We start from the raw sequence: 54,368 nt of genomic DNA, 5'->3' as shown, positions 1-54,368 counted from the left end.
ACCGGTCAAGTAATCGTGGCCCGCTGCACCCCGTAGCGTGTTTGCCCCGCTGTTGCCGACGATCGTGTTGTTCAGGCTGTTGCCTGTTCCGACAAGATTGGCGCTGCCTTGAAGCTCCAGGCGTTCGATATTCGCTGCCAATGTCCAATGCGTGAAGGCTCGGACGATGTCCGTGCCCTGGCCGGCATATTCAATCGTCCGGTCTCCGGTCGATGAGACGATGTAAATGTCGTTGCCGGTTCCGCCGGTCATGGTGTCGTTGCCGGTGCCGCCATCCAGTGTGTCGTTGCCGGCATCTCCATTCAGAACGTCCGTGCCCGCACCACCGTAAAGACGATCGTTGCCGCTGCCGCCTGAAAGGTTGTCATTGCTGGCATCTGTGTCTTGAATCTCACCGGCAATGGTCCACGCTTCACTGATCGCCGCCCCAGTCACACCGTTTCGCGTCAACGATATCGCTGACCCGAACCAGTTTCCCTGCAGGCTGGAGCTTGTTCCACCCCAAAGGATATCATCTCCATCCCCGCCACTAAGGATGTCGGAGCCGAAGCCGCCATAAATCAAATCGGCGCCACTGCCGCCATTCAGATTATCGTTGTCCCATTCGCCGTGGATGTAGTCGTTACCCCCACCTCCATAAATCCGATCATTGCCATAATTGCCTAGCAATTGATCATTTCCACCGGTTGGCGAACTTGCGTCGTCATCGCCGTAGATTACATCAGCACCAGAATTACCGACGACAATATCTCTGCCAGCATTGCCGTAGAGCGTGTCGCCGCCGATCCCGCTCCATAAAAAATCGTCGCCTCCACCGCCGCGGATCGTCAGCGCGCTTGTAAGGCCATGCAGGTCGAACTTCTCGTTTGACCCAGTCCCGTAATATGCCGACGTGACATAGCCGTAGAGGGTGCGAACGCCATCAATATCGCCCTGGGCCAGATCATCGACACCTGTGAAGGCGTTCATGATCACGGGAGCGCCGTCATAATGGTCGAGACCCAGGGCATGACCAATTTCATGAAGTGCAACTGCGTAGAGGTAGGTGCCTGATCCAGTTGCGGAATTGGTCCAACTTTCCGCCGTGTCAAAGCGAATATCGGCATCCACAATTGAGTTGTCGAGAGTTTGATAATAACATTGACCGACCGTATTGCTCGGCCCGTCGATAGCGTCCCAGCCGAGCCGAACGTCCACATCGGACGAATCCGACACTTCCACAAAGTCGATGTTGCAGACGGACTCCCATTTCGCGAACGCCAGGCGGATCGCTGCCTTGTCGGCTTCTGTGGAAATCTGAGAATCCCATTGATAGGGCTGGCCGGAGTAATTGGCTGTGGCGAAGCTCCAGGTCACCTGACCGCCCGAAGTGCCATAGTTGCTTGAAGACCCCCACTTCGGGCCAGACAATGTATAGTCAGCCAAGATTACCCCCGGTTCGGCATGTTATTTTGCAATCAATAACCATGAACCGATCGGTTCACCACTCCCAGATGGGGAGTGAGCGCCTAGAGGATTTCATGATGCCAAATGCCGGTGAACATTCCCGGCATTCTGCACTACGACCTTTGCCGATTTCGATGTCCCGAGGTTTGGGGCTAACAACCTCCAATTTGCTGTCTCTGTCCCAATTAGGCAGCTCGGCCGGAGGCAACCGCTCGGTGGAAACGGCCTTAGAGGCCTTTGTCGGCTTTTTCGTTTTCTACTTCAGACGATGAGAAACTCTCCGGCCGTCATGGCCAGTCCCGGCGAGAGCGTGGCGAATTTCGTTGCCGCCGCTCCACCGAGCCCGTCCTTGTCGAAATACAGGTCGCCGGTTGTTTTGTTGTAGATAATCCGGTCGGTTGAATCGTGGGCGGCGCTGCCGGTGTGAAAGGCGCCCGCCGAAAGCCAGCCATTCGCTAGGCCGGTGAAAACCGAATTCTCAAGCTGGATCGTGTCCTGCGCGACATTGTAGTCGGTGATCTTGTCTATGTTGGTCGAACCGAGCGGTGTATCGAAAACGAAGGTGTCGCTGCCGACGCCACCGGTCAGCATATCCGTGCCGACACCGCCGAACAGTTTATCGTTGCCGGTGCCACCGTTCAGAGTATCGTTGCCGGCGCCACCGCGCAGAGCATTGTTTCCCGAATTGCCTACGAGGGTGTTGTTGAGCGTGTTGCCATTGCCAGTGAGATTGCCCGTTCCCATGAGCTCGAGGCGTTCGAGGTTGGCACCCAAGGTCCAGTCGATATAGGAGCGCACCGTATCGGTGCCTTGATTGGCACCTTCGATGGCGCGATCGCCGGTGGAGGAAACGATATAGATGTCATTGCCTAGACCGCCGCTCATCGTGTCGTTGCCGAGTCCCCCGTTGAGGGTATTACTTCTGGCATTGCCAGTCAGAGTGTTGGCAAGCGAATTGCCGATACCGTTAATATTGCCGGTCCCGAGCAGTTCAAGCCGCTCGATATTCTCGCCTAGCGTCCATGTAATGTAGGAGCGAACGGTGTCAGCGCCTTCGCCCGCCGCTTCAACGATCGTGTCTCCTGCCGAGGAGACGACATAAATGTCGTCACCGAGACCGCCGATCAAGGTGTCCTTGCCGGCAGCGCCATCCAGAATATCATTTCCTGCTCCACCGAGGATGCGGTCGTCACCAGTATCCCCGTAAAGGTAATCGATGCCGTCGTCCCCGGAAATGTAATCGTTCCCAGCTCCGCCGCGGATCGTGTCGCTATCGCCTCCACCGGAAATTCGATCGGCACCATCTCCGCCCCAAATGCGATCGTTCCCCCATCCGCCGCTTATCGTATCGTTGCCGGCGCCACCCCAGAGTTCGTCAGTTCCCCCTTGGCCGTTGAGAATGTCGTGGCCCTGGCCGCCGAAAAGCTGATCGACAGAGTCGTTTCCAGTAATCTTGTCGTCACCGAAGCCGCCCCAAATCTGGGTTCCCGTCACGCCGGCAGCAACCGTTACGGCGTTGGATGCAGGGCCGAAACCGAAGCGTCCTGTCGCGGTTATCTCGTGGACGGTTGGGTCCGCAGTATAGAAACTAGGGCTCCAGCCCTCGGAGCTTTCGATATAGAGGTCAAAAGCAGTTGGCGCCCCGGCAGTGTTGGTGATGCGTACAAATACCGTTTGGTCCGCAGGCAGAGCCGCGATGTTGGCCGAACCGCCAGAAAGAAAACCGCCTGACGAAGACTTCAGGAGGGTTCCCGATGCCGAATAGACCTCAAATTTGGTCTGGTTGGTGTCGAAACTCCCTTGGCTGACGGCATAGAGGTAGTAGGGAACCCCAGCGATCAAGTCGAGCCTGACCCAGGCTTCACCGTCGAAATCAACTATTTCACCGCTGGCATAGCCATCCGTGGTTAGCGGGTTCCACTCAGCGAGATATGAATTGCTCGGTATCGTGACCATCTCAGCTCCTTGGCAGCTTCATCGAATCCAAAAGCTCTTCGCGCGAAGTGCAGAATTCGCGCAAAGAGCCCAGGCCGGATGAACTGCCTCACGCCATTGGCGGCTTGGATGAGGCCCACGTACTTCTGAGCACGGGCAGATTGCATACTCTCCCCGATACACGCAACAGGATAATTCTACCTAATTGGAATACTGCGCCCACAATTACGCGGCGCGGCGATGGGAAGCATAAGTTTTGGCTATCTCATTCCATATCCGGCACGTCGCCAGCCATAAACAGCGTCGTTGGCTCGCCGTACTCTCCGACGGTCGGATTTGCCTCCCGGCTCCAAGCGACTACGCCTGCATGCTTCCCAGCCAGTCCCTTCGCCGTTCTGATGGCACGATCCTCGGTCTGATGCTCCATGGGGTCGGAACAAGAACTGTTCCCAGCGACAAGCTAAGGTCGAACGGAGCATGAACGTCATGCGGCGTGGCGTAACCGACCCGGAAGTCTGAGCGACCGGAAGCCTTCAGGCATCTGATGTTCTGCATCCCAGGTGTAGATGCCGGTCAGATTGATGTGTTTCCAGCTCAGCGGGGAGATGTGCTTGAGCAGATGATCCGGAATCTCGCGGTGCATTTTGCGCAAGTGGGTGACGGCCCGTTGGATATAGACCGTATTCCAATGCACGATTGCGCTAACGACGAGATTGAGGCCGGAGGCGCGGAACGCCTGGCTTTCGAATGAACGGTCGCGGATTTCGCCGCGCTCGTGGAAGAAGACAGCGCGCTTCAGTTTATGCGCAGCTTCGCCCTTGTTGAGGCCGGCCTGGCAACGCCGGCGCAGCGATGGACTCGAGTACCATTCGATCATGAACAGCGATCGCTCGATCCGGTCAAGTTCCCGTAGCGCTTTTGCCAGCTGGCTTTCCTTCGGTGATGCTGACAGCTTCTTCAGGATCGCGGACGGCACCACGGATCGCGTCGTGATCGACGCCGCCAGATGGAGCAGATCGTCCCAATGATCGAGAACCAGAGTGGTGTTGATCGGCGCGCCGATGTGGTCGACAGCGCCGGATATGCATCGCCTTTCTCGAATGTGTGGAATTTTCGGTCCTTGAGGTTGCCCAGCCGAGGCGCGAAGCGTTTGCCGATCAGGGCGAACAATCCGAAGACATGGTCGCTTGCACCGCCCGTATCGGTGAAGTGTTCCCGGACGTCGAGGACCGTGTCCTGATCGAACAGCCCATCGAGCACATAGGCCGCCTCGCTTTCGGTCGGACTGATGGGCAGAATGCTGAAGTAGCCATACTGATCGGAAAGATGGCTGTAGAATTTCGATCCGGGTTCGCTGCCGTAATGCAGATTGATGTCGCCGCGCTTTGCGGCGCGGTCGCTTGCTCGGAAGAATTGGCCATCGGACGATGACGTTGTTCCGTTGCCCCACAGTCGAGAATGCGGATGGCGGGTATGTGCATCGGTGATACATGCTTGCGCCGCGCGATAGGTCTCCGACCGAGCGTGGAAGGTGCGCATCCAGCCTATCTGGTGAGCGCGTCGACCAAAGGTAAACCGCGCAACGCCAAGCCTGACAAATCGGACCGCAGCAGACAGGAGTCAGCAAGGCAATGCTGGGTCAGTTCGAGTGCGGCGGATCCATGCCGACTGTTCAAGGTGGGGCAGTCGCAACTGTTCCCTGCCGACCACCTCCACGGCTGCCGTGCTCGGACGGAGAGCGAGGCTGTTGTGATGGACTTGACCCACTATCGGTTCGTTCCGCAGAACGTCGTGGGCCGCGAAACGGCTGAACGCGACCGGTGTCGCCTGTCCATGCTAGCCTGGTGAACGTTAAGCGCAGTCAAATTGTGTTAAGCTGGGTAAAATACCGCCGCCCGCGCGCGTTTGTGCCTTATGGATGGGCGGCATGAATGACGGACGGAGTGGAATGAACAAAGTCCTCCTCATCGACGACGATGTCGAGTTGACGACGCTGCTGCAGGAATACCTGGTCGAAGAAGGCTATGACGTTGCGACAGGCACGGACGGTGGCACGGCGATCGCCGCCGCCGCGCGCAACGCGGTGGACCTGATCGTGCTCGATATCATGATGCCCCGAATGAACGGGATCGAGATCCTGCAAAGGATCAGGAAGCTGAGCCAGGTTCCCGTGCTGATGCTGACGGCGAGAGGCGATGACATCGACCGGATATCCGGTCTGAACCTCGGTGCCGACGACTATGTGACGAAACCCTGTTCGCCAGGAGAACTCGCAGCCAGGGTGCGCGCGATCCTTCGCCGTGCGAACCAGCCTGCTGCCGGCGCAGCCACCGACACGCTGAGAGCCGGGCGGCTGGTGGTTCATCCAGGCAATAGAACCGCCGAATGGGATGGACAGCCGCTGGAGCTTACCGGCACTGAGTTCAGCCTGCTCGAAGTTCTCGCTCGCAATGCCGGCCAGTTGATATCGAAGCAAGACATCTCGAAACGGGCTTTTGGAAAGCCGCTGACCCCGTTCGATCGCCGCATCGATGTCCATATCAGCAGCGTGCGTCAGAAGCTCGGCCTCAGGCAAGATGGACAGTCACGGATTAAGTCTGTCCGCGGCCAGGGCTATCAACTTCTTTTGGACTGACATGCCTCGACTGTTTACGAAGTTCTTCGTCATAACCTGGCTGACGCTTGCCGCGTCCGTCGCGATTATACTCCTGACGCTCGACTTCTTTGAGACGCTTCCTTCCGCTTCGAAACTGGAACATCAGAAGCGGGAAGTCGTCCTCGAACTGATTGAAAACGTACTTGTCAAGGACGGTGAAGATGCCGCCCGGCGCCTTGCCGGCATAAGCGAGGACACGGTGCCTGTAGGCCTCACGATCTCCAGGATCGCGGATTCCAGCGCATGCACTGAAAGGAGCACGGCGGAGACGAGAACCGTCCTGAAGGACGGGATTTGCTACCGGATCTCGGCGCCTCAGCAATACAATGTCATTCTCGACACACTCGGTCCGTTCGTACCGGGGTTCGGTATTCTGATTTCAAGCGCGATATCGGCGGCCGCGCTCGCCCTGTATCTTATTCGTCCTGTTGCACACCTTCGCGACGGCCTGAACGCCCTCGCCCGCGGTCGTTTCGACGCCCGCATCGGGCACAAGATGGCAGGTCGGAATGACGAGGTCTCTGCGCTCGCGCACGATTTCGATTCCAGCGCCGCGCGGTTGCAGGAGCTGCAGGATGCACAACAGAGACTTTTCCACGACGTGTCCCATGAACTGCGCTCCCCGCTGTCACGCCTGCAGGCTGTTGGGGGTGTCCTTCGGCAGAACCCGGCGAAACTCGATGCCATGCTGGACCGCATGGACCGGGAGGTTGAACGGCTCGATGCGCTGGTCGGCGAAGTGCTGACCCTCGCCAGGCTGACAGCCGGTTCCCGTCTCCCGCTGAAGACGCAGACGCTGGATGTCATCGATCTCCTGAACGAAATCCTGGGCGACGCAGCGTTTGAAGCCCAGGCACGCGAGGTTTCGATCACCACCAATGTTGACGACAGCTTCCTTGCGGAGGTCGATGGCGAGCTGATTTACCGGGCGCTGGAAAACGTCATTCGCAATGCGGTCAAATACACTGCCGAACATTCCCAAATCACCGTGCAATGCGAGACGACAGGCGACCTCCTCACGGTGTGCGTCGCAGATCAGGGGCCGGGCGTCAGGCGAGACGAACTCGAACGAGTCTTCCAGCCGTTCTCCCGCGGTAACGACGCGGCGCCGAAAGGCGGGTACGGTCTTGGCCTTGCGATCGCCAGACAGGCCGTCGAGTGCCATGGCGGGCGAGTATACGCGTCGCTGCCGGACGCCGGCGGCTTGGTCATCATGCTGGAAATTCCCCGGCAGCCAGCGATGCACAGTCCGGCGAACGATCACGGCTGATCGCAAGTTTTACCCAACTTTACACTGCCTTTACGGCCATTAACGCTGGCATCGCTAAAGCTGAACCCTGATCCCGGTTCTTCAAATGCGAGAGAGTGGACCAATGTCGGTGACCACGGCGGTGTTTCAGCAGGGCAAGAGGATGAGGTTCCTCTGGCTGGCCGTCCCCTTGCTTTTGACGCCAATCCTATTGTCGCAGAGCGCCTGGCCGTCGGAGACCCTTCCTCGCCAAGGCATGGAATTTATGGGTTCGGCATTTATCATCCTATGTGTCGCGGGGCGGTGCTGGGCATCGCTGTATATAGGCGGACGCAAGAACCGAGAACTCATCACGAACGGCCCTTACAAATACACCCGCAATCCGTTGTATTTCTTTTCTTCCCTAGGGCTTGCCGGCATCGGCCTGACTTTTGGGTCACTCGCGATTGCAGCCTTCTACTTTTTGTTTGGATATCTGGTATTCGCTTACGTCTCAGCCCGCGAATCGACTGCTCTGGACGGGCTTTTCGGCGACGCTTACCGGGAATATTGCCACAAGGTTCCCGCCTTCTTCCCTCGCCTCCGGCGAAGCGCCGGCGACGTCGCGCATCAGTTGTCCTTGACGTTCAACCCGGTTGTGCTGAAGCGTACTGCTATCGACAGTTCCTGCTTTCTCCTGGCAATCCCCGGGTCCGAACTGATCGAATCGTTGCAACTTGCAAAACTCCTCAAGCCGTTGTTGCAGCTCTTTTGATAGTTGCTGCCGATCGCAAGTTTTACCGAACTTTACACTGCCTTTACCGCCATTAACGCTGGGGCCGGTAAAACCTGAACCCATGATCCCGGTTCAGGCGATTTGACAATGATCTTGAAGCTTCGACGACTTGAAATGCGGCCGCAAGCAGTGCTCTGCATGGCCCTGTTGTCATGGCTGTCCGCCTGCACGAGTGTGCCCTTGCGCGAGGGCACGTCGCTGGGCTCCTACGCCGGAATGAGCCCATCGGGCGGCACTCTCACGAAAGCAAAATTGCGTGTGGATCCGGCGCCGGTGCTCGCCGCGCAGACGGTGCGCATTGTGCCAACCTCAACGCAGATCGGCAGCGGTGGCTTCGATCCCGACGACCTGGCGCTCATCACCAACGTGATCGATCGGGCGCTCTGCACCGACCTTAGCGATCGCTTCAAGATCGTGGTCACGAGCCAGCCGGCGGACCTCACCGTCCACGCGACGGTGACAAACATCGTTGCGACCAATCGTACGGCAGCGGCGGGTTCCGTCGTTGCGTCGCTCGGCGGCACGGTGGCAGGGCTCGGGGTTCCAATCCCGCGCCTTCCGATCGGCCTCGGCGGCCTGGCCATCGAGGCCGAGGCGGTCGACAAGGAGGGTTCGCAGAAAGCATCCATGCTCTGGTCTCGCGGTGCGAACATGATTACGACGAGAGCTAGAGTGTCCGCCGTCGGAGATGCCTACTCCCTCTCTTCGGCCTTCGCCGCGGACTTCAGCCGCATGCTGGTCAAGGGCAAGGACCCGTTCAAGGGAATGCCGGCGATACCATCGACGCAAAAACTGTGGGCCTCGCTCGGTGGCGATCCAAAATACGACGCCTGCAAGGCGTTCGGAACGGCTCCCGGCATTTCGGGACTCGTCGCCGCCCGATTTGGCCTGCCGCCCACCTGGACCGACAAGGGTGCCGCAGTCTCCCAATAGCGACAGAGAATATATGTCGCTAGAAGCGGCACTGGTTAGGTTCGTTAACGTCGCGTGGGATGGAGGGGGCCACGCATTTGTTCTGGACACAATGGTGCCACCTGCTTTCCAACGTTAGGGCATTCAAAAGGATTGAAAGTGGAGGCGGTTGATTTGGCGAAACAAACCGGCTGCGAGTGGCTCCATGTGGATTTTGAACCGCACCTCCGGTCAGCCAGACGACTCGATGACCAAATCGACGCCACCTCGCCCAACCGATCGAGCCGAGTTGCTTTTTCCTAAGGCTCTGACGGGTCTATTTCTTATGATTACCCGCAAAAGCAGCCGTCAAGCCAAGGCCGATGTAGACGAAACCGCTGACCCAGCGTTCAGCCTTGAGATAGCCAGGACTGCGCTTCAGCCACTTGCCGGCCGTGCCGGCAGCAAGTGCGTAGGAGCTGTCCGTCAGAACGCCAATCGCTGTGTAAACAAGCCCGAGAAAAGCGATCTGCGTTGCCACATGGCCACGGTTGACCTCAACGAACTGCGGCAGGAAAGCCAGGAAGAACAGCGCTGTCTTCGGATTGAGGAGATTGACGATAAAGCCCTCACGAAAGAGACGCATGCGGCTACGTGTTGGTAAACCACCCTCGACGTCGGGAATGTCTGACGGGCCGAAAAGCTTCTTGAGGCCCAGCCAAATCAGGTATGCCGCGCCAGCATACTTCACTACGCTGAAGGCGAGCGCGGACGATGCCAGGAGCGCCGACAATCCCACAGCGGCGGCGGCGACATGAACAAGCGTGGCCGTATGGATGCCAAGGATCGAAACGAGGCCGGCAGAACGGCCCTGCTCGACCGAGCGCGCGAAGATGTAAAGAACTGCCGGTCCCGGCACGAGAAGCAGCACCAGTGTGGCGCTGACGAACAGGCTGAGGTTCGTTGCGCTGGGAATTGCCAAATCCATGATTGTCTTGCCCCGTTTCCTACTACAACAGCGATAGCATCGGACTGCGTCCAAGGCGATATTAACTTGCGGCGTTGTCGCCGAAAGTTTCGCGGTCGAGCTCTTTGGCAACCTTTAGGTGGCCCTGGCGCTACAGCGACAGGGCTTTGTCAGACGGGACGTCCATCATCTGTATCAGCAAGCGCGCACCCTCCTGTCAAATGGCACTGATGTGACCTCGCCACGTTGCTGGAAATGTCGGATTGCGACATCGAGGCCTGAACGCAGGTCGACGCAGTGAAGTGGCGCCGCCGTCAAATGCTGGTTTCGCGGCAGATCACCACCCGCCAGCCGTCGGGATCCTGGTAGGTGAAGCTGCGTTCGAGCCAGTATGGGTTCTCCGGTTCCACGGGTGCGTGGCCCATCTGCTGCATGCGTCGATTGAGGCTGTCATAGGCGTCTGTCTCGGTGATGTAGAGAACGAGCAGATTGTCGAGACCCGGCGCAGGGCACGGACATCCGTCCGCGTGGTTGGTGAACTCGAGATGCACGGCCTTGCCGGGCAGGCCGAGCATGATGCCGTCGTAGCCGGCATGACCTTCGAAGCGCGCTAGTTCCGGCAGGCCCAGACCGTCGCGATAAAATGTAATGACGTCCTTGAGTTTGTCTGTCGGCCTGGCGATGCGCACTTGCGTCGGGACGACGTTACCGCCCAGCGAATACTCGGGCGCGGAGATTTTGTCTTGATCGTTCATGATGCTTCTCCGGTCGATCAATGTTGGGTGGAAAGCTGCGTGGCCGATTGCATCATTCGCCAAAGGCTTGGCCCCTGCATGACACCGGCCACGACCAGCAGCGCTCCTATGAGACGCAGTACGGTGCCCGATCACTAAACCCCTATTCTCGGATAGGCTCTAAAGGTAAGTGGCGAGAAATGAGGTTGGAAAAGACAAAGAAGGAGTGATCGCGCATCAGTCCTTCTGCCGCCGCTTAGCCTCTTCTCCATCATACGCAAGCACTTGATTGCGGCTTAGACGGCCACCACGGCCGCTGCCATGTTGGCGATAGCGGCCTGCACCTCGGCGTAGAGCTCGGCCGGAACAGTGCCAGCATCGATTTCGACGATCAGCGCAAAACGCGCATTAAGATTTTGGGGATCGGGGATGCTCTTCGCTTTCACCATCCGGTCTGGCTTGATCGGCCAGTAGGATTGCCAGCTCGAGGTGCACGGGGGCGGCGCAAGCGCCCGGCTCTCCCGGCGGCATGGTGACCTTCTGCGTATAGGCGCCGACGCTGATTGCATTCCATGCCTGCGCCGGCGATTCCAACTCATTGTCCGGATGATCGGAGACGGCGAGATAATTGCCACCGATGAAGGCGTTCTGGTCGCTGTTTGCCGCCGACACCAAAATGAGCCGCTGGCGTTTCTGCAATCCAGAAGCGCCTGACGCGAGTTGATCGATCTCGCTCGACCACGAGGTCGGTGCCCCGTCATGCGGCGTGTCGTCTTCCGTTGTGCTCGCCAGGCAAATGGTTCGCCGTGACGGCGGCTGGCATTATGTTTGCTGGGCATTGCGCGAAGATCATGTCGTTGGCGATCTCGCCTGCCTATCGGCAACCGTTGAAAAATGATCCACGCACCAACGTCGATGCCGATTGATAAGATGCTTGCAAGCAGAGATTTGTAGATCTCCGGATCTGCCTGATCAAATTTGCGTCTTTGGCGACTTTCTGTTTCGTTCTGGGAAAGAAATGGAAGACGATGCAGGCATCGCAATTCTTGGGTATCCGCCCGGTGAATCTGAAGTTGTTTGCCAACTAGGTAGGCATCTCATATGTTCAGCATTGTCAAGATACTGGAAGAATGCCGCTGGCGATCGAAGCGCACGACACTATGAAATCATCGTGAGAAGAGACTTCAAATCCGGCTCGCGCCTATGTCGCTCGCGCAAGTCAAGCGTACTTTCGAGAACATAAAGGCACTGCTCCATTGCGCGGGCAGCCTCCAGACTTTTGCCGCTCTCGATAAGCTGAAGAAGCCGGGCATGATGTTCATACATGGTCACCGCAGCCTGGGAGGTGCCGTAAAGAGCAATAATGAGCGCAGTTCGCAGGATAAGAGGTTCGAGTACCTGCGCCAGCGCGGTGTTATGAGCCAGGCCGCAGAGATAGCGATGGAAATCACCGGCAAGCCCAATGACCTCCCTGCTTTCACCCTGGACGCTTGCGTCACGTTGCTTTTCGACGATCCGTCCGAGTTCTATCAACTGCGGCGTCAAGATCGTGCGCGCGACGATCTCGGTTGTCACACGCTCGATAACCCGGCGCGCCTCGAACACGTCGCGTGCTTCCTTGATCGAAGGGCTGGCTATGAACGCGCCGCGATTGGCCTTCAGCTCGACGAGCCTGTCAAAGGCAAGAATTTGCAGCACGCGTCGAATGCGCGAGCGATTGACCGCAAAGACTTCCGTTAGCATCTCCTCTCCCAGCTTCGTGCCGGGTGGAAGCCGTCCACTCAATATGTGACGACGCACCTGCCCCGCCAACATTTCCTCGATCGAGGGATCGGCATCTTCTTCGGAAGCCTTATGTCGAGCTAATTTCATTTGGCGTTGTGTCTTCTGGAGCTGCTGAAAATCACGGCCTTGATTGCGCATTTTCTAATCTCAAATTGTCAACAATCCTCGTATTTTCGTCAACATAATGCGCATTGATATTGCGAAAATTATTAAGATACTGATTTTGCTATACTTTGTGATTCTGGCACGTCTCTTGCTTGGCATTCCATCGATATGAATGGGAGAGCGTCATGACTGCCAGTGCTGCAAAACTCAAAAATTCCGGAGATCAACTGGTCTCGATACCCGTCATCAACATCAGTCCTTATCTGGAAGGATCGCCGGATGACCGATTGAAGGTCGCGCGCGAAATCAACAAGGCGTGCGAGGAGATCGGTTTCTTCATTATCGTCGGGCATGGTGTGGAACAGGGCCTCATCGATCGTACTTATTCCATAGCATCGGAATTCTTCCGCTTGCCGGTCGACGAGAAGATAAAAATCCGCCAGCCCGATCCTGCGATCAGTCGAGGCTACACCCCGGTCAAGGGTGAAAGTCTATCGGCAGGCCTCGGCATGGGGTCGCCAGGCGATCTGAAGGAAATGATCGACATGGGACCAGTCGATGTCCCCGGTGATGAATATTACGAACGCCCGGAAGCAGGTAATCATTTCCATCCGAACCTCTGGCCCGGAACTCCGGATGGTTTCGAGGAGACGATGAAAACCTACTACCGGCGCATCAACAGGCTCGCCAATGATCTGATGGGTCTGTTTGCGTTGGCGCTCGACCTGCCGGAGGACTTCTTCTTCGACAAGCTCGACCGTAACATGAGCGCGTTGCGGATCATTTGTTATCCAGAGCAGGCGGAACAGCCGGAACCCGGTCAGGTCCGCGCCGGTGCTCACACCGATTACGGCACTCTGACGATCCTGATGTCTGACCAGTCGGCTGGCGGTCTCCAGGCACAGCATCGCGACGGCTACTGGGTCGATGTCGTGCCTGAGCCAGGTTCCTACGTAATCAATATCGGCGATGTCATGCAGATGTGGACCAACGACCGGTGGGTCTCAACGCTTCACCGCGTTGTCAATCCGCCTCGCGATGTCGCCAACACCGCGCGGCGTCATTCGGTCGTCTTCTTCCACCAGCCGAACTACGACGCTGCCATAGAAACGCTGTCCTCCTGCCACGGTCGCGACAGGCCCAAGAAATATGACAGCTTCACCTATGGCGAGCACTGGACGCGCAAATGGATGGCGACAAAGAAATGATCCATCTGGCCCTGACGGCGGACATCATCCCCACCCGACGCCTCCACACGCCGGGAGTGGACACGGCCGCGGTCTACGGCTTGTTGAGCAAAGCCGATGTCACCATCGGCAATTTCGAGATAGCGCTCGTCGAAGGCGGCACACCGCTTGAAAAACTCATGAACATCAAAGCCGATCCGGCAATCGCGCGGGACCTGCCAGGTATTGGTCTCGATATTGTCACCGTGGCGAACAATCACAGCGTCGACTATGGCGTCGAGGGCCTGTTAGCCACCAGGAAACTTGTCGAGATCAGCGGCGTCAGCGTTGTCGGCGCCGGACGCAATCTCGCAGAAGCAGCGCAACCTTTCATCGTCGAAAATGGCGGTATGCACATCGCCGTGATTGCCTTTTCATGCCTGACACCAACAGGCATGGCGGCAGCGGCCGACCGAGCAGGCATTGCCGCGATCCGTATAGAAACCGCCTATGAAATCGATCCCTGGTACCAGATGGAGGAGCCTGGCGATCCATCTGTCGTGAAAATCCGCACCAGGGCGCGAGAGGCTGATCTAGTCTTCGCAACAGAGGCTGTACGGCAAGCGAAGTCAGTATGCGATCTACTTGTCGCCAGTATTCACTGGGGTTTTGGCTCCGGCGAAACGCTCGCCGAGTACCAATGGCCGCTAGCAAAGGCACTGATCGAGGCGGGCGCGGATGTTGTTCACGGCCACCATCCGCACGCCATCCACGCCGTCGGGTTTTATCGCGGCAGGCCGGTTCTGTTCGGCCTCGGAACCTTTATCGGGCAGCAGGTTTTCCTGCCGGCGTCTGATGCGGCGAAAGCGCTCTGGCAGGAAATGTCACCCGATGGCTATGTCGCCCGGCTGACGGTCGGTCGCCACGGCGTCGCCGCCATCGAGGCTTTCCCCACCACACTCAATTCCGAGCGCCTGCCTACACTGGCGAAAGGCGATATTTTCAAAGGGATCGCCGAACGTCTTGCTCGGCTTTCTAAACCCTTCGGTGCGGCTGTCAGCGTCGAAGGCGACCGGTTGGTTTTCCAGCCAGACTGCACCGAATGCCCCATCGACAAAAAAGACAGCCCAAAAAACAACCAGAGGAACGAACATGACCATTTTCAGGAAATTTCGTCAAAACCCAATACCGCGTCGCGCTGTTCTTGCCGGAACTGCGATAATGCTGGTGCTTGTACCACTCTCAATGCGTGAAGCTCTGGCAGAAGAGAAGATCATCGCCATCAGTTTTCCGAATTCCTCCACCATCGGAGCGGTAACGACCTCGCTCAACCAGTCCAGGGCCAAGGGCGCCGAAATGGGCTACAAGGTCGTCGTCGACGATCCAGGCGCCGACATGAACAAGCAGATCAACACGCTGAAGACCTGGATCCAGCAAAAAGTTCCGGTCATCGTCTGCGTGACGCCGCAACCGGCCGTCTTTGAGTCGATCGCCAAGCAGGCGCGCGAGGCCGGCATCAAATGGATTACTTATGGCGAAACTCTCAAGAACCAGGATGCGACCGTCGGATACGCGCAATATGACGATGGCCGTCGCCTCGGCGAATATGCAGGTCAATGGATAGCTGAAAAGTTGGGCGGCAAGGCCAAGGTCGCTATCCTCGGCTATCAGAAAGCCTCCTGGGGCCAACTTCGCGGCAAAGGCATCAAGGATGGTCTGCTCGCCAAAGTGCCGGATGTCGAGATCGTCGCCGAACAGGATGCGATCAATCCGTCCGATGGGCTGAATGTCACGCGCGCCATTCTTCAGGCAAATCCGGACGTCAACGTCATCCTCGGCATCGAGGATCCGGCGACCGAAGGCGCCTACAAAGCCTGGGTTGCCTCGGGCAAGGACAAGGCCGATCCCAACGGCTTCATCGGGGGCATGGACGGCACCATTCCGGCTCTGACACTGCTCAAGGATGGTGGAACCGTTTATCGCGCTTCCATGGCCATTCCCCTGAAGGGAGTGGGCGACGCCATTGTCACGACAGCGGACAGGCTCCTCAAGGGTGAGAACACGGGTGATACCATCGTGCCGCTCGAACTCGTCACAGAAGGTTCACCAAAAGCCGCCGACTATCTCAAGGAACAAGGCGCGCTCTGATGGCCAATTTGGAAGGCGGCGCTTTAGCCGCCTTCCGTACGCGAACCAGTTCAAGGAGCAGCTCATGGCCTTTGCTGTCAGGAATCTCGTCAAGAGTTATGGTGGCGTACCGGTACTGAAGGGCGTCGATCTCGATGTCCGGGACGGCGAGATCCACGCCCTTCTCGGTGCCAACGGTGCGGGAAAGTCGACGCTCATCAAATGCATCTGCGGGGCGGTTCCACCCGATTCCGGTACCATCGAAGTAGCTGGCACCTCTCATGCGTCATTGACACCGCGCACGGCGAAGGCTGCCGGCATTTCCGTCGTTCAGCAGGAACTGTCATTGGCGCTTAGCCTCGATGTCACCGACAATGTTTTCCTTGGCGAGGAAATGCGCTTTGGACCTTTTGTGCGCAGACGGGCGCAACGGCGCGAAACAAAACGCTGGCTCGAACTCCTTGGCATCGACCTTGATCCGAGCGCAGATCCCGCTGATCTCGGGAATGCCGAATTGCAGATGATCTCTATCATCCGCGCGCTCAGGGCCGAACCGGCCGTTCTCATTCTCGACGAGCCGACAGCCGCGCTTTCCGAGCGGGAGGCGGAAAATCTCGGCCGGCAGCTCATCGGCTTGAAAAACGGCAACCTGCCGATTCTTTATGTCACCCATCGCCTGAGCGAAGTCTTCGCGCTCGCTGATCGCGTCTCCGTCCTGCGTGGTGGAGAGATTGTGCTGAGCGGCCCGGTGACAGAACTAAGCCACGATCAGATTGTGCAGGCAATCGTCGGCAATGCCATCGACAGACGCCGTGGCCAGGAGCGTGATCTCTCCGGCGTCGCCGAAGCCGTTCTGGTGGACGGCCTGCTTGCGCCGCGCATAGGTCCGATCACTTTCTCCGTGAAGAAGGGCGAAATCCTTGGCGTCTACGGCTTGGTCGGCTCAGGCCGGACGGAACTGCTCGAAACCATCTTCGGTGCTGTGCCGATGGAGGAAGGTCGAATCTGGTTCGGCGATGAAGAGTACCGTCCGCGAAGTCCGACAGACGCGGTAAGAGCTGGCATCGCCCTGGTTCCCGCCGACCGGCTACGCAAGAGCATAATCTCGGGCATGACGGCAGCTGACAATCTGCTACTTTCCCGGTTCGATGCGAGCGCGCGCTGTGGCCTGCGCTCGTTCCGCCGCGAAGCCAAAGTTTTTGCGCGGACCGCGAGCGATCTCAATTTGACGCCGCTGCGAAGCGATCTCGAGGTGCGGCGCTTTTCCGGCGGCAATCAGCAGAAGCTGGCGATCGGCCGCTGGATCAATGAGCTGGCCCAATGTCGCCTACTAATGCTGGATGAACCAACACAGGGCGTCGACGTCGGCGCGCGTAAGGACATTTACGACGCGCTACGAGGGATCGCGGCCAAAGGCGATACCGCCCTGATCGTCACGTCCTCAGAACCCGAAGAACTGATCCAGATCGCCGATCGCGTTCTGGTACTTTCCGGCGGTCGCCCAGCAGGTTTCCTGAAAGGCGACAACGTGCAGGAGACCACGCTCATCGTCCTCGCCCATAAACTTGAATCCGAACAGCGGGACGCAGCATGACCCTTTTGACCGGAACAAACGACACGCGAGCAGCCCCCCCAGCTTTAAACAATCCATCGGTAAAAGGCCGGCAGTTTTCCATCAGCAACGACACCGTGGTCACCAACATCCTTGTAGTCGCTCTGGTTGTGATGATGCTGGTGTTCTCCTCGCAGAGCAGCGCCTTTTTTACGTTGTCGAACTTCGAGGTCATCGTGACGAACTACGCAGCCGTCGGGGTTGTGGCCGCAGCCATGACGCTTCTGGTCATCTCGGGAAATGTCGATTTATCGGTCGGCTCAAACATTGGCCTGTCCGGTATGGTGACAGCGCTTTCCATCACCAATTTTGGTCTGTCGGCGGGAATGGCGGTGGCAGCAGGAATCGCCACCGGAGCCGGAATAGGCGTCATTAACGGCCTGCTTTGCGGTGTTCTGGGTTTCAACGCGATCATTGTGACGCTCGGCATGCTGGCGCTCCTGCGCGGTGTGACGCTCCTTTTCAACTCAACTGAAGTCTACGGATTGGGCGAGACTTTCTTCTGGATCGGAAACGGCGATTTGTTGGGCATACCGGTCTTGCTATGGGCTGTCGTTCTTGCCTTCGGAGCGGTCGCGCTTGTCACGTCCACCACCATATGGGGTCGGTACATTTATGCCGTCGGCATCAATCGGCAGGCTGCCTTCCTTGCCGCCCTACCAGTGCGTTCGCTGCTGCTTAGCCTGCACATTGCCACGGGTGCGGCGGCGGGTCTCGCCGGTATCCTTCTGGCCGGGCGCCTCGATGGGGCCTCCCCCGGCTCACTCGGTCTGCAGCTTGAAATGCAGGTATTGACCATCGTCCTCCTCGGTGGCGTCGCTTTCGCCGGTGGACGCGGACGCGTTTTCGGCGTCATCACCGCGTGGCTTTTCCTCGGGGTGCTGGATAACGGCCTGACTCTTTTGAACGTGCCCCCCTTCGTCCAGCTCGTCGCCAGCGGCCTTGCTCTTGTCTTCGCGGCAAGCCTCGATGCTTTCGGCAATCTGCTGCGTTCACGCACCTCGCATCGGCGATTGGTCAAGGAGCAGCGTCGCAATGCCAACGAACACAATTGACGACTGCTCGAGAATAAACGTTTGCCCCGATTCGGGTGAAGGACAGCTTTTGGTCACCACGATCACGAAAATCCGGCCCGGATCAGAGGGAGACCGCAGATGTGCAATTGAATGCCTTTCTGCAAGTTATGCGACTTTGGCCGGCGAGCCTACTGTTACCTCCGCCTATAAGTCGACATACTTCCTGATACCTTTCTTTATGAAGAGCTTCGCGATCGCTTGCACTAAGTCCAATGCAAATGCACCAGTTGCGTCATTCGCCTCCAGATCTCGGCCGATAAGGACAATCGTTGCGGCTGCGCCAATGAAGCACCAAGCGTTTGTACGCCTCGACGAGGAATACCCCGAGCCACATGCCGAGTCTAGAATGACGTCCTACCCTGCCGTCAGATGATCGATGCGGTCCCAGCTCAACGCTTCGTCCAGCATCAGGCGAATTAGCGTAGGCGGCGTACAGTCCGGCCGCACTCATCCTTGGGCTACAGACCACCAGCGCCGGGAGCTATCTGGCTGGCTTCGCGTTCAGTATCAGCCACCCCGGCCACGCCGAGATAGCGCCACCAACAGGCATCCACTAACATTCAAACCGGACCACCCAGTGGGGCCGGCCAAAAATCGAATTCAGTCAAGATCAAAACTCGAGATCGAGCGTCGGATCGACCGTACCTTTGAGCTTTCTGAATGCGTCGGAGAAGTCGCCCTTGAGAGCGACATTCGCAAGAGCGAACTCGAGGAGATCGGTGTGGGATTGCAGACCTGTCGGCTTTTTAGCCTCTTCGACCAGTAGGACGGACACGACCCGCGATCCGCCCGCTCTTCTCGCCAATGAGCCCGGTGCGCTTGGCCGTTTCCACCACCGCATCCACACGCTTCTTCATAATGTCGTCGATGCGTTTCCTCCTTTTCGCAAGCGTAACCAATCCGATTCCGCTAAGCCACGGTAGCTTGGTAGATGCTGCGTCTCAATGTCTTCTACAAGGCCGTTCTATAGAGCTTGCCGAGACTCGCGATCGATTTGTCGTAGCCACCGAGACGCAGCATGTGCCAAGCCATGGCGTGATTGCTTGAGGTGACCGGTTTTCCGAGCCGGGCTTCGACGCTTTCAGCGATGCGGGCGACGCGCAGGCTGGTGCAGGAGACAAACACCGCATCGCACTCATCGGACGCGCCCACGTCGAGGATCGCCTTCTCAATTGCGGTCGTGGTTATGCGCGCAACGAGGTTGTCATCCGGCTCGTTGAACGAACCCATCACCGGTATCTCCAGCCCTCGTGCCATGAAGGCATCGCGCAATGAATGATTGATGGTGGCAATGTAGGGGGTGAGCAATGCAACACGCTTTGCTCCCAACGCATTGAAAGCCGCGCGTGCAGCTGTCACCGGATCGGTGACTTTCACCCCCGGCATTACTTCCCTGACCCGCCTTGCAACCTGGCTCTCCCCGATCACAAGCGCACCCGAGGTACAGCCGAAGCCTATAACGTCGAAGCAAACGTCAGGCAGCAGGCCCACCGCACCCGGGATCTCGGCCTCCATCTTGCGCAGGTTGTCAGGCGTGATCTCGACCGGAGAGTGCAGTCGTGCCCCATAGAGTGCCACCCCTTCAGGCAGGGCAAAACGGAATTCGTCTTCGATGGTTTGATCCGTGCGCAGGACCAGCAAGCCGAGATTGGCGGTACGACCGATGCCTTCGTCAGTCTCAAAAGGAATGTTCTCGATATTAGAGACGAGATCGGCTCGGCCAGCCGATTGTATTGCAATTGTCATGGTCTACCCTTCATCTGGAGTGTCTCGGGCATGTGTTCCGTCAGTTGACGGCCGCAAATGGAGGGCGGCTCTCGACGACCGGAGGCTTGCCGCCGAGATAGAGATGGCGCATCGCCGGGTCGGCGAGCAGGTCGGCGGCCCTGCCCTCGATCGCCACCTTGCCGAGGGAAAGCACGTAGGCCCGATCGGCGACGCCGAGCGCCTCGAAAGCGTTCTGCTCGACCGTGACGATGCACATGCCGGTGCGGTCACGGATTTCGGCGATCGCCGCGAACACCTCATGCATCATCATCGGCGACAGGCCGGCCGACGGCTCGTCGAGCAAAAGCACCCTGGGTTTGGAGATCAGCGCGCGAGCCAGCGACAGAATCTGGCGCTCGCCTCCCGAAAGAGCCGAGGCCTTTCGCTCCTGCTTGGAGGCAAGCGACGGATATTGCGCCATCAGCTCGGCATAGCGGGCATTGCGCTCGGCGGCCGGCATATAACGGGCGCCGAGCATGATGTTGTCGGCGACCGAAAGCGTCGAGAATACATTGTCGGTCTGCGGCACGAAGCCCATGAGATGATGGCGTATTTTGTCGTGCACGGGAACGGCGCTTACGTCACACCCTTCCATCTCCACAGCGCCGCCGCGCGGCCGGACGAAACCGGCGATGCACTTAAGCAGGGTGGACTTGCCGCAACCGTTGGGGCCGAGGATGGTGACGATCTCGCCGCCCGCAGCGTTGAGGTTAATACCCTGGAGAATGTCGGGACCATCGCCATAGCCGGCACGCACATTGTTGACGCTGATCATGCCGACACCTTCTGCCTTGCCACCGACTTGCCGAGATAGGCCTCGACCACACGCTCGTTTTTGGTGAGCTCGCGCGGGGCGCAATCGGCGATGATTTCGCCTCGGTCGAGCACGATGCAGCGACCGCACAGCTCGCGGATGAAATGCATGTCATGTTCGACCACCAACATGGCGACACCGCGCTTGCTGAACGCCTTGAGCAGCTCGACCATGCGGCCGCGCAACTGCGGATGGACGCCTGCCGTCGGCTCGTCGAGGCAGAGAAGCTTCGGCTGGGTGCGCAATGCCACGGCGATGGAAAGCAGTTTCTTCTGCCCACCCGAAAGCGAGCTTGCTGGCAGATGGGCGACGGGTGCGAGCGCAAACTGTTCGATCAGTTCGTCTGCCTCGGCGTCATCGCCGCCCTTCCCGCTGAAGGCGTCAAGTAGCCCTGCCCCGTCACGCGATCCGGCGCATAATACCTCGCGCACGGTCATGCGGTGGGGCATCGACGGCAGCTGGAAGGTGCGGACCAGACCCTGGCGGGCGATCTTGTGCGAAGGCATGCCGGCGATACTATTGCCGAGGAAAAGGATTTCGCCGGCATCGGAGTGCGAAAAGCCCGAGACGATGTTGAGCAAGGTCGACTTGCCCGAGCCGTTCGGTCCGAGCAGGCCGACGATCTCGTCGGTGCCGATGCGAAAGCGAACGTCGCTCAGCACCTTGTGAGCTCCAAAAGCCTTGGCGACGCGCTCGGCGGTCAGGACAGCATCAGCCATTTTGCTTGCCTCCGACATGTTCAGGGATCAGGCCCTGCGTGCGCCATATCAGGAAGGCGAGCAGGCCGCCGCCGACGAGCGTCAGGCGCATCGCTGCGACATGTTCCGATGGCAGACCGAGCGCGTCCTTCACAAAGGGCACGAAAGCGAACAGGAACTGCATCAGGATCGCGCCGACGATGGCGCCGAGATGGTTGCCCGAGCCGCCGATGATGACCATCGCCCAGATCAGGAAGGTCTCGGAGCTGACCAGCTGGTCGGGGCCGACGAAAGTGATGTAGTGGGCGAAGACGAAGCCCGAGGCTGCGGCTAGAACGGCTGCTACCATCAGCGTCTGCGTCTTGAGCGCTGCAAGGTCATAGCCGAGCGAGGCAGCGAGCTGCGGCTCCTCACGCATCAGCTTGAGTGCAAGTCCGTAGCGGCTGGTCGTCAGGCGCTGACACAGCCACCAGGCGGCGAGCAACAGGGCCACGCACAGGCCGAGCGTCATCAGCGGACCCATGGGGCGCGGCATATCGCCGAACAGCAGAGGAATGCCACCGACGCCTTGCGCGCCGCCTGCCAGCCAGGCCTCGTTATTGGCGAGGATACGCAGCACTTCGGCGACTGCGAGCGTGGCGATGCCCCAATAATCGGCACCGAGATTGCGGCCGAGCCGGGCGAAGGCCGCGGCCACAATGACTGCGAAGACAATGCCGAGCGCTATGCCGGCGACCGGACCCAACTGATGCGAGAAAGCGATGGCTGCGCCATAGGTGCCGCAACCGAACAGGATCACCTGGCCGAAATTGACCAGCCCGGCGAAGCCAACCTGCAGATTTAGACTGAGCGACAAAAGTCCGTAGAGGCAGGCCATGATCGCGACATGGACAAGGAACTCAACCACGTTTCACCTCGGCGACGAACAGGCCGTAGGGTTTGATCAAAAGCACCACGACGAGCAGCAGGAAAGACGCGGCGGTCGCATATGCCGCGGGAATGAACAGCACGGTCTCACCAAACAGCGGCCCGAAATTGACGTTGGTGACCATGGTTTCCGCCGCTGCGATGACGACAGCGCCGACGGCAGCCCCGAGCGCATTGCCAAGCCCGCCCACGATGGCGGCGGCAAACACCGGCAGCAGCATGTCGAGGCCGAGCTGCGCACTCATCTCACCCTTGACCGACAGGCCGATACCGCCGAGGCCGGCCATCACGCCCGACAGGAAGACGACGGTGTTGGTCACCTTGCGGGTGTCGATGCCGGTGGCGCTGGCGAGCACGGAATTGGTGGCGGTGGCGCGCATGCAGCGGCCGAGGTCTGTGCGGAAGAGGATCAGCGCGAAGACGGCGATGGCGAGCACGCTGATGCCGACTGAAATAAGCTGATGTTCGGTCAGCCGCGCGCCGAGGAAACGCAACGGCGGGTTGATCTCCAGCTCGAACCGCTTGGGCCTGGGGCCGGCAGTGACGAGGAAGATTGCCGAAAACACCATGGACAGCGCGAGCGAGCCGATCATGGCTATGGCTGAGCCGGCGCGCAGCAGGCGCTCGAAAACAACGACGTTGAGCACGACCGCAATGATGCCGACAAGTGCGCAGGCGACGATGGCCGCAACCACCAGAGGCAGGCCGGCCATCTGCAGGCCAAGCGCCAGCAATGCACCGGTCGTCGCATATTGCACAAGTGCGACATTGGGAAAGCGGATCAGCGAGTAGACGCTGCTCAACCCGATGGCGATCAGCGCCAGGTCGACCGCGCGGATCAGGACGTCGACGACAAACTGGACCATGCTCTTTTCTCGTAAGGGGAATTCATCACACAGCGGCATCGCCGGTGCGGAAAGGCAGGCCGGGCATCAGGTTCCGGCCTGCCGTGATGACGAGGGTCTAGACCCTAGCGCTGCTGGACGCCGTCCTCGATCTTCAGCTTGAGATAGGGCTGCTTGGAGCGCTGGCGGTCGGCATCGAAGGTGATGTCACCGGTGGCGCCGTTGTAGCCTTTGCCGATGTCCTTGAGCGCCGCGCTGATCGCCTTGGGCTCAGCCGAGCCGGCCTTTTCGATGGCAGCTGCGGCCATCATCACGGCGTCGTAGCCATAGCCGTTGAAGCTGGTCTTGAAGGGCTCGTTGTACTTGGCCTTGTAGGCAGCCTCATAGACAGCGCCATCGGGGCCGATGTAGTTCAGGTCGAGGCCATACTGACCCTGGATGAATTTCGGGTCAGCGTCGGAGGTGCACATCGACAGGTAGATGGCGTACCAGGGCGTCGTGTTGATGCTGAGCTCGAACGACTCGCGGTTGATGGTGGCGGCTTCCTTGCCATAGGCCGAGTAGACGTAGACGTCGGGCTCGCTGCGCTCCATCTGCTGCAGCTCGCGGCGATAGGTGGTCTGTCCCTCGGTGTACATCACCGTGGTCACGACTTCGCCGCCAAGTGCTGAAAAGGCCTTCTGGAATTGTTCGGCAACGCCCTGGCCATAGGCGTTGTTCGGCACGATCACCGCTGCCTTCTTCCACTTGTTGTCCACCACGTCCTGAGCGGCGAAGCCGGTCGAGACATTGTCGAGCCCGATCAGGGAGAAAGAGCCGTCGCCGAGGCTACGTATCTTGCCGCTCGACGAGCCGATATTGAGATGCACGCGGCCTTCCTGGACCAGATACTGGCCAACCGGAATGGTGATACCGGACGAGTATTCGCCAATGACCACCGGCACGTTGTCAACGGTGACGAGTTTCTTGGCGGCATCGAGCGCGGACGGCGCACGGCCACCGGAATCCTCAACGATGACGCGCAGCTTCCTGCCGCCGAGAACGCCGCCCTTCTCGTTAATGTTATCGACGGCAAGCTCGATACCGCGACGCTGGTCGTCGCCGAGCGTCGCGCTCGCGCCGGACAGCGGCACCACGGCGCCCAGAACAACTTCCTGGGCCAATGCGGGTAGGCCGCTCAACGCAAGATAAGCGGCAGCCAATAGGGCTTTGTGCATTTTCATCTCCATTTGTTTCGTTGTTGGCCGAGCCGCTACGTGGCGCCCGATCCCCTCTTTATCGAGATATGTAGACACATAATTTTTCATAAGTGAATACACATAATGATGCACTTGTAATTTTGTTGATATCGCGCCTGCAAAGTGCAGTTTTACGGGGCTTTTGTGCTGCGCTACACAAGCACGCGAAGCACCTCCCCGCCCTTGTTTCGGGCACGGAATGGTGCGTATCTGGAAGGTAGTAGGCCCGGTGCGTTGCGATTGAGTCGGAACCGAACTATTCGGCAGCGATGGGGAAGGGGCGCTGCTCAAGGGCCTGTTCAAGCGATGTCCACTTGAGGCGCGCCAGCTTGAGGTTGCGCTCCTTGACGGGTCCGTAACCGCGGATTTCCTCTGGCACTTCGGCAATCGCGACGGCGGTTGCCAGCTTGTCCGGCGTCAGGCCCGCCAGGAGGCGCTCGATGCGGGCGCGGTATTCCACGATCAGCGCGCGCTCGGTGCGGCGCTCAGCGCTGTAGCCGAACGGATCGAATGCGGTGCCTCGAAGGCGCTTGAATTTCGCCAGAACCCCGAAAACACTCAACATCCATGAGCCAAAGGTCATCTTAGCCGGCTCGCCCGTATTAGGATCCTTCTTCGCCAACAGCGGCGGCGACAGATGGAAGGTCAGCTTGCCCTTCCCGTCGAAGGTATCGGCCAATTGCTTACGGAAGGTGCCGTCTGAATAAAGCCGCGCCACCTCATATTCGTCCTTGTAGGCCATCAGCTTGAACAAATAGCGGGCGACGGCATCGGTGAGTTTTCCTTCCGCACCCATCACTGATTTTTCGCGTGCACGCACCTTGTCGACAAAGGCACGATACTCGCCGGCGTAGCGCGCATTCTGATAGGCAGTGAGGAAAGCCACGCGTCGCGCAATAGTCTCGTCGGGAGACTGCGAGACAACACGATGGCCAAGCGGCGAGTTGACATGCGTTGTGGGCAGCAAGGCATCGACAGCCGCACGGTCCGCTGCAGCCAGCCGCCCGAGACGGAAGGCGGTGCGGTTCATCTCGACCGCCGCACCGTTGAGTTTCAGCGCCCGATCGATGCTTGCCGAGGCCAGCGGGATCAACCCGCGCTGCCAGGCATAACCGACCATGAACAGGTTGGTGCCTATGGAGTCGCCCATCAGTTGCGTGGCGATCTGAGTGGCAGCGATGGTTTCGACCTGGTCCGCACCGGCAACATCCTTGACCACGCCGACGAGTCCAAGCCCCTGGACGCGGAAATTGGGATCGCGGATGAAGGCGCCGGTGATCGTCTCCTCTGAGTTCAGCACGACGCGGGTCTTGCCGTTGGCGATGGTGCCGAGCGCCTCCTTGCCGGCAGCAACGACGAGGTCGCAACCGAGCACGACATCGGCCGAGCGCGATGAAATACGCACTGCATGCAGGTCCTCGGGCGTCGGCGCAAAGCGCAGATGCGTTGTCACCGGCCCGCCCTTTTGCGCCATGCCGGCCATGTCGAGCGTCGAGCAGCCCTTGCCTTCGAGATGGGCGGCCATGGCGAGGATGGCTCCGATGGTGATGACGCCCGTGCCGCCGACGCCGGTGACCAGCACGTTCCACGGAGCGGTGAGTTCCAGCTGTGTCGGCTCGGCGATAGGCCGCGCGGCGATCGTTTTGGGGTCGATATTTTTGGGTCGGCGCGGCTTCACGCCTTCGACGGTGACGAAAGACGGGCAAAAACCCTTCACGCAGGAGAAATCTTCGTTGCAGGATGACTGGTCGATGCGGCGCTTACGCCCGAATTCGGTATCAACAGGCGTCACCGACAGGCAGTTCGACTTCTTCGAGCAGTCGCCACAGCCTTCGCAGACCAGCTCGTTGATGATGACACGGCGCTCGATGCGCGGTTTGGGATCGCGCTTGCGGCGTCGGCGCTTTTCGGCAGCGCAGGTCTGGTCATAGACGATGCCCGACACGCCCTCGACGTCGCGCAGTTTGCGCTGCACGGCGTCTAGTTCGTCACGGTGGTGGATCGTCACGTTAGCGGCGAACGGCTCCTGTCCGCGGTATTTCTCGATATCGTCGGAGACGACGGCGATGCGGTCTACGCCTTCGGAACGAAGCTGGTGGGTGATGCGCTGCGGATTGAGCGTACCGTCATGACGCTGGCCGCCCGTCATCGCCGTCGCGTCGTTGAACAGGATCTTGTAGGTGATGTTGATCTTGGCAGCGACTGCCGCGCGGATGGCGAGCAGGCCCGAGTGGAAATAGGTGCCGTCGCCGAGGTTCTGGAAGATGTGGCGCGTCGGCACGAACGGCGCCTGGCCGATCCAGTTAGCTCCCTCCCCGCCCATATGCGTATAGGTCGCGGTGTTGCGGTCCATAGCCTGCGACATCCAGTGGCAGCCGATGCCGGCAAGCGCGCGGCTGCCTTCAGGCACGCGCGTTGAGGTGTTGTGCGGACAGCCCGAGCAGAAATAGGGCGTGCGCTGGACAGGCGCTAGGCTTGCAAGCTTGGCGCTGTCGATGTCGGAAAGCTTGCCGATGCGCTCGACCAGATACCTGTCTTCGATGAAGGGCAGGATGCGCGCCGCAATCGCACGGGCGATCTGGATCGCGGTGAGATCGTCATGCGCGGGCAAAACGATGCGGTTTTCGCCGTCGCGCTTGCCGAAAATGCGCGGCCGCCGTTCGGCCGGCATATTGTAGAGGATGTCCTTGACCTGGCCTTCGATCAGCGGGCGCTTTTCCTCGACGATCAGCAGTTCTTCCAGTCCTGACGCAAAGGCGGCGATGCCCTCTGGCTCCAGCGGCCAAACCATCCCAACCTTGTAGACCGACAGGCCAAGATCGATGGCGCGCCTTTCGGAGATGCCGAGTTCCTCAAGCGCCTGTCGCACGTCGAGATAGGACTTGCCGGTTGTCACGATGCCGAGCCTGCGGCGCGGACCGCCGAGCGCAACCCGATCCAAGCGGTTGGCGCGGGCAAAGGCGAGCGCCGCCGGCAGCTTGAAATTGTGCAGCCGACGCTCCTGCTCCTGCGGGCTGTCGGGCCAGCGGATACCGAGCTCACCGGCGGGCATTTCAAAATCGGTTGGTGCATCGAAGGCTATGCGGTCACTGGCAACAACGATCGAGGCCGAGGAATCGACAGTCTCGGCGATCAGCTTGAGGGCTGTCCAGCAGCCGGAATAACGCGACAGCGCCCAGCCATAGAGGCCGAAGTCGAGGATCTCCTGCACGCCGGCCGGGTTGAGCACCGGGATCATCGCATCCATCAGCGCATATTCACTCTGATGCGAGGTGGTCGAAGATTTACAGGTGTGATCGTCGCCGGCGAGCAAAAGTACGCCGCCATGCGGTGCCGACCCAGCAAGATTGCCGTGACGAAAGGCATCGCCCGAGCGATCGACGCCGGGGCCCTTGCCGTACCACATTGAAAAGACGCCCTGCTTGTTGGCCTTCTCCATAAGATTGATCTGCTGGGTGCCGAGGATCGCGGTCGCGGCAATGTCCTCGTTGAGCCCAGTCTGGAAACGGATCTCGCTGGCTTCGGCAAACTTGCGCGCCTGAACGAATGCTTGATCGATGCCGCCCAATGGCGAGCCACGATAACCGGTGACAAAACCCGCCGTATCGAGACCGGCGGCACGGTCGAGCCGGCGCTGTACCATCGGCAGGCGGACGAGCGCTTGGGTGCCCGTCACAAAGATGCGGCCGTCGTCCAGCAGATACTTGTCGTCGAGCGAAACTGCCGGATTGGCCATCTGAATCTCCCGGGCGGATGTCCGCCCCGGCTCAGCCAGAACGGAATTGACGTGTGAGAGCATCTTGCTCTCATGTCAATCCATTACTGTATACACATTACATTTGTCAATGAGAGAACATGGCCCGCCACTTGGAGCAGCCACGGATCTGGAGCTGGGTTTTGTAAGTTCTTGCTGGTGACGCTCGCGCGCCTTAATCGGGGCGTCCGAAGAATATCCGCGCCAGGCCTTCCTTTGTCACCTCGACAGCATGTGCAGAACTCAGCGTGATATGACGCTCGATGAGCTCTCCGCCCGCATCGCCGTCGCGGCGCCTGAGGCATTCGATAATCGCGGCATGTTCGTCATAGGTCCCGCCACGGCGGCGGTTGCTCTCAAGATCGATGCGCCGGAAAAACCGGATCAGCGAATTGACCCCTTCCAGCGCGTTCAGCATCCGCCCGTTCTTGGAGAGCATGACGATGGCGATGTGGAAGGCCTCGTCGGCCTCCGCAACTTTGGCCCAATCCGTTGTGGGGCCGAGATTGCTGTTGTTCTGCCAGATGGCAATTGTCTCGGCGATCTCGGCATCTGTGCCGCGCTGGCAGGCGAGCCGGAACGCCGCCCGTTCGATAGCCGCGCGCAACTCGTAAAGCTCCTGCACACCCTCAGGCGTAATATCGCGGGCATAAAAGCCACGATTGGGCACAAAGCTCATGAAACCGTCGCGTGCGAGCCGATTGAGTGCCTCGCGCACCGGTGTGCGCGATACACTCAGCCTGGTCGCCAGCTCGACCTCATTAACACGCTCGCCCGGCTTAAAGCGGTATTCGACCGCCAGTTCCTTGACTGCGTCATAGACCTTTTCGACGCTGTCTGCGGCGCGTGCCGTCTTCTTCGGCTTGGCTGTCTTCTGCACTTGCGCTCCGTCTCGATCGGGCTGTCTGTTTGTTGAGTCCACTCGGCGGTCTCGCGTCGGCGAACTAATGCCACGACAAAGTGCAGTTCACAATCCTCTTGTGGATACACTTGTGTGGACATATAGTGCCGGCGCAATCGAAACGAACCTGGAGAACTAGACTATGAGCAGCATCACCCGAATTGACGTTGGCCCGCGCATGAGCCAGGCAGTCGTGCACGGCAACACGGTCTATGTATCGGGGCAGGTCGCGCTCGATGCCGGCGGCGAAAGCGTCACCGCCCAAACCAAGAACATCCTCGACCGCATTGACGCCGTGCTGGCCAAGGCCGGCACCGACAAGACCAAGGTTCTCTCGGCCTCGATCTGGCTCGCCGACATCGTCGCCTTTGCCGAAATGAACGCCGTATGGGATGCCTGGGTCGCCAAGGATAACGCCCCTGCCCGCGCAACCGTCGAATCCAAGCTTGCCGCGCCGCAGTTCACGGTCGAGATCGCCGTCATCGCGGCTCTCTGAGCAGCAACGGCATAATCACGGAGATTCAGGATGCGCGTTGCCGTGCTCGGCGCCGGAGTTGTCGGCGTCACCACCGCCTATGAGCTCGCCCGCGACGGGCACGAGGTGACGGTCATAGACCGGCTTTCCGAGGTGGCGGGCGAGACCAGCTTTGCCAATGCCGGGCTTATCGCGCCCGGTCACGCCTATACCTGGTCGTCGCCCAAGGCGCCGCGCATCCTGCTCCGCTCGCTGTTCGACGACAGCCAGGCACTTCGCTTCAAGCCGAGCCTCGATCCACGGCTGTGGTCGTGGTCGTGGAAGTTTCTGACGAATTGCACTGCCGAGAAGGCGCGCACCAACACCAAGCGCAAGGTGCGCCTGTGCCGCTACTCTCAGGAGCGCCTGCAAGGCATCGTCGCTGATACCGGGGTCGACTATCACGGCCTCGACGGTGGGCTGCTCTATCTCTACCGCAAGCCCGAATCCTTGGCCCGCGGCTCGGCCAACACGCGCATTCTGTCTGAGGAAGGGCTGGAATTGCGCGCCGTCTCACCCGACGAAGCAGCCCGTATCGACCCTACACTGGCCACGGTGAAAGACAAGTTCGCCGGTGCGGTCTACTGCCCGTCCGACGGCAGCGGCGATGCGCGGGTCTTCACCCAGAACCTGGCGCGCCATTGTGCCGAAAAGCTCGGTGTCAAATTCATGTTCGACACCGAGGTCAAGGGCTTCGAGACCGGCGGCGACCGCATCGCACGAGTCACCACCTCCAAAGGCCCTGTGGCGGCGGATGAATTCGTGCTCTGCCTCGGCGTCTTCGCACCCGACTTCGCCCGTCGGCTCGGCGTGTCGCTACCGGTCTACCCGATCAAGGGATATTCGGTGACGATGCCGATCGAGGCCGACAACCTTTCGCCCACGATCGGTGGCGTCGATGAGGACAATCTCGTCGCCTATGCCCGCTTCGGCGACCGGCTGCGGGTGACCGCGACCGCGGAGTTCGCCGGCTTCGACCGTTCGCACAAGCCAGAGGATTTCCGCCACATGCTGGCGGCCATTCGTGACATCTTCCCCAATGGCGCCGACTACGCCAGGCCGCAATACTGGGCCGGCCTGCGCCCGATGACGCCGGAGGGCACGCCGATCTTAGGACGCGGTGGACGCTTCGCCAACATGGTGTTCAATGTCGGCCACGGCCATATGGGCTGGACCATGTCGGCAGGCTCTGCGCGCATCACCGCCGACATCGTCAAGCGGGCAAAACCCGGTTTCGATCCCGCCGGCATGCTGGTGCAGTAGCCACAGTCCAATGCGAAAAAGCCCGCGACCGTCGCGGCTTTTTCTAATCAATGTCGACTCACCAGAGGCGGGCGCCACCAATGATTTCCATTGCCCGCGCGGCAAAGCGCCTGGCCAGTGGGGCGACATCGGCGGCATTGGTCGAAGCCGCGTTGCCGGCACGCGCCCGGTCGGCGATGCCCACGAAGATCACGGCAAAACGAAACAGCGAAAAGACCAGATGGAAGCGTTCGAGCGGCGCGGTGGGTGCTGCATGGGCGAAATAATGGTCGAGGAATTCGCGCTGGCTTGGAATGCCAAGCGCCCGAATGTCGAGGCCAAGGATACCGCCATATTCCTCTGGCGCCGAATGCCAGGTCATCGAGCAGAAGCCGAGATCTGCAAGCGGATGGCCGAGCGTCGACAGCTCCCAGTCAAGTATGCCCGTCACCTCAGGCTTTTGGGGATGAAACAGCAGATTGCCGAGGCGGAAATCGCCATGCGCGATCGACACGCGGCCATCGTCCACAGGCAAGTTCTGCGCCAGCCAGTCGCAAACCGCTTCCAGTGCCAGGATGCGGTCGCTCGGCGATTCCCTGAGTTGTCTTGTCCAGCGGCCGATCTGGCGCTCGAAATAATTGCCCAGCTTGCCATAGTCGCCAAGACCGACATCGCCCGGTCGTATGGCATGCAGCTTGGCCATAGCCTCGGCCATGCCGAGATAGATGCCACGCCGCTCGTCGGGCGACATATCGGGTAAGGAGCAGTCATGGAAAACGCGGCCTTCGAGCCGCTCCATCAGGTAGAACGGCGTGCCAAGCGGCGTGTCGCCATCATGGTACAGCACCGGCTTTGGCACCGGCACGTTGGTTGACGCCAGTGCTTCGAGCACGCGGAACTCGCGATCGATGGCATGCGCCCCACGCAGGATCGGTCCTGTCGGCTTCTTGCGCAGCACCATGCGACGCGCGCCAAAATCGACGAAATAGGTCGGATTGGACTGGCCACCGCCAATCCGTTCGAGCCCCATCTTCCCCTCGCCGAACCGCTCGCCGAGAAATGCCGCGAGTGTTGCCGGATCGAAGTCAGTGTTCATGGCGCGCTCCTCACGCCTCGCCGCCGACATTCCAGCGCCAGAAATACGAGCCTTCCTCATTGAGGAAGCGGTTCAGCACCATCTTGTGTACTTCGTCGGCGCCGTCGACTAGCCGAGCCTGACGCGCGTAGCGGTAGATCCATTCGAGTATCGTGTCCTTGGAATAGCCCCGCGCGCCATTGATCTGGATCGCTACGTCGGCAGCGTCGTGCAGCACGTTGGCGACCTGCACCTTGGCCATCGACACTTCCTTGCGGGCGAAGCCACCGCGATCGAGCTCCCAAGCCGCCTTCATCACCAGCATTCGGCCTATCTCGATGCGCATGGCGAGATCACCGAGCTTGAGTTGGATGCTCTCTCGGTCGGCAAGCCGCACGCCGAAACCATAGCGCTCGGCGGCGTAGGCGCGCGCGATCTCAACGCAACGCTTGGAAAGGCCGAGCCAGCGCATGCAATGGGTCAGCCGTGCTGGCCCGAGCCGCACTTGCGTTACTTTCATTCCCTTGCCCTCGCCTGCGAGCAGATTCGTGACTGTGATTTCGAGCCCGTCGAATTCCAGTTCGCAATGGCCGCCATGTTCCTCCGGGCCCATGATCTCGATGCGGCGCTTGATATGCCAGCCAGGCTGAGCTTTGTGGAACATCAGCGCGGAAAGTCCGTAGCGCGGATCGTCGGAGGTACGCGCAATCAGGATAAAGTGGCTTGCGTCTTCCGCCCCGGTGATGAACCACTTGCGGCCGGTGACGACATATTTGTCGCCGCGTTTCTCCGCGCGGGTGGCAATCATCGATGGATCGGATCCGCCGCCGGGATGCGGCTCGGTCATCGCGAAGGCCGAGCGTACCTTGCCTTCGACGATCGGCTTCAGCCATTTTTCCTTCTGCTCGGCCGTGCCTAGCGCTTCCAGCACCATCATGTTGCCGTCGTCGGGCGCTGCCGAATTGAAGACGACCGGGCCGAATATCGAGCGATTCATCTCCTCGTAGCAGATTGCCATGTCCATCTTGCCGAGGCCGGCACCACCGGTCTCGGGCTTTAGCTGCAGGCACCAAAGCCCTGCCGCCCTGGCCTTGGCGCGAAGTGTTTCGAGCAGCGGAAGCGCTATGTTCCCGTGTTCGTCATAGGACGCCTTGTCGGCCTCGCACGGAAGGATCTCGCGCTCGACAAAATCGGCGATGCGGGTGCGAAAATCTTCGGTACGGGCGGGGATATCGAAATTCATGACGGAACTCACAGGGATGAAACGAGATGGCCACCATCGACCTCGATGGACGAACCGGTGATGTAGCTGCCGGCGGCCGAAGCGAGCAAAACCAGCGCGCCGTCGAGCTCTCCCGGTTGGCCGAGCCGGCGCTGGGGAATGCGCTTGATGAGGTCGAGGCCGACAGGGGAAGTAAAGAACTCGCGATTGATATCGGTCTCGATATAGCCGGGGCATAGCGCGTTGACGCGAATTCCCTCGCGCGCCCATTCGAGCGCCAGCGCCTTGGTCAGTTGGATCACGCCGGCCTTGGAGGCAGCATAGGCGCTGAGATTGCCGGCGACACGATGGCCGAGGATCGAGGCAATGTTGACGATCGCGCCACCCCTGCCCGAAGCCTTCATGCCTCGCGCCACCGCCTGGGCAACGACGAAGACGCCCTTGAGATTAGTGTCGAGCACACGGTCCCACTCTTCTTCGTCAAGGTCGATCGCGCGCGACGTACCGGAGATACCGGCATTGTTGATCAAGATGTCGAAGCTTTTGCTCGACAGCGCCGCAGCCACCGAGGCGCTGTCGGCCACGTTCATCTGGATCGCGCTGGCGTTGCCGCCGGACGCAATGATGTCGACGCAAGCTTCCTCCAGCAGCTCCCGGCGGCGCGCGGCCAGCGTCACGGTCACACCATGGCTTGCAAGCAGTTCGGCAAAGTGCCGGCCGATCCCGCCGGAGGCACCGGTGATGAGGGCGGATTTTCCCTTGAGATCGTCGAACAGCATCAGTGATATCCTTAGAAATCGAGCGAGCGCTCGTTTTCTTTATTCGCCAATCTCCCCTTTTGCAACTATGCATTTGCTGCTATTTCGGCGCAGAAGATCCCGCACCGAATGTCGCGCACGACAGGAGCCAGATTGAACGTCGCAGGACACAGGCAGTGGGCGAGCGCATTTTCGACGGAGACGTTGTGCGCGCGCATCCTTGAACGGCATCGCGACGCGGTGCGCGTACAGAAGCCACATGTCGCCGTTGCCAACCTCGCGCGCATCATCGAGGCGACACTTAAGTTGTCCAACAAACAGGGATTCCACGCCACCAGCCTGCGCGATCTGGCTCAAGCGTCCGGCCTCAGCATGGGTGGGCTCTATTCGTATTTCGACAACAAGACGACACTGCTGTCGATGATCCTTGGCGAGGTTTCGACAACAGTAAACGAGGTGCTCGGAGCTGCGCCCGAGGGGATCGCCAACGATCCGCTTGAGCATCTCAAATGGCTAATCGAGACCCATATCCGGCTGACCGAGGCGATGCAGCCTTGGTTCGTATTTGCCTATATGGAAGCGAAATCGTTTCCGGCGGCGGAGCGGAGGATGGCAGTCGACAGCGAGGCAGCGACCGAGGAAATTTTTGCTGCCGTACTGAGGCTTGGCGTCGAGCATGGCATCTTTGCGATCGCCGACATCGATCTAACGGCCTCGCTGATCAAGCCACTTCTGCAAGACTGGTATGTGAAGCGCCCCAAATATCACCGTCGCGGCACAAGTTTGGAGCAGTATCGTGATAATGTTTCGGCCTTTGTTCTAGCTGCGGTGCGGCCGAAAAATTAAACGGTTGGAGGCTTGGTAGTGACCCTCACTATTGTGTTTGTGTCGCAAACTCCCGGCGGGACGCCGGGCGCATTGTCCGGCCTTCCTCCATGCCTGGCACTCTGGAGCATCTGCTTGCGCAGCCACGCGTGGGCCGCGTCAGCGCTCATGCGCGAATGCCAGAACAGGTTCATCTCGAACGGCGCCAGTTCGAGCGGAGCTTCTACGAGATCGAGCACCTGCGCGAACCTTTGCAGGAATCGGCGCGGAAGCGTGCAGATCAGATCCGTGCTGCCCAGGATCAGCGGCGCCAACGCATAGCTCTGTACCGACACGCTGACGCGGCGTTCCCGGCCAAGCTCGGCCAGAGCGGTGTCGATCATTCCCGAGAAGTGGCCGCCGCTGGTCGACACCAGCAAATGATCGAGTGCGCAGAATTCGTCGAGACTGAGCGGCCCCCTGCCCCTTGGATGGCCTCGACGCTGCGCGGTGACGAACTCTTCGGCGAACAGCTTGCGGGCGATCAAGCCGGGCGCGGCGTCTTCGGCCACCCCGATAAAGACGTCGACTTCGCCCTGTTCAAGCGCCTCGGCAATGCGCGCCTTGTCGGGCATGGTGAAGGCCACCTTGACCAGAGGCGCTGCTGCTTTGAGTTGCGGGATCAGGTCAGGGGCCAGGATCGACACAGGATTGTCGGTTGCGGCGATGCGAAAGATGCGCTTGCTCGTTGCCGGGTCAAATACTCTGGCCGTACCGATGAAGTCGCTCAATTGCTCGAGCAAGCGGACCAGTTCGGGCTGAAGGGCCAGGGCATGCGGCGAGGCGACCATGCCCCGCCCCGAGTTGGAAGGAATAAACAGTGGATCGCCCAGTAATTGCCGCAGCCGCATCAACCGGGCCGAAAGCGCCGACTGCGTAATGTTCAATCGCGCCGCAGCATGGGTGACGTTCCTGTCCTTGAGCAAGGCATCGAATGTCAGCAGCAACCCGACATCGAATTCGGCGAGCAAGTGGTTCAATCCAGGCGTCCCGTCATCTTGAACGCGGCAGGCTCAACCAGACACCAGATCACCCAATGGCGTCGATAGGAAGCCCACCTGTGCCGACTTGGACTGCAAGCTTGCAAGCGCCGGACCAATTGCGCCCCGCCAGCGTCAGTCCTGCGCGGTCGGGCGTACTACGACGCTGCCGATTTCGACGTCGTCAGGCTGTTCAATTGCGAAGACCACCGCTCGTGCGATTGCGTCCGGTGAAATGGCGAGTTCTTCCTTGCGCTTCAGGATCGCGGCTTTCACGTCCGGATTGCTGATGGAGCGATCCGCAAAACTCGTGTCGATAAGGCCGGGCGACACTTCCGTAACACGCAGATGCCGGTACGCACGCCATCGGCATTTTGGGATTGGTGCGGTGTCGAGGATTCATCCATCGCACGCGCAGCCTGGTCCCTTGCGGCATGTCTTCTCCCGAGAAATGCAGCTGTCGCCGCAAGCCTTCCCCTTCGAACATGTCTTGCAGCAACCTTGAATAGGGGTGGGCATCGGCGTCCAAGGTATCGGCGGACGATCGATCAATACGAACGATGCAGCGGGCGCCTCAATAGGCATGCCGAAGGCGACGGCACACAGCAGCAACAGTCGAAGCGCGCGAGGGAGACGAGATCGGTAGAAATCGCTGAACACGGGCGCAATCCCAACGCTAACTGACCGGGCGTCCCTTTTCCGTTTGTGAAGGAGCAGGCCTTGGCTTCGGTTTCGCCGTGTTGGTGCTTTCAACAGGCGAGTCAATCGGCTGCAACACCATGTGCGCCGGGTTAGGAAAATGGTCGAGGGTCGCGCCGGTAGCGGCATCCACCCCCATTCCAATCACGCCGCCCAAGATGATGTTGCCAGCGAAGCCCGCAGCTCCACCGCCGCCGACGTCTGTGCCGACAAACAGGCTGCCCGACTTGTAACCGACCTTTTCGGCATAGGCCGTGAACTCAGTCTTCCGGCTCACCTCCACGGTGCATGGTGACATCGGGCAGGAGTGACCTAACGACGTCCGAATTGTCGCATCCGATGGCTCGGAGCTGACAACCACTTTCTCGGTAGTCCCGCGAACTACTGAAGCGCAGCCGGATAATATTCCAATAGCCAAAATACACGCTGAAATAGAGCGCATAACCCCTCCCCAAGAATAATCCCGCCTGGAACCTGTCAGAATAGTGGGATCTTGTCGAGGGTACGCCGGATTAAATTCTCACAGTTTTCAACTAAAGGTCGCGATTTGTATTAAGAGATAACAGGCTAAGATGAGGTCATCGGAAATTCTTTGTGAGGTCGATCCTACCAGTCAAAAGAGAGTATTTTAGCGCACCGATACTAGCCGATATGAAATCATCGACTTGATGCACGATACCGCCTCGCATCGGTCGGCCAAGGCAATCGCCGTCATCGAGGCGAATTACAGTAGGGAGCGTCATACCCGTCGGGCTCATAACTCGGAGAGTGTCGGTTCAAGTCCGGCCTCAATGCGATCTTGATTAAACCGCAATGGGTAGCCATATAGTGAGGGTGCAGCGCGTCCCCATCATGAGGTTGATGCGCGATGGCTTTTCTTTTTGTCCGACCACGGATGTACTGGCGAGTTGAGAAGTAAAGCCGCACATCTCATCTGAGACGCCGAAGCCGTTGGGAATTCCCGGCGGCTTTTTCGTATCCGCATTTCAGCAGCGTAGGAAAGTGGTCATCCCGCCGGGCTCACAACTCGGAGAGCGTCGGTTCAAGTCCGACCGCTGCAACCAGGCGCAGGACCTGATGGCCGTTGAAATGGCGGTGGCACAGCATATCGGACGGCGGACGGTCGAAGCTAAGTTCTGCTTTGCAGGCCTGAATCAATCATCTTAGTCATCACTGTCGTCATCTGGGTTATCGACTTCGCAGCCGATGCCATGGCAGCCCTGATAGTTGCCTTGCGTGTCAAAGTTCGGATTGCCGTCTTTGTCGTATTGGGGTCTGTCATCGATGACGCTGGCACGTGCACTGGCGTTGAGAGCGTCCCGGCGTGCTTGGTCTCTTCGATCCTGCCGTTCCAGAGATTCCATTGTGCGGCGCTGGTCATCGGCGCGCTGCTGGTCCTGATCCATCATGCAATCAGCAAAGCGGTTGGTTCCCGGTCGATAGCCATATGAGGCGCACTTATCCTGATCCACGGCGCGCTGATCTTCCGCGCTGACGCACCCGGCGACTGCCAGTGGCACAAGAGCGATCAGTAGATATCTCATCTTGAAATAAGGCACCTTGTCCCTCCAGATCATTCTGATGGCACCGGGCAAGCGAGGTCGCCTTCCTGACAATTCAGATAGGTTTTCAACTGCCTGGTGCGATCCTTGGTCAGTTCAGCCTGACATGCAGCGACAACCATCGGCGCTGCAGAGCCGCCGTCATCGCCGCTGGATTGGAAAGTGCATTCAGCATTGCGGAATGCAATCCACGCTCTTTGCGCCTTGACAAAACGCGCCTTTCCATCGGCATCGTCAGCAATTCGCGTCTGAATTTTCTTGAAAGTCTGGTTCAGCGCCTGATCGGCTTTTTTGAAGTCCGAGGATGGGTCAGCAAGAGCTGCGTTGATGGAAAACGATAGCGTAGCAACGGCGGCAAGCAGAAAACGCATGGTTGTATTACCTCAGGGTAAAGCATCCACAGGTAATCACGCGTGAAGGCGGCCGGCAAGCATTGGCAACCCATAAGGTAAGCGAAACGTTGATCATCCTAGGGCCTGCGGACACGGCGGAGCATATCGGGCAACTGTCATTGGGAATCGCGTTGGGCGGATCATCACGTAGCCGGAGGCCAAACCGGGATGGGAAGCGAACGGTCCAGCCGGCCTGAGTTACTTGGTATGATCTCGCCCGCAGCGTGAGCATTTCCTGTTCGGCCATGCATGGTGGGCGTTGAAAAACTTCCCCTCAGTTCTAAGCAGCGAACATCCGCACTCCGGGCAGGAAAACATGTAGTACGCGGTAAAGCCAAGTGCGCCCCAGATCAGCAGCGCGAGTTGCGACCATTTTGGGCCGAACGTATGTTCCACGAACGGCTGCCAGTACGGCAGCGTTATCAAGAACAAGACGGTCGAGCCCATAAAGAGCCATGCTTTCAAATAAAGTGACATGGGCGCCAACTTATGCCGATTCTGTCAAATCGACGCCATGAGGCATCCGCCCAAGCGCTGCAAAGGGCAAGATGAAATGGCCTGCGACAATTTGCTACTTCGTCCGCCGTGCCGCTAAATACATGATCGCCATTGCTGCCTGCTCTCGTTGCCAGCCGGCTGCCTCAGCTCTGTCAAGCAACTCGTCTAGAAATGGCTCTAACGCATCTCGGCATTCGATTTCATACTTGAGGTGGGTCGCCGGAAGGACCGGCTGAACAATATCTAGGTTTTTGGCCATTGTTGCCATGTTCCTTGAAATGATGGCCGGCGGCGTGATTTCACGCCGCCGTAGTATAATTCGCTAAGCCAAAACGCCACCGCCGCGGCTGGGATTCGGAGCCACCATCCACGGCATTGGGGATGTGACTTCTTCGAAGATTTTAACCGATCTGGCGAAGCTTTCGAAAGCTCCTCGCGCGGCGGATAAGGGATAACCGCTGTCAAAAGCTCTCTGGCAGGCGCGAAGGGCGGTTTCGTAGATTGGGCCGCGTCTGTTCTTCGGCCACTCATAGAGAAATTCCAGCGCATCTTCGAGGCAGGAAATCTCCTGGATAAGAACATTTCCGTCTTTCACGAAAACAGTGCTGTCGAACATCCGATCGTTCATCAGATCCTCCAAGTCGAACGAAGATTGAGTTTCGGGTTAGGTCACGGCCGCCAACGGCGATGGCCCAACACAAAATATGTGTCGGCCGAATTTGGTCGTCAAGATCAGGACGGCGGACGGACGAGAATTTCGGCATCTATACAGAAATCGAGAAATGCTTGGCGAGCTTCAGCCGTTGAAATTCTCCCGACCTCTGCCCGCGTCAATGCAATTCCGGCAACGTGAGCCATCTCGGTATGGAGCCCGCCAGGCCACTCAGACAAAAAGGCCCAAGCCTCGTCGATCGAAGAGATCGCAATTCTGCGGCCTTCGAAAGCCATCCAGATAGGGTCAAATTCAATGATGGGCGCGCGGCCCCAAGATCCAAGCCTGGGTAGGAAGCGAGGGGCTGCCGGCTTGACGCTCAACTTATTTGAAAACGGCTAAGACAACGGCGATCGCCAGCAGCAGCGGTCCCATCCATTTGAAGTGTCCTGCGATAGTCGATACCCACGGCGGCTGAGTGGTGGCATTCCCTGGCAGGGGTAGATATCCGAACCCAACTGCGGTGATCCAAATGCCTGCGCAAAACATGATGATCTGATCGATATAGTTTGCGATCAAGGATTGCCTCCCACATGGCACAAGCCGACAAGCGCGACGACTGTTCGCCCCTTTAGGCAGGACAGGCTATCGTGACGTATATCCGCTGCCTAGTATAACCAAACGTACCGGTAGAGTGATAATCCCTTTCGCCAAGCTCCCGTGAAATCTCACGCCACCGTACGATCTGGTTTCCCATCCGGGTTCGGTGCCGGCGCCTCTCGTGTGTCACGAGGCGGCCGAACATAGTCATCTTGCGCCGGGGGTGCTTCCTTGGCCGGATCGCGGACTAGTTTCTTTTTATGGTCGACCTTCTCCGTCAAACCTACGCCGAGCGCGGGCTTTCTATTCTCTGCGGCTTTTTGCGAAACTCATCGTTCGGGTCCGGGCCATCTTGCGCCATGAGTTTGCGAGCGCCGTGTTCGTAGGAGACTTTGTTGGGCATAGCCAGTTCCTCCATCTCAGAGAGAAACTAGCCTACAGGCGCGAAGGTTCCTGTTGAGCGGCCAAAGTTGGCAAGTGGCAGGGATCACTTGGTAACGGTATCGGCGAAGCAAGAGGCGATCACATTATTTGCCCCCAGCTTTTTCGCCCATTTTGTGATTTCTGGACCATCACCTTCATCGGCCATGCCGCCCCATACGTCTTTAAATACGGGGCCGCCGGTTGAGGACTCGAAGAAGAAATAGCCGGGATCGGCGACAGAGACCTCAGTAAAAACGACTGTCCATATGCCTGATTGCATGAAACCCTGGATGCCAACCTTGGACGGCCTAAGGTTTTGGTCGAGGCTCTTGGCAACGAGCTTGGCGTAGTCGGACTTGCGTTGTGCAGGGAGCTTTGTATCGACGCCGTCAGCAAGTACTGGTGCGTGACATATTCACATGCCAGCGCTGGGGGTGTCTGCTCATCGCGGGCAACCGGCACCACCCGCGCGCCGCGCTGGTCAACCACAAGACGCCGTACAAAGACGATTATTCTTCCGCCTGGAGAACACGGAAAGCGTGTGCAAGGCCGAAGAAAGATGACTTTAATGCGAACCTGCAATCTGCCTGGTACTCCAAATCCGTAACTTGGCGGACGGGTGAATTGATTGCTCCTTTGGCCATATAGCTGCCTCGTCACCGCCCACCATTATGTCCCTATTTGAATTGTGCTCCATGCGATTGTGAGCTTCAAGACCGAGCTATTTTCGCGCCTTCATGTCGAGACGACCGTTCGGAAGTAGTACGAGGCAGGGGTGGTCGAAAGTCCAGAGCCTTTCGCTCGGAGACCCAGGCGTTGCAGTCGCAATCATGGGTGACAGCTTCGGCGCAGGTACGTCGGCGACACGGATGAAGGCCGGCGCGGTGGCGGGTGACGCCATAGGCGCAAATATGCAAGGGTCGCTCACTGCAGGCGATAGCAACGTCGGGGAGCGGAAGACATATTTTTCAGCCGCCGGCTTTGCCTCCGGCGATACCATCACCTGGTCATCGATGTTGGTCAGCAGGACAAGCTACGATCTCGGCGGAGCCGATGGTTACCAGCTCTTCGAAGTAATCAAGGGTCTAGAGTTCGGTCGCCACACTCTCGAAATCGCCAAGACGCCCAATGATGGAAAACCGATCGCCATCGACTGCCTGGTCTGCTCTTAGCCTTCAACTTCCAACAGCCGCGTTGATCCGCGAGGAGGAGAGGCCCATAGAACGCCGTCTATGGGCCTCTCCAGTGAGATCAATCAGACCAGGAAGAAGTCTCCGGCCGTCAGGGCTAGCCCAGGCGAGAGCGAGGCAAACTTCATTGCAGCCGCGCCGCCAGCGCCGTCCTTGTCGAACAGCAGGTCGCCCGTCGTCGCGTTGTAGATGATGCGGTCGCTCGCATCGTGGGCGCCGGTACCAATGTGGAAGGCAGCCGCCGACAGATAGCCCGCACCAGTGTTGGTGAAGTACCCGTTGTCCAACTGCATCGTATCCTGGGCGGCATTGTAATCGGTGATTTTGTCGATGTTGTTCGACCCCAACGGGGAGTTGAAGACGAAAGTATCGTTACCAGCACCGCCAACCAACGTATCCGTGCCTTTGCCGCCGTTAAGCGTGTCGTGGCCATCACCGCCGCGCAGGATGTTCTTGCCGTCATTGCCGACAAGCGTGTTGTTGAGCGTATTGCCGTTGCCGGTAAGGTCTCCAGTGCCCTGAAGCAGCAGGCGTTCAAGATTGGCGCCGAGCGTCCAGTTAAATGCCGCCCGAACCGTATCTGTGCCTTGCCCTGCGGCTTCGATCAAACGATCGCCAGTCGAGGATACGACATAGGTATCGTTGCCGGCGCCGCCGAGCATAGTGTCGTTACCAGCCGCACCATCCAGGAAGTCGTTACCGCCGCCGCCTTCGAGACGATTGGCTTTCTCGTTGCCGGTAAGACTGTCGTTGTGAGCAGAACCGATGAGATTGTCGATACCGGCTAGCGTGTCACCCTCGGCGTCGCCACCGTGACCGGTAGTAACATCCTGAAGGCCGATAGTGATGCCCAGAATCTCAAGCTCATTGTCGCCGGTCTCTGACAGGTTGATCGTCACACCCGCCGAAGACCCGGTGTAAGAGGCGGTATCGTTACCGGCCAGTTCGACCGTGCCAAGGCCGAGACTGACATTGAGAATACCGCCGATCAGCACATCGGCGCCCTGGCCGCCATTGAGCACGTCATCACCGGTCCAGCCCATCAGCAGATCGTCGCCGCCGAGCCCATTTATCTCATCATTTCCTAGTGCCTGAAGCGGCGCGAGAAGCAGCGGAGGGAGAATTTCGCCGCTGTTGGTCCCATTAAAAGTTGCCATGAGTGTCTCCAAAGAGATGAGGGGGGTAGTGCACCTCAAGCGTATCTTTAGAGTTGTTGACGAGGAATTTACTTAACTTACTGCTTTATATACTAATTAGATTCAATTTTAGCTAAAATGATTCTATTTGTACTTTAGTTACATATTATACTTTAAAATTATTCTATTTGATTTTGCGGTCTACTCTGCCCGCTCAGCCGAGCGAGATCATATGTTTGCATCGAATCTAGAGGTGAGAGGCGAGCAATGGCCACCATTGCGCGTAGCGCATCGGAAAGTCGACCATTCCAGCTAGACGTCACAAATCCAAGATAAATGTGCCTGATCAGCCATCGGCGGCGAGAGGTTCCCGATGCCGTCGCCGAAGGGCTATCCTCATTCATAACCATCCCACAGCACCTATTTTGATCACTGAGAGTCGCGCTATATCACATTGAAAAATATGTATTTTTCGACTTGTAGTACCCGCGGATAATGTGGCAAAGTGGGGTCGGTTTTAGGGGGATCGACAGCCCTTTTGACCCCAGTTAACGACCCCAATTTTCGGGATAGCGACCCCACTCATCGATGGGAGCAAAAACTGGGGTCGGCAGGTGGGGTCGTATCTATCTCCCTGATCCTGGTTGCCGACTCTCCCTACGTCTGGTGACCCCACTCGAAACCATGGGAGCCAAACTGTGCCCAGCCTGACAGATGGCGGAATCCGCCGAATTTTGAAGCAAGTAGAACAAACCCGGAAACAAGAAACGCTCGTTGACGGCGAAGGACACGGCACTGGCCGTTTCGTTCTCACAATCAAGCCGATGCCGACCAGAGTAACAGCAGACTGGATGGCACAGCAGTGGCGCAACAAGAAGCGCCTCAAGAAGAAACTCGGATCATACCCATCGACGTCACTGGCCGAGGCGCGTGAGGTCTTTAAACGCGACGTCGCCACGCCCATCCAGAAACGTCGCAGCATTAAGATCGCGGGAGACACCAGGCCAGGAACCGTGGGCGACCTTTTCGACGCGTATGCGAACCACCTCAAGGCCTCTGACAAATCGTCGTGGAAGGAAGCAAAAAAGGGTCTGAACAAGATTGCCGATTTGCTCGGCCGTCATCGCCCGGCACGAGACATCGAACCCGATGAAGTTTCAGACGTGATCCGCCCGATCTTCGAGCGCGGCAAGAAGTCGATGGGCCGATCACGTCCGCAGCTACATCCGTTCGGCCTATAGCTGGGGCCTGAAATCCGAACACGACTATCGCTCCAACTCGCCGCGGCGCTTTCATCTGATTATGAATCCTGCCGCCGGCATCCCTACCGAACCCAAAACGGTCGGTACGCGCTGGCTCGATGAAGACGAGTTCCTCCGTCTCTATCGCTGGCTGGAATGCCCGGACACGCCGGTCCATCCGCCATATACGCGCGCCGTCCGTCTTCTCATGCTGACTGGCCAGCGCGTCGAAGAGATCGCCCGCCTTCACGTCGATCAATGGGATGCACGCGAGAAAATCGTCGACTGGTCGAAAACCAAGAATGGCAAACCCCACGCGATCCCGCTTCCTGACATCGCGATCGAACTGATCGAGTCGATAAAACCCAACGAGTATGGCTGGTTCTTCCCATCGGCGATGGACCCTGAGAGGCCCGTCAGCCATGGAACGCTTTATTCTTTCATGTGGCGTCAGCGGGATCGCGGGGTCATCCCCGTCGTCACCAACCGAGACCTCCGACGGACATGGAAAACGCTCGCTGGGAAGGCAGGGGTATCAAAAGAAATCCGCGATCGCATCCAAAACCACACACTTCAAGATGTCAGTTCCAAGAGCTACGACCGTTGGAACTACATGCCTGAAAAGCGAGCCGCGATGAAAAAATGGAACGTTTTCGCCACGAAAATTCTGTCCAAAAAGAACCTGAAACGTGCAGCCTGATCTGAAAGCCCTTACACCATTCAATAGCGGGCCGCGCGTTCCACGACATTCCTGCACCTCAATGCAGCATGGCACGTGCCTCGATCTGCCCTACAGCGCAACTGAGGCGGGGGCCGAATTGCAGAGGTCGGAATGTCCGATTACGCATAGACAATAGAACTCGTGATGTATCTTTTGATCCGATTTTGTAGGGAAGTTCTTGAAATTGAACGAACTCGAACCGAACGCCTTATGGAAGACCCGATCGAATTTCGCCAGGCCGGCGAAGGTGAAGAGTTCGCTAGATTTTTGATTGAGAGACAGAAAGGGAATTGATCTTTGAGCCTCGTCCGTCCGCTGTCCTGATTTCTCGCGAGGATCGGCCTTCCACCGACTGTCAGTTAAGCGTCCTGAGCCTCGCCCCCTTGCGGGTTTTGGTTGCCGCTTGCCGGATCGCGGCATCGGTGTTTACCTACCCTCGGGTTTAGCTTGGGGGTTCAATGAAAACGATTCTGACGCTGCTTGCCGTCTTGGCATTCACATCTTCCGTGCTCGCGCATGGCGGCGGCTGCCGGAAAAGCTCTCCGCCCGGTCAATGCTGCCACATGGACAAGGGCACTGGCTCGGTGCACTGCCACTGACGGTCATGGAGCCGTTTCTGCTGCTTTTGGTCCTGCACTGGCGGAAGGTGCTGCTCGTTCTCTCAATCGTCTTGGTTTTTGGCCGGGCACACGACGCGTTCGCCGAGCCCATCGTCGGTCGCGCGTCGGTCGTTGACGGGGACACGATCGAAATCCACGGCCAGCGCATTCGCCTCAACGGCATAGACGCGCCGGAGAGCAATCAGCTGTGTTTGGATGCCAAAGGCAAGAAGTACCGTTGCGGGCAGAAAGCCTCGCTCGCTCTGGCCGACTTCGTTGACGCCCGGCCCATGACCTGCATTGAAGTCGATCGCGACCGCTACAAACGCATCGTTGCCGTCTGCACCTCTGGAAAGATCGATATTGCCGAATGGATGGTAAGAAACGGCCATGCCCTCGATTGGCCCCGATACAGCAATGGCGCCTACAACTTTGAGCAGGAAGCTGCCAGAACTGCCAAGCGCGGCATGTGGTCAGGTTCGTTTGCGCGACCGTGGGAATGGCGCAGCCAAAGAGACGCAGCGCCGATCATTTCGGCCGATGGCGGTTCCTGACGGCAACGATCAGCTTGAATTAGCTCAGGACAGAATGGCCGGGAACCCCCAACCTTCACAGCTTGCGCCGCCGTACTGATGGATTGCGAGGCGATATCAACTCACCCGTCGGTGGCCGTGCAGTTGGCTTACCCGCCCTGCTTTGGACGGCACCTCTCGCAACTTGGTTGCAGGGGCTCGCAACTACCGAAAGCGACATTCGCTCCAGATCGCCGTTTGAGACGACGTGTGCATTTGTCGAAATCGAACGCGCTTGAAGATCTCCGAGGATCAAACGCGCTTCGCCTGTCGCTGGTCCGCACGAGGTGGTTAAACTTCCGAAGGACATTGCCCTGGCCATAAACGAGCGGTCACGCGAAACGGGTGTCGACCAGCTTCCTTGATTGGCAGCCGATCGAGAACAGGCATCACCGCGTGAATTCACCGATCGGCGGATGTGAACTCCATCGTGTAAACAGTGCCAGCGATACCGTTTGCCAGGGTCGAAGCGAGTTCCAAAGGTACGCAACTTTCCACTGCCTTGGTTGCAGCATCGACAAATGTCTTTCGGTCCTGCTCACTACCTTGGACATTGATGGCGGTAGTTTTCGGTGGACCGATCAGGCTACCGTCACGTTTGAAGCTGAAGCTCAATGTGACGGATGCACCTGTGATGCCCGATGGCGGCGTCCAACATGACTCGAGCGCACTGCCGACATCGTCCATGGTCTTCAGCGGTTCCGCATGAGCCAGCCCGAACGCTCCGGCCAAGGCACTTCCTGCGGCTACCAGTACGGTCGACATTTTCATCACGAACATCCTGATCTCCCTCCTCGCGAACCGTGACGACACCCAATCAACCAAACTGCCAGTGTCACGATAGCAGCTAGGCTTCGATTTCGCCGAACCTTTCCATCGAGATCAGAAACAATCGAAGAGCTTCTACAGAGGCGCGCGCTGCGAAGGACTTGTGTCTGTCTTGCTTCTTGGCAAGTGCGAACGCCCCAACTGGGCCGCCGTCATCGAAGAACTGAAAGCACGCTTTCGCAACTGGGCCGATGTCGTCGGCATTCAGCTCGCCGACCTTGCCGCCTTTGTCATTACCCGATCTCCGTTCAAAATGCCGGCAACGGACTCATTCCGTGACGGTTTGAGCAAAACACTTGGCCAGCTTTTCCGGAGCGCCAAGCTTTTTGGCCCAGGAGACAAGTTGAGTTTGTTCCGACGGGTCGGCAAAGCCACCCCACACATCGCGATACTGCTTTTTTCCATTGACGCTCTGGAAAAACATCACGCCGTCGTCTGTGATCGGCGTTGAGATATAAGCAGCGCTCCAGTCGCCGCTCTCCATGATCGCTTCGAATTCGACCTGCGCGGGCTTGACCTTGTTGTTCATCGCGGCAGCCACCAAGGGTGCGTAAGCTTGCTTATGAGCTTTCGTCAGATCGAGCTTTACGCCCTCGCAGGCGTTGTTCGCGGCAAATGCGGATGTCAGCATCATCCACAGCACCGCAAGCCCGATAAAAAATGTTCCCGCCCATCGCCGGGCAACTCCACTGCCTTCAGGCATAATTGGCTTTCCTGCTTCGCCGCGAGGGCCTGTTAATCGGAATCGTTATCGTCGGAAGAATTGTCATCATCTGGGTTATCGACCTCGCAGCCAATACCGTGGCAGCCTTGGTAGTTGCCTCGAGTATCGAAGTTTGGATTGCCATCTCTGTCATACTGCGGCCTGTCGTCGATGCTTTGGTCCCCATTATCCTCACTTGGAGCGTCGACTTTGCATCCGATTCCATGACAGCCGATGTAGCGGCCCCGCGTATCGAAATTGGGATTGCCGTTCCTGTCGTATTGCGGCCTCTTGTCGATGGTTTGATCGTCGGTGGTGCAACCGGTGACCGCCATCAAACCAGTGGCGATTATCACGTAAATTATGTGTTTCATGTTTAATCCTTCGACTGGAACACAGGTAGCTTGTCCGTCAGATCCATAGTCGATTGCCGATGGTGCTCTACTGGCGTGTCGGTCACTGCTATTTGTGCAAGTGACCATCCTTGTTCTTGTCGTTCTGATCAAACTCCAATGTGACTTGGTCCAAGAACTCCTCACGGGAGATGCGGCCATCCTTGTTGGCGTCGACCTTGGCAAACTGGTCTGGTGTCAGCGCCTTTGCAGTTTCCGGCTTGCTAAGGCTTCCGTCGCGATTGATATCGATCTGGTCGAAGGCCTGCTGCATGAAGGCGCTATATTCTGCCTTGCTGACCTTGCCGTCCTTGTTCGTGTCAAGGTGATTGAAGTGACCTTCAGTCAGAGGAGCATTTTGCGCCAGCGCTGCACCGGCAGCGGCCAGAGTGATCGTAAGGGCCGTCAGAACAATCTTCTTCATGATGGAAATCCCCTTTTACTGGCAGGCGAGACGGTTGCCGATAAAACCACCGCCGCCAACGCCAATCGCTGCGCCGACGAGACGGCCCGTTCCACCGCCAATGGCCCCACCTAGGAGACCGCCTACGATGGCACCGCCAACCGTGCCCGCCATGCAACCGAACTCGGCATTTCGTGCGCGTACTTCTGGATTGGGGTTTGAACTCTGGCAACCCGCTATCAACAAGGATACGGCGAAAAACGTAACGACTTTTCGCTTGAGCATCTTCAGTACCTCTCGCTGTATTCCATGTCTCGGAAACCTCTGGCGCTTGGCACGGCCAATGCCGGCCGGAAGCCAAAAGTTTCGAGCAGTTTCATGGCCCTTTTAGAAAAAGAGCACAGAAACTGTCAGCTTTCACGCGGCGGACGGCGCAGTGGTGCATTTTGTGGCGATTTTTTGATAAATGATTGTTTTTCGATAGTTTAATAATGAAAAATTTGCGCCAAACAGGACAAAAATGCCCTGAAAACGGTCAGAACTATTTAAGAAATAGCTTAAATACGCCGTAAATGAGGCAAATCTGGCACCATAATAAGGCGCCATGCTTGAAATCTGATAGCAATCATTGAACTATGCCATCGGGAATTTCGGCTGGGAATTGATGAGGGACCCGAGCCAATGTTCGATGGAGCGATGAGGTTGTCGCATCGAGCGGCCAGCATGTGCATGGCCAATGCGTGATATGCTCAAAAGCATCCCTGATGCGTGGGGACCAAAATTCGAGGCAGAAAGCGGAGCGGTCACCCGAACGCGGACAGGACCGAACGAGATCGGATTCCACGCGCCGACGCATATGGCCCTGGTCCTGCTGACGCCGCAACCGGATCGTGAAGTCGCGCTCAACTCAGACCGCAAGTCGGTGTTCATGGCACCGGTCGGCACAGTGGAGATTGTACCGGCTGGTGCAGAGTTGTTCGCACGATGGCGGACGGCGAAGGAAAATCTCCTCTTCGCGCTTGCGCCCGACAAGCTCTCCGCGCTGGCGGGTCTGGAGTTCCAGACGGAGGATTTCGAGTTTCGGCCGCCCGAGGGAGGTCACGTGGACGAGAAAGCGCTACTTTTGGCGAGTCTGATCCGGGAAGAGTTTCAGAAAGGGGAACCTTCCAATCGCCTCTATTTCGATTCCTTGATCACTGTCTTTTCCACCTATCTGCTGCGCAACTACTCGACCCTCAGCAGCCGTCCCCAGCACCAGAGCCAGGGCGGTCTGTCGGCCAAGGCCTGGCGCGACATTCAGGATTACATACGGGCCAATCTTGCGGATGAACTGTCCGTGGAACGGCTGGCAATGGTTGTGGGCCTCTCGCCAAGCCATTTCCTGCGAGCTTTCCGTCAGACGGCCGGGCAACCGCCACACCAATACGTCCTTGCGACCCGGCTGGAGATGGCCGAGCAACTGGCGATCTCAACCGACCTGCCACTGAGCATGGTGGCAAGGCTCGCCGGCTTCTCCAACCACAGTCACATGACCGCATCGATGCGGCGGCAAAAATCGACAACGCCAAGCGCATTGCGCCGCGCTCGCGGCAACCGTTGAGCTGAAAGAACCAAGTGATTTTGAAGGCAGGGGAAATAAGCATGCGCGCGCATTTCAGGACGAAATTTTTGGCAGCGACCACGGCGATGCCGACGGCGATTTTGCCGACGATGTCGCTCGGCGTCGGACTTGCTGTCGGATCCGCCGCAGTCGCGCTTGCGGATGAGCCCACTATGATCCCGCTGGAATACGTCAAAGAGAAAAATGGAGACTTCGCCAATCGCCTGGGTATCTGGGCGGCGATCAACAACGGCAAGGCTCAGCGCTACATATTCGATACAGGCTCCGAACAGCTGAATACGCAGATCGGCTCGGAAGTGACCGGCGTACGGCCGGTCACCGGACGCTCGCCATATGTTTATACCTATGGCAACAGCACTTACGGCTACAAGCTTCGGACGGTCGAGATCGATAAGCTCACCTACTCCGATCCGAACGACCTATCGAAAACCATCGATGTTCCTGCTGTCGGAAATGGAAAGTACAAGGTCGGTAAAATCCTGGATTTCATATACAGCCAGGGATATTCGGAATTCGATAAGATAGACCCCGAAAATGCACATGTTGATGGCAGGCTTCGGGATGTCTATGGCGAAATGATAAAGGACGAATACTTTGCCGACCTGAATCAGCGCCGCCTGATGAATCAGGGAGAAATGGCTGAAGAGGGTGGAAAGTTCGCGGGGACTTTCGGGGCCGGCGACTATCTCTTCAACTCAAGCGTCTGGGGCATGATGGGCAGCGCCACGCAGAGTGGTTACATCGTTTCGGCCAACACGGATTATACCAACAGTGCAACCCCGGGCTGTTCTCCGTGCACGATCATAAATCTCAACCCGAGTCTTCGTACACAGTTCACCAGCGTGATGCCCTGGGGGAATCAGAACCGGTACTATTTCCAATCGAAATTTTCGGGCTCCAACGCAAACGCGTCCACACTGTTCGAGGGGAATTACGATTTCCAGTTCACGGCCGTGGAAGGGCAGAAACCCATTTCCGAGAAGGCGGCCGCCCTGCTTGATACAGGTTCACCGGGCAGAGCCAGCGTCACGCTCAGCAAGGCCAAGTTTGAAGAGCTCAGGACCGCCGGCGTCAAATTCAAGGAGATCAAAGACGGCGACGGAAAAATAGTAAACTACATCGCAACCATACCAAGCCTGACGATCGCAGCACCGGATGGAACCCCCGTAGAGCTCGACAAGATTAACGTGGCTTATGGCAATGACGGCGCAAAAGAGACGACTGTCGTCGTTGGCCTCGATTTCTTTCTATCTCAATCGGTAGTGTATGATCTGGCGAAGCAGACCACGGCCTATACGCCGTATTTCGTCAGCGCGAACAATTTCACCACGGATGCCCCCACGGCAGGCGAATTGCAGCTGAGCAAGATCAGCGCCAAAATGGGCAGCCAATGGCAGCGGGACAAGCTGGATGCTGACGGCCAGCCCGTTTTGGGCAAGGATGGCAAACCTGTTCGAGAATCCTTCGGTCAGTTCGGCATCGCGGGGGTGATCTCGGGTGCCGGCGATCTGACGATTGAAAGCAGCGCCGATGTTCGCATGACGAACATCAACACCTATAGCGGTGCCACCGACATTAATGGCGGCGCCTCTCTCTCCTTGCCTGGTCTCGGCAGCATCGAGCGTTCCGCCAGGGTGGTCGCCGACGGGACGCTCGATATCTCCGACCATGGCAATGCCAATCCGTATTGGGGAATTTCCGACGCCTACAATGATGCCCGCATTCGTAGCTTGAGCGGAACCGGCGCGGTTCTGCTGGGCGATCGGACGCTCGTGCTGACCGCCGCGAACGATAGTTTCGCCGGCAGCATCACCGATCTTGACGATGAGAAGAAGCACGGCGGTGGCGCACTGCTTGTCGCCGGCGGAGTGCAGACGCTGAGCGGCAAGAACGATTACGCCGGCATGACGACAGTCAGCTCGGGCGCGGGCCTGCTGCTCACGGACACGGGCGCCATCACCCATGACGTGACCGCATCCGGCTTCCTCGGCAATGACGGGCAGATCGGCGGCATTGCGCAGGCAGACGATAGCGGTGTCGTCGCTGGCGCCGGGTCATTCGACGGCGTCGTTGTCGGTGACGGCGGCATGGTCGCTCCCGGCAGCGCATTGGATCCGAACAAGGCCGTCGCACGGTTGACGGTCACCGGCGATTTCACTCAGCAGGCTGGTTCGATCTATCAGGCTGGTCTGGCAAAGTCGTCCGATCTCATCGATGTCGGTGGAAGTGCTGCAATCGACAGCAGCGCGCAGATCGAACTGATACGCCAGGGCACGGCTTCGATCGATACGCGCTATACCCTGCTGACAGCGGCCGGCGGCGTCAACGGCACATATGGCGGGCTGACGGGCGGTCTCTATACGGACTCGCCTTTCGTCGACTTCGAACTCGCCTATGATCCGACCAACATCTATCTCGATGTCGATCGTAGTGCCGTCGCCTATGCCGATGTCGGCAACACGTTCAATCAGAGGTCCGTGGGGGCAGCCGCGGAAGCCCTCGGCTCCATCAACCCGATCCACGACAACATCCTCTTCTTGACGGGACAGGAATCCCGCAACGCATTCGATCTGCTTTCAGGCGAGATCCACGCTTCCATTCACAGCGCCTTTGTCGAAGACAGCCATTTCGTCCGCGATGCCGCCGGCGAGCGCATTCGCGCGGCGTTCTCAAGCGTCGGCGCATCGACCGTCCCGGTCATGGCCTATGGACCGGAAGGCCCGGAATTGGCTCCCGCAACCAGCGAGAACTTCGCCGTCTGGGGCAGCGGTTTCGGTGCCTGGGGACATTTGGATGGAGACGACAATGCTGCCCGCCTCGACCGCTCGACGGGAGGCTTTATTGCAGGTGGCGATGCAGCCATCGGCGAAAGCTGGCGGCTCGGGCTCCTTGCCGGTTACAGCCACACTTCCATCCATGTCGATGATCGCGCCTCCTCCGGCTCGAGCAACAACTATCACCTTGGGCTCTACGCCGGCACGCAGCGTGGCCCTCTCGGCTTCCGTTCCGGCCTCGTCTATACGTGGCACCGCATCGAGACCGGCAGGTCCGTGGCGTTTGCGGACTTCTCCGACAGCCTCTCGGCAGATTACCATGCCGGCACGTTCCAGGCCTTCGGTGAACTCGGATATCGGATCGATAAGACTTCGGTCTCCTTCGAGCCCTATGCGAACCTGGCCTATGTTAACTTCAGCGCAGATCGCTTCTCGGAAGATGGCGGTGCGGCAGCACTTTCCGGAAAGGACCGGTCGAGCGACACAACGTTCACCACGATAGGGCTGCGCGCCTCGACCACCTTGACGCTTGGTTCCGTCAGCACAACCGCGCGTGGCGGTATCGGCTGGCGGCATGCGTTCGGCGACGTGATACCCGAAACCGCGTTCGCCTTCACAGGCGGCTCGTCCTTCGCCGTAGAGGGAACGCCGATCACAAAGAACGCTGCCGTCATCGAAGCCGGTCTCGATGTGAAACTGACCGACAAGGCAACCATTGGGCTTGCCTATCAGGGGCAGCTTGCCTCGGACGCTCAGGAGCATGGCTTCAACGCCAAGCTCGGTGTTCGTTTTTAAATCGCCCGCAAAGGAGATGGGTTATGAAATTAAAAAGTGCATTTTTTGCTGCCGTTCTCGGTACAGCAGCGACGGCATCGGGGACGGTATCGTCAAGGGTATGGAACAAGCCGACCTCGTCAAGGACTGCATGAGAGCCCGCGGCTACACCCAATCCTGACAGGCGGCTCATCATGATCAGATTGCTTTTCCTACTCCTCGGAGCGCGCGCGCTCAAGCCGATGTGGCGGCTTCTCGCGATCGCGGGTGTCGTCTGGATGCTGCTCGGCATCGCCATCCTGTTCGATCTCAGTGACGGCGCGCTTTCCTTCGTGCTCGACACTCTCGCCATCTTCCTGGTGATCGAAGGGCTGGTGGAAATCGCAGCTGCCACGTCGATCGGATTGCGCGATCATTGGATTGACGCGTTGCGGGGCGGTGCCTTTCTGTTCGCGGCCTTTCTCG

Annotated in this window: 50 protein-coding genes, 1 tRNA gene and 3 pseudogenes (1 of these 54 only partly in view); 20 read left to right on the top strand and 34 right to left on the bottom strand. The window is 58.6% G+C overall.

Annotation, left to right across the window (positions count from 1 at the left end):
- The 3 genes and pseudogenes from G6N74_RS26145 to G6N74_RS26135 all read right to left on the bottom strand — a co-directional run.
- Nucleotides 1-1,425, bottom strand: a 1,425-nt coding sequence (locus G6N74_RS26145; protein WP_165120922.1) for a matrixin family metalloprotease, incomplete at its 3' end; no start/stop codon positions are given.
- 282 nt (nt 1,426-1,707) lie between these two features.
- On the bottom strand, nt 1,708-3,402 hold the full coding sequence (locus tag G6N74_RS26140) for a calcium-binding protein (RefSeq protein WP_165120921.1): 1,695 nt from the start codon (nt 3,400-3,402) through the stop codon (nt 1,708-1,710).
- 463 nt (nt 3,403-3,865) lie between these two features.
- A pseudogene (locus G6N74_RS26135) lies at nt 3,866-4,947 on the bottom strand (Tn3 family transposase); the annotation flags it as partial.
- A gap of 382 nt (nt 4,948-5,329) precedes the next feature.
- Here G6N74_RS26135 and G6N74_RS26130 point away from each other — a divergent pair.
- The 5 genes and pseudogenes from G6N74_RS26130 to G6N74_RS30940 form a co-directional block, all read left to right on the top strand.
- Nucleotides 5,330-6,016, top strand: a complete 687-nt coding sequence (locus tag G6N74_RS26130) for a response regulator (RefSeq protein WP_165120920.1) — start codon at nt 5,330-5,332, stop codon at nt 6,014-6,016.
- 1 nt (nt 6,017) lies between these two features.
- Nucleotides 6,018-7,307 carry a HAMP domain-containing sensor histidine kinase gene (locus G6N74_RS26125; protein ID WP_165120919.1) on the top strand — a complete coding sequence of 430 codons (1,290 nt, stop codon included), beginning with the start codon at nt 6,018-6,020 and terminating at the stop codon, nt 7,305-7,307.
- Between the two features lie 103 nt (nt 7,308-7,410).
- Complete coding sequence (locus G6N74_RS26120) at nt 7,411-8,040, top strand: methyltransferase family protein (RefSeq protein WP_165120918.1); 630 nt, start codon at nt 7,411-7,413, stop codon at nt 8,038-8,040.
- 159 nt (nt 8,041-8,199) lie between these two features.
- Entirely contained in the window at nt 8,200-8,994 is a 795-nt protein-coding gene (locus G6N74_RS26115) for a DUF3313 domain-containing protein (protein WP_376767757.1), read from the top strand.
- A gap of 31 nt (nt 8,995-9,025) precedes the next feature.
- Nucleotides 9,026-9,276 (top strand): annotated as a pseudogene (locus G6N74_RS30940) (N-acetyltransferase); the annotation flags it as partial.
- Nucleotides 9,277-9,289: 13 nt separating this feature from the next.
- On the opposite strand, the gene G6N74_RS26110 reads toward G6N74_RS30940, so the two are convergent.
- From G6N74_RS26110 to G6N74_RS26095, 4 genes are all read right to left on the bottom strand, one after another.
- Nucleotides 9,290-9,940 (bottom strand): LysE family translocator, encoded by a 651-nt coding sequence (locus G6N74_RS26110; protein WP_165120916.1) that lies wholly within the window; start codon nt 9,938-9,940, stop codon nt 9,290-9,292.
- A 293-nt stretch (nt 9,941-10,233) separates the two neighbouring features.
- Nucleotides 10,234-10,674: a VOC family protein gene (locus G6N74_RS26105; protein WP_165120915.1), complete on the bottom strand. Its 441-nt coding sequence runs from the start codon at nt 10,672-10,674 to the stop codon at nt 10,234-10,236.
- 387 nt (nt 10,675-11,061) lie between these two features.
- Nucleotides 11,062-11,445, bottom strand: a complete 384-nt coding sequence (locus G6N74_RS26100) for a S8 family serine peptidase (protein ID WP_246245958.1) — start codon at nt 11,443-11,445, stop codon at nt 11,062-11,064.
- A gap of 366 nt (nt 11,446-11,811) precedes the next feature.
- Entirely contained in the window at nt 11,812-12,576 is a 765-nt protein-coding gene (locus tag G6N74_RS26095) for a GntR family transcriptional regulator (protein WP_165120914.1), read from the bottom strand.
- A gap of 152 nt (nt 12,577-12,728) precedes the next feature.
- Here G6N74_RS26095 and G6N74_RS26090 point away from each other — a divergent pair, with 152 nt between their 5' ends.
- The 5 genes from G6N74_RS26090 to G6N74_RS26070 all read left to right on the top strand — a co-directional run bounded on the left by G6N74_RS26090 (nt 12,729) and on the right by G6N74_RS26070 (nt 18,503).
- Nucleotides 12,729-13,751, top strand: coding sequence for an isopenicillin N synthase family dioxygenase (locus G6N74_RS26090; RefSeq protein WP_165120913.1), 1,023 nt, complete (start codon nt 12,729-12,731; stop codon nt 13,749-13,751).
- Nucleotides 13,730-14,962, top strand: coding sequence for a CapA family protein (locus G6N74_RS26085; RefSeq protein ID WP_165120912.1), 1,233 nt, complete (start codon nt 13,730-13,732; stop codon nt 14,960-14,962). Before G6N74_RS26090 ends, G6N74_RS26085 begins: the two co-directional genes overlap by 22 nt.
- Complete coding sequence (locus G6N74_RS30935) at nt 14,931-15,857, top strand: sugar ABC transporter substrate-binding protein (RefSeq protein ID WP_165120911.1); 927 nt, start codon at nt 14,931-14,933, stop codon at nt 15,855-15,857. Before G6N74_RS26085 ends, G6N74_RS30935 begins: the two co-directional genes overlap by 32 nt.
- A 64-nt stretch (nt 15,858-15,921) precedes the next feature.
- Nucleotides 15,922-17,430 (top strand): sugar ABC transporter ATP-binding protein, encoded by a 1,509-nt coding sequence (locus G6N74_RS26075; protein WP_246245956.1) that lies wholly within the window; start codon nt 15,922-15,924, stop codon nt 17,428-17,430.
- The gene (locus G6N74_RS26070; protein ID WP_165120909.1) at nt 17,427-18,503 is read left to right on the top strand and encodes an ABC transporter permease; all 1,077 of its coding nucleotides are present in this window, start codon (nt 17,427-17,429) and stop codon (nt 18,501-18,503) included. Before G6N74_RS26075 ends, G6N74_RS26070 begins: the two co-directional genes overlap by 4 nt.
- Nucleotides 18,504-19,134: 631 nt before the next feature.
- Here the strand turns inward: G6N74_RS26070 and G6N74_RS26060 are convergent.
- The 9 genes from G6N74_RS26060 to G6N74_RS26020 form a co-directional block, all read right to left on the bottom strand.
- Entirely contained in the window at nt 19,135-19,299 is a 165-nt protein-coding gene (locus tag G6N74_RS26060) for a hypothetical protein (RefSeq protein WP_246245952.1), read from the bottom strand.
- A gap of 176 nt (nt 19,300-19,475) precedes the next feature.
- Nucleotides 19,476-20,270 (bottom strand): maleate cis-trans isomerase family protein, encoded by a 795-nt coding sequence (locus G6N74_RS26055; protein WP_165120908.1) that lies wholly within the window; start codon nt 20,268-20,270, stop codon nt 19,476-19,478.
- A gap of 40 nt (nt 20,271-20,310) precedes the next feature.
- The gene (locus G6N74_RS26050; protein ID WP_165120907.1) at nt 20,311-21,066 is read right to left on the bottom strand and encodes an ABC transporter ATP-binding protein; all 756 of its coding nucleotides are present in this window, start codon (nt 21,064-21,066) and stop codon (nt 20,311-20,313) included.
- Nucleotides 21,063-21,824, bottom strand: coding sequence for an ABC transporter ATP-binding protein (locus G6N74_RS26045; RefSeq protein WP_165120906.1), 762 nt, complete (start codon nt 21,822-21,824; stop codon nt 21,063-21,065). Before G6N74_RS26045 ends, G6N74_RS26050 begins: the two co-directional genes overlap by 4 nt.
- Complete coding sequence (locus G6N74_RS26040) at nt 21,817-22,710, bottom strand: branched-chain amino acid ABC transporter permease (RefSeq protein ID WP_165120905.1); 894 nt, start codon at nt 22,708-22,710, stop codon at nt 21,817-21,819. Before G6N74_RS26040 ends, G6N74_RS26045 begins: the two co-directional genes overlap by 8 nt.
- Complete coding sequence (locus tag G6N74_RS26035) at nt 22,703-23,596, bottom strand: branched-chain amino acid ABC transporter permease (RefSeq protein ID WP_165120904.1); 894 nt, start codon at nt 23,594-23,596, stop codon at nt 22,703-22,705. Before G6N74_RS26035 ends, G6N74_RS26040 begins: the two co-directional genes overlap by 8 nt.
- Before the next feature lie 104 nt (nt 23,597-23,700).
- Nucleotides 23,701-24,792 carry an ABC transporter substrate-binding protein gene (locus tag G6N74_RS26030; RefSeq protein WP_165120903.1) on the bottom strand — a complete coding sequence of 364 codons (1,092 nt, stop codon included), beginning with the start codon at nt 24,790-24,792 and terminating at the stop codon, nt 23,701-23,703.
- 277 nt (nt 24,793-25,069) lie between these two features.
- On the bottom strand, nt 25,070-28,549 hold the full coding sequence (locus G6N74_RS26025; RefSeq protein ID WP_165120902.1) for an indolepyruvate ferredoxin oxidoreductase family protein: 3,480 nt from the start codon (nt 28,547-28,549) through the stop codon (nt 25,070-25,072).
- A 193-nt stretch (nt 28,550-28,742) separates the two neighbouring features.
- Nucleotides 28,743-29,447 (bottom strand): GntR family transcriptional regulator, encoded by a 705-nt coding sequence (locus tag G6N74_RS26020; protein WP_165120901.1) that lies wholly within the window; start codon nt 29,445-29,447, stop codon nt 28,743-28,745.
- A gap of 163 nt (nt 29,448-29,610) precedes the next feature.
- Here G6N74_RS26020 and G6N74_RS26015 point away from each other — a divergent pair, with 163 nt between their 5' ends.
- Both G6N74_RS26015 and G6N74_RS26010 read left to right on the top strand, forming a co-directional pair.
- On the top strand, nt 29,611-29,964 hold the full coding sequence (locus G6N74_RS26015; protein ID WP_165120900.1) for a RidA family protein: 354 nt from the start codon (nt 29,611-29,613) through the stop codon (nt 29,962-29,964).
- A gap of 30 nt (nt 29,965-29,994) precedes the next feature.
- Nucleotides 29,995-31,245 carry a D-amino acid dehydrogenase gene (locus tag G6N74_RS26010; RefSeq protein ID WP_165120899.1) on the top strand — a complete coding sequence of 417 codons (1,251 nt, stop codon included), beginning with the start codon at nt 29,995-29,997 and terminating at the stop codon, nt 31,243-31,245.
- Nucleotides 31,246-31,303: 58 nt separating this feature from the next.
- Here the strand turns inward: G6N74_RS26010 and G6N74_RS26005 are convergent, their stop codons facing one another.
- Genes G6N74_RS26005 through G6N74_RS25995 form a run of 3 tightly spaced genes read right to left on the bottom strand, consistent with a single transcriptional unit; the run spans nt 31,304 to nt 34,300 of the window.
- Complete coding sequence (locus G6N74_RS26005) at nt 31,304-32,320, bottom strand: phosphotransferase family protein (protein ID WP_165120898.1); 1,017 nt, start codon at nt 32,318-32,320, stop codon at nt 31,304-31,306.
- A 10-nt stretch (nt 32,321-32,330) separates the two neighbouring features.
- Nucleotides 32,331-33,542 carry an acyl-CoA dehydrogenase family protein gene (locus G6N74_RS26000; protein ID WP_165120897.1) on the bottom strand — a complete coding sequence of 404 codons (1,212 nt, stop codon included), beginning with the start codon at nt 33,540-33,542 and terminating at the stop codon, nt 32,331-32,333.
- An 8-nt stretch (nt 33,543-33,550) separates the two neighbouring features.
- Complete coding sequence (locus G6N74_RS25995; RefSeq protein WP_165120896.1) at nt 33,551-34,300, bottom strand: SDR family NAD(P)-dependent oxidoreductase; 750 nt, start codon at nt 34,298-34,300, stop codon at nt 33,551-33,553.
- A gap of 132 nt (nt 34,301-34,432) precedes the next feature.
- Between G6N74_RS25995 and G6N74_RS25990 the strand changes: the two genes are divergently transcribed.
- Nucleotides 34,433-35,125, top strand: coding sequence for a TetR/AcrR family transcriptional regulator (locus G6N74_RS25990; protein ID WP_246245951.1), 693 nt, complete (start codon nt 34,433-34,435; stop codon nt 35,123-35,125).
- Here the strand turns inward: G6N74_RS25990 and G6N74_RS25985 are convergent.
- From G6N74_RS25985 to G6N74_RS30550, 3 genes are all read right to left on the bottom strand, one after another.
- Nucleotides 35,122-36,123 carry a LysR family transcriptional regulator gene (locus tag G6N74_RS25985; RefSeq protein ID WP_165120894.1) on the bottom strand — a complete coding sequence of 334 codons (1,002 nt, stop codon included), beginning with the start codon at nt 36,121-36,123 and terminating at the stop codon, nt 35,122-35,124. The two genes, G6N74_RS25990 and G6N74_RS25985, sit on opposite strands and share 4 nt — an antisense overlap.
- A gap of 135 nt (nt 36,124-36,258) precedes the next feature.
- Nucleotides 36,259-36,456, bottom strand: a complete 198-nt coding sequence (locus G6N74_RS25980; RefSeq protein ID WP_205826867.1) for an SDR family oxidoreductase — start codon at nt 36,454-36,456, stop codon at nt 36,259-36,261.
- A gap of 343 nt (nt 36,457-36,799) precedes the next feature.
- A complete protein-coding gene (locus G6N74_RS30550; protein ID WP_205826866.1) occupies nt 36,800-37,120 on the bottom strand; it encodes a hypothetical protein in 321 nt (106 codons plus the stop codon).
- 690 nt (nt 37,121-37,810) lie between these two features.
- Here G6N74_RS30550 and G6N74_RS25970 point away from each other — a divergent pair.
- A tRNA-Val gene (locus G6N74_RS25970) sits at nt 37,811-37,886 on the top strand.
- A gap of 99 nt (nt 37,887-37,985) precedes the next feature.
- Here the strand turns inward: G6N74_RS25970 and G6N74_RS25965 are convergent.
- The 6 genes from G6N74_RS25965 to G6N74_RS25940 all read right to left on the bottom strand — a co-directional run bounded on the left by G6N74_RS25965 (nt 37,986) and on the right by G6N74_RS25940 (nt 41,229).
- On the bottom strand, nt 37,986-38,381 hold the full coding sequence (locus tag G6N74_RS25965; protein ID WP_165120893.1) for a hypothetical protein: 396 nt from the start codon (nt 38,379-38,381) through the stop codon (nt 37,986-37,988).
- Between the two features lie 14 nt (nt 38,382-38,395).
- Complete coding sequence (locus G6N74_RS25960; RefSeq protein WP_165120892.1) at nt 38,396-38,755, bottom strand: lysozyme inhibitor LprI family protein; 360 nt, start codon at nt 38,753-38,755, stop codon at nt 38,396-38,398.
- An 841-nt stretch (nt 38,756-39,596) separates the two neighbouring features.
- A complete protein-coding gene (locus G6N74_RS25955) occupies nt 39,597-39,902 on the bottom strand; it encodes a DUF982 domain-containing protein (RefSeq protein ID WP_165120891.1) in 306 nt (101 codons plus the stop codon).
- 104 nt (nt 39,903-40,006) lie between these two features.
- On the bottom strand, nt 40,007-40,222 hold the full coding sequence (locus G6N74_RS31570) for a DUF982 domain-containing protein (protein ID WP_165120890.1): 216 nt from the start codon (nt 40,220-40,222) through the stop codon (nt 40,007-40,009).
- Between the two features lie 88 nt (nt 40,223-40,310).
- The gene (locus G6N74_RS25945; protein ID WP_165120889.1) at nt 40,311-40,505 is read right to left on the bottom strand and encodes a hypothetical protein; all 195 of its coding nucleotides are present in this window, start codon (nt 40,503-40,505) and stop codon (nt 40,311-40,313) included.
- 508 nt (nt 40,506-41,013) lie between these two features.
- Nucleotides 41,014-41,229: a hypothetical protein gene (locus tag G6N74_RS25940; protein WP_165120888.1), complete on the bottom strand. Its 216-nt coding sequence runs from the start codon at nt 41,227-41,229 to the stop codon at nt 41,014-41,016.
- A gap of 550 nt (nt 41,230-41,779) precedes the next feature.
- On the opposite strand from G6N74_RS25940, the gene G6N74_RS25935 reads away from it, so the two are divergent.
- On the top strand, nt 41,780-42,121 hold the full coding sequence (locus G6N74_RS25935) for a hypothetical protein (RefSeq protein WP_165120887.1): 342 nt from the start codon (nt 41,780-41,782) through the stop codon (nt 42,119-42,121).
- 83 nt (nt 42,122-42,204) lie between these two features.
- On the opposite strand, the gene G6N74_RS25930 is transcribed toward G6N74_RS25935, so the two are convergent.
- Nucleotides 42,205-43,296 carry a calcium-binding protein gene (locus G6N74_RS25930; protein WP_165120886.1) on the bottom strand — a complete coding sequence of 364 codons (1,092 nt, stop codon included), beginning with the start codon at nt 43,294-43,296 and terminating at the stop codon, nt 42,205-42,207.
- A 677-nt stretch (nt 43,297-43,973) separates the two neighbouring features.
- Here G6N74_RS25930 and G6N74_RS25925 point away from each other — a divergent pair.
- Together G6N74_RS25925 and G6N74_RS25920 are read left to right on the top strand one after the other, a co-directional pair.
- Nucleotides 43,974-45,216 (top strand): annotated as a pseudogene (locus G6N74_RS25925) (tyrosine-type recombinase/integrase).
- Between the two features lie 424 nt (nt 45,217-45,640).
- A complete protein-coding gene (locus G6N74_RS25920) occupies nt 45,641-46,390 on the top strand; it encodes a thermonuclease family protein (RefSeq protein WP_376767756.1) in 750 nt (249 codons plus the stop codon).
- A 420-nt stretch (nt 46,391-46,810) separates the two neighbouring features.
- Here the strand turns inward: G6N74_RS25920 and tolA are convergent, their stop codons facing one another.
- The 5 genes from tolA to G6N74_RS25895 all read right to left on the bottom strand — a co-directional run bounded on the left by tolA (nt 46,811) and on the right by G6N74_RS25895 (nt 49,019).
- Nucleotides 46,811-47,188, bottom strand: coding sequence for a cell envelope integrity protein TolA (gene tolA, locus G6N74_RS25915; protein WP_376767755.1), 378 nt, complete (start codon nt 47,186-47,188; stop codon nt 46,811-46,813).
- Between the two features lie 316 nt (nt 47,189-47,504).
- The gene (locus G6N74_RS25910) at nt 47,505-47,939 is read right to left on the bottom strand and encodes a hypothetical protein (protein ID WP_165120885.1); all 435 of its coding nucleotides are present in this window, start codon (nt 47,937-47,939) and stop codon (nt 47,505-47,507) included.
- Nucleotides 47,940-47,971: 32 nt separating this feature from the next.
- A complete protein-coding gene (locus G6N74_RS25905; RefSeq protein ID WP_165120884.1) occupies nt 47,972-48,313 on the bottom strand; it encodes a hypothetical protein in 342 nt (113 codons plus the stop codon).
- Between the two features lie 88 nt (nt 48,314-48,401).
- Entirely contained in the window at nt 48,402-48,755 is a 354-nt protein-coding gene (locus G6N74_RS25900) for an EF-hand domain-containing protein (protein ID WP_165120883.1), read from the bottom strand.
- A gap of 15 nt (nt 48,756-48,770) precedes the next feature.
- The gene (locus tag G6N74_RS25895) at nt 48,771-49,019 is read right to left on the bottom strand and encodes a YMGG-like glycine zipper-containing protein (protein WP_165120882.1); all 249 of its coding nucleotides are present in this window, start codon (nt 49,017-49,019) and stop codon (nt 48,771-48,773) included.
- A 451-nt stretch (nt 49,020-49,470) separates the two neighbouring features.
- Between G6N74_RS25895 and G6N74_RS25890 the strand changes: the two genes are divergently transcribed.
- From G6N74_RS25890 to G6N74_RS25880, 3 genes are all read left to right on the top strand, one after another.
- Nucleotides 49,471-50,334, top strand: coding sequence for a helix-turn-helix domain-containing protein (locus G6N74_RS25890; protein ID WP_165120881.1), 864 nt, complete (start codon nt 49,471-49,473; stop codon nt 50,332-50,334).
- A gap of 41 nt (nt 50,335-50,375) precedes the next feature.
- A complete protein-coding gene (locus G6N74_RS25885) occupies nt 50,376-53,924 on the top strand; it encodes an autotransporter outer membrane beta-barrel domain-containing protein (protein ID WP_165120880.1) in 3,549 nt (1,182 codons plus the stop codon).
- A gap of 173 nt (nt 53,925-54,097) precedes the next feature.
- A protein-coding gene (locus G6N74_RS25880) for an HdeD family acid-resistance protein (RefSeq protein ID WP_165120879.1) crosses the window boundary here: on the top strand, nt 54,098-54,368 show its beginning. Its footprint extends 1,079 nt past the window's final position; 271 of the gene's 1,350 nt are visible here — the first part of the coding sequence; its start codon is at nt 54,098-54,100; the stop codon falls past the right edge of the window.

Origin of the sequence: Mesorhizobium zhangyense (assembly GCF_011045115.1) — a bacterium.
Lineage (GTDB): Bacteria > Pseudomonadota > Alphaproteobacteria > Rhizobiales > Rhizobiaceae > Mesorhizobium_M > Mesorhizobium_M zhangyense.
This window is presented reverse-complemented; position numbering and strand designations above follow the sequence as displayed.

What these genes read in the sequence shown, in the direction of transcription:
- G6N74_RS26140 (WP_165120921.1), bottom strand. Translation starts at nt 3,402, where the DNA reads ATGGTCACGATACCGAGCAATTCATATCTCGCTGAGTGGAACCCGCTA.
- G6N74_RS26130 (WP_165120920.1), top strand. Translation starts at nt 5,330, where the DNA reads ATGAACAAAGTCCTCCTCATCGACGACGATGTCGAGTTGACGACGCTG.
- G6N74_RS26125 (WP_165120919.1), top strand. Translation starts at nt 6,018, where the DNA reads ATGCCTCGACTGTTTACGAAGTTCTTCGTCATAACCTGGCTGACGCTT.
- G6N74_RS26120 (WP_165120918.1), top strand. Translation starts at nt 7,411, where the DNA reads ATGTCGGTGACCACGGCGGTGTTTCAGCAGGGCAAGAGGATGAGGTTC.
- G6N74_RS26115 (WP_376767757.1), top strand. Translation starts at nt 8,200, where the DNA reads ATGGCCCTGTTGTCATGGCTGTCCGCCTGCACGAGTGTGCCCTTGCGC.
- G6N74_RS26110 (WP_165120916.1), bottom strand. Translation starts at nt 9,940, where the DNA reads ATGGATTTGGCAATTCCCAGCGCAACGAACCTCAGCCTGTTCGTCAGC.
- G6N74_RS26105 (WP_165120915.1), bottom strand. Translation starts at nt 10,674, where the DNA reads ATGAACGATCAAGACAAAATCTCCGCGCCCGAGTATTCGCTGGGCGGT.
- G6N74_RS26095 (WP_165120914.1), bottom strand. Translation starts at nt 12,576, where the DNA reads ATGCGCAATCAAGGCCGTGATTTTCAGCAGCTCCAGAAGACACAACGC.
- G6N74_RS26090 (WP_165120913.1), top strand. Translation starts at nt 12,729, where the DNA reads ATGACTGCCAGTGCTGCAAAACTCAAAAATTCCGGAGATCAACTGGTC.
- G6N74_RS26085 (WP_165120912.1), top strand. Translation starts at nt 13,730, where the DNA reads ATGGATGGCGACAAAGAAATGATCCATCTGGCCCTGACGGCGGACATC.
- G6N74_RS30935 (WP_165120911.1), top strand. Translation starts at nt 14,931, where the DNA reads ATGCTGGTGCTTGTACCACTCTCAATGCGTGAAGCTCTGGCAGAAGAG.
- G6N74_RS26075 (WP_246245956.1), top strand. Translation starts at nt 15,922, where the DNA reads ATGGCCTTTGCTGTCAGGAATCTCGTCAAGAGTTATGGTGGCGTACCG.
- G6N74_RS26070 (WP_165120909.1), top strand. Translation starts at nt 17,427, where the DNA reads ATGACCCTTTTGACCGGAACAAACGACACGCGAGCAGCCCCCCCAGCT.
- G6N74_RS26055 (WP_165120908.1), bottom strand. Translation starts at nt 20,270, where the DNA reads ATGACAATTGCAATACAATCGGCTGGCCGAGCCGATCTCGTCTCTAAT.
- G6N74_RS26050 (WP_165120907.1), bottom strand. Translation starts at nt 21,066, where the DNA reads ATGATCAGCGTCAACAATGTGCGTGCCGGCTATGGCGATGGTCCCGAC.
- G6N74_RS26045 (WP_165120906.1), bottom strand. Translation starts at nt 21,824, where the DNA reads ATGGCTGATGCTGTCCTGACCGCCGAGCGCGTCGCCAAGGCTTTTGGA.
- G6N74_RS26035 (WP_165120904.1), bottom strand. Translation starts at nt 23,596, where the DNA reads ATGGTCCAGTTTGTCGTCGACGTCCTGATCCGCGCGGTCGACCTGGCG.
- G6N74_RS26030 (WP_165120903.1), bottom strand. Translation starts at nt 24,792, where the DNA reads ATGCACAAAGCCCTATTGGCTGCCGCTTATCTTGCGTTGAGCGGCCTA.
- G6N74_RS26025 (WP_165120902.1), bottom strand. Translation starts at nt 28,549, where the DNA reads ATGGCCAATCCGGCAGTTTCGCTCGACGACAAGTATCTGCTGGACGAC.
- G6N74_RS26015 (WP_165120900.1), top strand. Translation starts at nt 29,611, where the DNA reads ATGAGCAGCATCACCCGAATTGACGTTGGCCCGCGCATGAGCCAGGCA.
- G6N74_RS26010 (WP_165120899.1), top strand. Translation starts at nt 29,995, where the DNA reads ATGCGCGTTGCCGTGCTCGGCGCCGGAGTTGTCGGCGTCACCACCGCC.
- G6N74_RS26005 (WP_165120898.1), bottom strand. Translation starts at nt 32,320, where the DNA reads ATGAACACTGACTTCGATCCGGCAACACTCGCGGCATTTCTCGGCGAG.
- G6N74_RS26000 (WP_165120897.1), bottom strand. Translation starts at nt 33,542, where the DNA reads ATGAATTTCGATATCCCCGCCCGTACCGAAGATTTTCGCACCCGCATC.
- G6N74_RS25995 (WP_165120896.1), bottom strand. Translation starts at nt 34,300, where the DNA reads ATGCTGTTCGACGATCTCAAGGGAAAATCCGCCCTCATCACCGGTGCC.
- G6N74_RS30550 (WP_205826866.1), bottom strand. Translation starts at nt 37,120, where the DNA reads ATGTCACCATGCACCGTGGAGGTGAGCCGGAAGACTGAGTTCACGGCC.
- G6N74_RS25960 (WP_165120892.1), bottom strand. Translation starts at nt 38,755, where the DNA reads ATGCGTTTTCTGCTTGCCGCCGTTGCTACGCTATCGTTTTCCATCAAC.
- G6N74_RS25955 (WP_165120891.1), bottom strand. Translation starts at nt 39,902, where the DNA reads ATGAACGATCGGATGTTCGACAGCACTGTTTTCGTGAAAGACGGAAAT.
- G6N74_RS31570 (WP_165120890.1), bottom strand. Translation starts at nt 40,222, where the DNA reads ATGGCTTTCGAAGGCCGCAGAATTGCGATCTCTTCGATCGACGAGGCT.
- G6N74_RS25940 (WP_165120888.1), bottom strand. Translation starts at nt 41,229, where the DNA reads ATGCAATCAGGCATATGGACAGTCGTTTTTACTGAGGTCTCTGTCGCC.
- G6N74_RS25935 (WP_165120887.1), top strand. Translation starts at nt 41,780, where the DNA reads ATGGGTGACAGCTTCGGCGCAGGTACGTCGGCGACACGGATGAAGGCC.
- G6N74_RS25930 (WP_165120886.1), bottom strand. Translation starts at nt 43,296, where the DNA reads ATGGCAACTTTTAATGGGACCAACAGCGGCGAAATTCTCCCTCCGCTG.
- tolA (WP_376767755.1), bottom strand. Translation starts at nt 47,188, where the DNA reads ATGTTCGTGATGAAAATGTCGACCGTACTGGTAGCCGCAGGAAGTGCC.
- G6N74_RS25910 (WP_165120885.1), bottom strand. Translation starts at nt 47,939, where the DNA reads ATGCCTGAAGGCAGTGGAGTTGCCCGGCGATGGGCGGGAACATTTTTT.
- G6N74_RS25905 (WP_165120884.1), bottom strand. Translation starts at nt 48,313, where the DNA reads ATGAAACACATAATTTACGTGATAATCGCCACTGGTTTGATGGCGGTC.
- G6N74_RS25900 (WP_165120883.1), bottom strand. Translation starts at nt 48,755, where the DNA reads ATGAAGAAGATTGTTCTGACGGCCCTTACGATCACTCTGGCCGCTGCC.
- G6N74_RS25895 (WP_165120882.1), bottom strand. Translation starts at nt 49,019, where the DNA reads ATGCTCAAGCGAAAAGTCGTTACGTTTTTCGCCGTATCCTTGTTGATA.
- G6N74_RS25890 (WP_165120881.1), top strand. Translation starts at nt 49,471, where the DNA reads ATGCGTGATATGCTCAAAAGCATCCCTGATGCGTGGGGACCAAAATTC.
- G6N74_RS25885 (WP_165120880.1), top strand. Translation starts at nt 50,376, where the DNA reads ATGCGCGCGCATTTCAGGACGAAATTTTTGGCAGCGACCACGGCGATG.